This window comes from Micromonospora sp. NBC_01699 (genome assembly GCF_036250065.1).
Classification (GTDB): Bacteria; Actinomycetota; Actinomycetes; order Mycobacteriales; family Micromonosporaceae; genus Micromonospora_G.
The window spans coordinates 3,905,858-3,963,528 of record NZ_CP109199.1 but is presented as its reverse complement, the minus strand read 5'-3'; the positions used below and the strand labels follow the sequence as shown (position 1 = coordinate 3,963,528).

The 57,671-nt window shown below is 71.6% G+C and carries 50 protein-coding genes (2 of these 50 running past the window's edge); 20 read left to right on the top strand and 30 right to left on the bottom strand.

Annotation, left to right across the window (positions count from 1 at the left end; all coding sequences use genetic code 11):
• Together OG792_RS17335 and OG792_RS17330 are read left to right on the top strand one after the other, a co-directional pair.
• On the top strand, positions 1-109 hold the 3' end of the coding sequence (locus OG792_RS17335; RefSeq protein WP_329110824.1) for a hypothetical protein. 455 nt of this gene lie to the left of the window's left edge; 109 of the gene's 564 nt are visible here — the last part of the coding sequence; its start codon lies off the left edge, out of view; the stop codon is at positions 107-109.
• Positions 106-1,143, top strand: a complete 1,038-nt coding sequence (locus tag OG792_RS17330) for a TerC family protein (protein WP_329110822.1) — start codon at positions 106-108, stop codon at positions 1,141-1,143. The genes OG792_RS17335 and OG792_RS17330 overlap by 4 nt, the downstream gene beginning before the upstream one ends.
• A gap of 7 nt (positions 1,144-1,150) precedes the next feature.
• Here OG792_RS17330 and OG792_RS17325 read toward each other — a convergent pair whose 3' ends face one another.
• Positions 1,151-1,357: a hypothetical protein gene (locus OG792_RS17325; protein ID WP_329110821.1), complete on the bottom strand. Its 207-nt coding sequence runs from the start codon at positions 1,355-1,357 to the stop codon at positions 1,151-1,153.
• Positions 1,358-2,118: 761 nt separating this feature from the next.
• Here OG792_RS17325 and OG792_RS17320 point away from each other — a divergent pair.
• Positions 2,119-3,846, top strand: coding sequence for a thiamine pyrophosphate-binding protein (locus OG792_RS17320; RefSeq protein ID WP_329110820.1), 1,728 nt, complete (start codon positions 2,119-2,121; stop codon positions 3,844-3,846).
• A 280-nt stretch (positions 3,847-4,126) separates the two neighbouring features.
• On the opposite strand, the gene OG792_RS17315 is transcribed toward OG792_RS17320, so the two are convergent.
• From OG792_RS17315 to OG792_RS17295, 5 genes are all read right to left on the bottom strand, one after another.
• Positions 4,127-4,882 (bottom strand): GntR family transcriptional regulator, encoded by a 756-nt coding sequence (locus OG792_RS17315; protein WP_329110816.1) that lies wholly within the window; start codon positions 4,880-4,882, stop codon positions 4,127-4,129.
• Positions 4,883-5,200: 318 nt separating this feature from the next.
• Complete coding sequence (gene gcl / locus OG792_RS17310; protein ID WP_329110815.1) at positions 5,201-6,919, bottom strand: glyoxylate carboligase; 1,719 nt, start codon at positions 6,917-6,919, stop codon at positions 5,201-5,203.
• A gap of 78 nt (positions 6,920-6,997) precedes the next feature.
• Positions 6,998-7,834, bottom strand: a complete 837-nt coding sequence (locus tag OG792_RS17305; protein WP_329110813.1) for a hydroxypyruvate isomerase family protein — start codon at positions 7,832-7,834, stop codon at positions 6,998-7,000.
• Between the two features lie 111 nt (positions 7,835-7,945).
• On the bottom strand, positions 7,946-9,487 hold the full coding sequence (locus OG792_RS17300; RefSeq protein WP_442932429.1) for an aldehyde dehydrogenase family protein: 1,542 nt from the start codon (positions 9,485-9,487) through the stop codon (positions 7,946-7,948).
• 320 nt (positions 9,488-9,807) lie between these two features.
• Complete coding sequence (locus OG792_RS17295; RefSeq protein ID WP_329110811.1) at positions 9,808-10,809, bottom strand: 2-dehydropantoate 2-reductase; 1,002 nt, start codon at positions 10,807-10,809, stop codon at positions 9,808-9,810.
• 239 nt (positions 10,810-11,048) lie between these two features.
• On the opposite strand from OG792_RS17295, the gene OG792_RS17290 reads away from it, so the two are divergent.
• Entirely contained in the window at positions 11,049-11,870 is an 822-nt protein-coding gene (locus OG792_RS17290; protein ID WP_329110809.1) for a TrmH family RNA methyltransferase, read from the top strand.
• Between the two features lie 6 nt (positions 11,871-11,876).
• Here OG792_RS17290 and selD read toward each other — a convergent pair whose 3' ends face one another.
• Positions 11,877-12,878 carry a selenide, water dikinase SelD gene (gene selD / locus OG792_RS17285; RefSeq protein WP_329110808.1) on the bottom strand — a complete coding sequence of 334 codons (1,002 nt, stop codon included), beginning with the start codon at positions 12,876-12,878 and terminating at the stop codon, positions 11,877-11,879.
• Between the two features lie 40 nt (positions 12,879-12,918).
• A complete protein-coding gene (locus tag OG792_RS17280; RefSeq protein ID WP_329110807.1) occupies positions 12,919-13,863 on the bottom strand; it encodes a LysR family transcriptional regulator in 945 nt (314 codons plus the stop codon).
• 206 nt (positions 13,864-14,069) lie between these two features.
• Between OG792_RS17280 and sthA the strand changes: the two genes are divergently transcribed.
• Entirely contained in the window at positions 14,070-15,473 is a 1,404-nt protein-coding gene (sthA, locus tag OG792_RS17275) for a Si-specific NAD(P)(+) transhydrogenase (protein WP_329110804.1), read from the top strand.
• Between the two features lie 9 nt (positions 15,474-15,482).
• On the opposite strand, the gene meaB is transcribed toward sthA, so the two are convergent.
• The 3 genes from meaB to OG792_RS17260 are packed head-to-tail and all read right to left on the bottom strand — an operon-like array spanning position 15,483 to position 20,535.
• Positions 15,483-16,475: a methylmalonyl Co-A mutase-associated GTPase MeaB gene (meaB, locus tag OG792_RS17270; protein WP_329110803.1), complete on the bottom strand. Its 993-nt coding sequence runs from the start codon at positions 16,473-16,475 to the stop codon at positions 15,483-15,485.
• Positions 16,472-18,679 (bottom strand): methylmalonyl-CoA mutase, encoded by a 2,208-nt coding sequence (gene scpA / locus OG792_RS17265; RefSeq protein ID WP_329110802.1) that lies wholly within the window; start codon positions 18,677-18,679, stop codon positions 16,472-16,474. The genes meaB and scpA overlap by 4 nt, the downstream gene beginning before the upstream one ends.
• Positions 18,676-20,535, bottom strand: coding sequence for a methylmalonyl-CoA mutase subunit beta (locus OG792_RS17260; protein WP_329110801.1), 1,860 nt, complete (start codon positions 20,533-20,535; stop codon positions 18,676-18,678). The genes scpA and OG792_RS17260 overlap by 4 nt, the downstream gene beginning before the upstream one ends.
• Before the next feature lie 257 nt (positions 20,536-20,792).
• On the opposite strand from OG792_RS17260, the gene OG792_RS17255 reads away from it, so the two are divergent.
• The 3 genes from OG792_RS17255 to OG792_RS17245 all read left to right on the top strand — a co-directional run bounded on the left by OG792_RS17255 (position 20,793) and on the right by OG792_RS17245 (position 24,243).
• A complete protein-coding gene (locus tag OG792_RS17255) occupies positions 20,793-21,659 on the top strand; it encodes an alpha/beta hydrolase (protein ID WP_329110799.1) in 867 nt (288 codons plus the stop codon).
• Positions 21,660-21,840: 181 nt separating this feature from the next.
• A complete protein-coding gene (locus OG792_RS17250; protein WP_329110798.1) occupies positions 21,841-22,875 on the top strand; it encodes an extracellular catalytic domain type 2 short-chain-length polyhydroxyalkanoate depolymerase in 1,035 nt (344 codons plus the stop codon).
• A 120-nt stretch (positions 22,876-22,995) separates the two neighbouring features.
• Positions 22,996-24,243: an esterase-like activity of phytase family protein gene (locus OG792_RS17245; protein ID WP_329110796.1), complete on the top strand. Its 1,248-nt coding sequence runs from the start codon at positions 22,996-22,998 to the stop codon at positions 24,241-24,243.
• A gap of 113 nt (positions 24,244-24,356) precedes the next feature.
• Here OG792_RS17245 and OG792_RS17240 read toward each other — a convergent pair whose 3' ends face one another.
• Positions 24,357-25,067, bottom strand: a complete 711-nt coding sequence (locus tag OG792_RS17240; RefSeq protein WP_329110794.1) for a carbonic anhydrase — start codon at positions 25,065-25,067, stop codon at positions 24,357-24,359.
• A 461-nt stretch (positions 25,068-25,528) separates the two neighbouring features.
• On the opposite strand from OG792_RS17240, the gene OG792_RS17235 reads away from it, so the two are divergent.
• Positions 25,529-26,563: an endonuclease/exonuclease/phosphatase family protein gene (locus tag OG792_RS17235; RefSeq protein ID WP_329111305.1), complete on the top strand. Its 1,035-nt coding sequence runs from the start codon at positions 25,529-25,531 to the stop codon at positions 26,561-26,563.
• A 37-nt stretch (positions 26,564-26,600) separates the two neighbouring features.
• Here OG792_RS17235 and OG792_RS17230 read toward each other — a convergent pair whose 3' ends face one another.
• The 9 genes from OG792_RS17230 to OG792_RS17190 form a co-directional block, all read right to left on the bottom strand.
• Positions 26,601-27,875 (bottom strand): enolase C-terminal domain-like protein, encoded by a 1,275-nt coding sequence (locus OG792_RS17230; protein WP_329110793.1) that lies wholly within the window; start codon positions 27,873-27,875, stop codon positions 26,601-26,603.
• Positions 27,876-27,954: 79 nt separating this feature from the next.
• Positions 27,955-28,830 (bottom strand): NAD-dependent epimerase/dehydratase family protein, encoded by an 876-nt coding sequence (locus tag OG792_RS17225; protein WP_329110792.1) that lies wholly within the window; start codon positions 28,828-28,830, stop codon positions 27,955-27,957.
• A gap of 76 nt (positions 28,831-28,906) precedes the next feature.
• A complete protein-coding gene (locus OG792_RS17220; protein ID WP_329110791.1) occupies positions 28,907-29,218 on the bottom strand; it encodes a DUF2470 domain-containing protein in 312 nt (103 codons plus the stop codon).
• On the bottom strand, positions 29,215-29,883 hold the full coding sequence (locus OG792_RS17215) for a biliverdin-producing heme oxygenase (protein WP_329110789.1): 669 nt from the start codon (positions 29,881-29,883) through the stop codon (positions 29,215-29,217). The genes OG792_RS17220 and OG792_RS17215 overlap by 4 nt, the downstream gene beginning before the upstream one ends.
• A gap of 52 nt (positions 29,884-29,935) precedes the next feature.
• Positions 29,936-31,135, bottom strand: a complete 1,200-nt coding sequence (locus OG792_RS17210) for a M20 metallopeptidase family protein (protein ID WP_329110788.1) — start codon at positions 31,133-31,135, stop codon at positions 29,936-29,938.
• A gap of 169 nt (positions 31,136-31,304) precedes the next feature.
• On the bottom strand, positions 31,305-32,600 hold the full coding sequence (locus OG792_RS17205) for a low temperature requirement protein A (protein ID WP_329110786.1): 1,296 nt from the start codon (positions 32,598-32,600) through the stop codon (positions 31,305-31,307).
• Positions 32,597-34,204: an MFS transporter gene (locus OG792_RS17200; protein ID WP_329110784.1), complete on the bottom strand. Its 1,608-nt coding sequence runs from the start codon at positions 34,202-34,204 to the stop codon at positions 32,597-32,599. The genes OG792_RS17205 and OG792_RS17200 overlap by 4 nt, the downstream gene beginning before the upstream one ends.
• Complete coding sequence (locus tag OG792_RS17195) at positions 34,198-34,893, bottom strand: SDR family oxidoreductase (protein WP_329110782.1); 696 nt, start codon at positions 34,891-34,893, stop codon at positions 34,198-34,200. Before OG792_RS17195 ends, OG792_RS17200 begins: the two co-directional genes overlap by 7 nt.
• A 113-nt stretch (positions 34,894-35,006) precedes the next feature.
• Positions 35,007-36,254, bottom strand: a complete 1,248-nt coding sequence (locus OG792_RS17190) for a glycosyltransferase (RefSeq protein ID WP_329110780.1) — start codon at positions 36,252-36,254, stop codon at positions 35,007-35,009.
• Between the two features lie 202 nt (positions 36,255-36,456).
• On the opposite strand from OG792_RS17190, the gene OG792_RS17185 reads away from it, so the two are divergent.
• The 6 genes from OG792_RS17185 (at position 36,457) to OG792_RS17160 (ending at position 42,809) form a co-directional block, all read left to right on the top strand.
• Complete coding sequence (locus tag OG792_RS17185) at positions 36,457-38,115, top strand: FAD-dependent oxidoreductase (RefSeq protein WP_329110779.1); 1,659 nt, start codon at positions 36,457-36,459, stop codon at positions 38,113-38,115.
• A complete protein-coding gene (locus OG792_RS17180) occupies positions 38,112-39,578 on the top strand; it encodes an ATP-binding protein (RefSeq protein WP_329110778.1) in 1,467 nt (488 codons plus the stop codon). The genes OG792_RS17185 and OG792_RS17180 overlap by 4 nt, the downstream gene beginning before the upstream one ends.
• 83 nt (positions 39,579-39,661) lie before the next feature.
• A complete protein-coding gene (locus tag OG792_RS17175) occupies positions 39,662-40,282 on the top strand; it encodes a cyclodeaminase/cyclohydrolase family protein (RefSeq protein WP_329110777.1) in 621 nt (206 codons plus the stop codon).
• On the top strand, positions 40,279-41,127 hold the full coding sequence (locus OG792_RS17170; RefSeq protein ID WP_329110775.1) for a bifunctional 5,10-methylenetetrahydrofolate dehydrogenase/5,10-methenyltetrahydrofolate cyclohydrolase: 849 nt from the start codon (positions 40,279-40,281) through the stop codon (positions 41,125-41,127). The genes OG792_RS17175 and OG792_RS17170 overlap by 4 nt, the downstream gene beginning before the upstream one ends.
• Before the next feature lie 280 nt (positions 41,128-41,407).
• Complete coding sequence (locus OG792_RS17165) at positions 41,408-42,001, top strand: hypothetical protein (protein WP_329110774.1); 594 nt, start codon at positions 41,408-41,410, stop codon at positions 41,999-42,001.
• A gap of 178 nt (positions 42,002-42,179) precedes the next feature.
• Entirely contained in the window at positions 42,180-42,809 is a 630-nt protein-coding gene (locus OG792_RS17160) for a hypothetical protein (RefSeq protein WP_329110773.1), read from the top strand.
• A 55-nt stretch (positions 42,810-42,864) separates the two neighbouring features.
• On the opposite strand, the gene OG792_RS17155 is transcribed toward OG792_RS17160, so the two are convergent.
• Positions 42,865-44,061 carry an aminotransferase-like domain-containing protein gene (locus OG792_RS17155; RefSeq protein ID WP_329110771.1) on the bottom strand — a complete coding sequence of 399 codons (1,197 nt, stop codon included), beginning with the start codon at positions 44,059-44,061 and terminating at the stop codon, positions 42,865-42,867.
• Positions 44,062-44,220: 159 nt separating this feature from the next.
• Here OG792_RS17155 and OG792_RS17150 point away from each other — a divergent pair, with 159 nt between their 5' ends.
• Positions 44,221-44,826, top strand: a complete 606-nt coding sequence (locus OG792_RS17150) for a response regulator transcription factor (RefSeq protein ID WP_329110770.1) — start codon at positions 44,221-44,223, stop codon at positions 44,824-44,826.
• Positions 44,827-45,009: 183 nt separating this feature from the next.
• Positions 45,010-45,609, top strand: a complete 600-nt coding sequence (locus OG792_RS17145) for a response regulator transcription factor (protein ID WP_329110769.1) — start codon at positions 45,010-45,012, stop codon at positions 45,607-45,609.
• 77 nt (positions 45,610-45,686) lie between these two features.
• Here OG792_RS17145 and OG792_RS17140 read toward each other — a convergent pair whose 3' ends face one another.
• The 3 genes from OG792_RS17140 to OG792_RS17130 all read right to left on the bottom strand — a co-directional run bounded on the left by OG792_RS17140 (position 45,687) and on the right by OG792_RS17130 (position 49,005).
• On the bottom strand, positions 45,687-45,815 hold the full coding sequence (locus OG792_RS17140) for a SapB/AmfS family lanthipeptide (protein ID WP_329110768.1): 129 nt from the start codon (positions 45,813-45,815) through the stop codon (positions 45,687-45,689).
• Positions 45,802-48,516, bottom strand: coding sequence for a class III lanthionine synthetase LanKC (gene lanKC / locus OG792_RS17135; RefSeq protein ID WP_329110767.1), 2,715 nt, complete (start codon positions 48,514-48,516; stop codon positions 45,802-45,804). The genes OG792_RS17140 and lanKC overlap by 14 nt, the downstream gene beginning before the upstream one ends.
• 282 nt (positions 48,517-48,798) lie before the next feature.
• The gene (locus tag OG792_RS17130; protein WP_329110766.1) at positions 48,799-49,005 is read right to left on the bottom strand and encodes a hypothetical protein; all 207 of its coding nucleotides are present in this window, start codon (positions 49,003-49,005) and stop codon (positions 48,799-48,801) included.
• A gap of 106 nt (positions 49,006-49,111) precedes the next feature.
• Between OG792_RS17130 and OG792_RS17125 the strand changes: the two genes are divergently transcribed.
• On the top strand, positions 49,112-50,038 hold the full coding sequence (locus OG792_RS17125; RefSeq protein ID WP_329110764.1) for a 1-aminocyclopropane-1-carboxylate deaminase/D-cysteine desulfhydrase: 927 nt from the start codon (positions 49,112-49,114) through the stop codon (positions 50,036-50,038).
• Between the two features lie 17 nt (positions 50,039-50,055).
• Here the strand turns inward: OG792_RS17125 and OG792_RS17120 are convergent, their stop codons facing one another.
• The 3 genes from OG792_RS17120 to OG792_RS17110 are packed head-to-tail and all read right to left on the bottom strand — an operon-like array spanning position 50,056 to position 53,380.
• The gene (locus OG792_RS17120) at positions 50,056-51,252 is read right to left on the bottom strand and encodes an LCP family protein (protein ID WP_329110763.1); all 1,197 of its coding nucleotides are present in this window, start codon (positions 51,250-51,252) and stop codon (positions 50,056-50,058) included.
• Positions 51,253-51,305: 53 nt separating this feature from the next.
• Positions 51,306-52,382 carry an MraY family glycosyltransferase gene (locus tag OG792_RS17115; protein WP_329110762.1) on the bottom strand — a complete coding sequence of 359 codons (1,077 nt, stop codon included), beginning with the start codon at positions 52,380-52,382 and terminating at the stop codon, positions 51,306-51,308.
• Positions 52,379-53,380 (bottom strand): NAD-dependent epimerase/dehydratase family protein, encoded by a 1,002-nt coding sequence (locus OG792_RS17110; protein WP_329110760.1) that lies wholly within the window; start codon positions 53,378-53,380, stop codon positions 52,379-52,381. The genes OG792_RS17115 and OG792_RS17110 overlap by 4 nt, the downstream gene beginning before the upstream one ends.
• A 223-nt stretch (positions 53,381-53,603) precedes the next feature.
• On the opposite strand from OG792_RS17110, the gene OG792_RS17105 reads away from it, so the two are divergent.
• Together OG792_RS17105 and OG792_RS17100 are read left to right on the top strand one after the other, a co-directional pair.
• Positions 53,604-54,566 carry an NAD-dependent epimerase/dehydratase family protein gene (locus OG792_RS17105; protein WP_329110759.1) on the top strand — a complete coding sequence of 321 codons (963 nt, stop codon included), beginning with the start codon at positions 53,604-53,606 and terminating at the stop codon, positions 54,564-54,566.
• A gap of 53 nt (positions 54,567-54,619) precedes the next feature.
• Positions 54,620-55,213 (top strand): pentapeptide repeat-containing protein, encoded by a 594-nt coding sequence (locus tag OG792_RS17100; RefSeq protein WP_329110758.1) that lies wholly within the window; start codon positions 54,620-54,622, stop codon positions 55,211-55,213.
• Between the two features lie 18 nt (positions 55,214-55,231).
• On the opposite strand, the gene OG792_RS17095 is transcribed toward OG792_RS17100, so the two are convergent.
• Together OG792_RS17095 and OG792_RS17090 are read right to left on the bottom strand one after the other, a co-directional pair.
• Entirely contained in the window at positions 55,232-56,494 is a 1,263-nt protein-coding gene (locus tag OG792_RS17095; RefSeq protein ID WP_329110757.1) for a nucleotide sugar dehydrogenase, read from the bottom strand.
• Between the two features lie 137 nt (positions 56,495-56,631).
• Positions 56,632-57,671, bottom strand: the 3' portion of a protein-coding gene (locus OG792_RS17090) for a serine/threonine-protein kinase (RefSeq protein WP_329110756.1). 454 nt of this gene lie beyond the right edge of the window; the window shows 1,040 of its 1,494 coding nt (coding positions 455-1,494); its start codon lies beyond the right edge, outside the window; the stop codon is at positions 56,632-56,634.

Sequence of the window (57,671 nt, the reverse complement as noted above, 5' to 3'; positions counted from 1 at the left end):
GCGGCACGCCGAGGCGCAGTGGCAGGCACGGGAGAACCGGCGGCGGAATCGCGGCGCCGGGCAGGGGTTGGGCCGGCTGATCCGGCCCCGGACCGGAGGTAGGGCATGAATCTGCCCGGCTGGGTGTGGGCGGTAACGATCAGCGCCTTCATCGTGATGATCGCCATCGACTTCTACCTGGTGGCCCGCAATCCGCGCGACCCGTCCTTTCGGGAGTGCGTGGCGTGGGTGAGCTTCTACATCCTGGCGGCGGTCGCCTTCGGCCTGGTCCTGACCGGGACGGCCGGCGCCACGTACGGCGGGCAGTTCTTCGCGGGTTGGCTCACCGAGTATTCGCTCAGTGTCGACAACCTGTTCGTGTTCGTCATCATCATGAGCCGGTTCGCGGTGCCGGTGAAGTACCGGCAGAAGGTGCTGCTGATCGGCATCGTGATCGCGCTGCTGCTCCGGGGCGTGTTCATCGCCGCGGGTGCCCAGGCGATCACCCGGTTCGACTGGCTCTTCTACCTGTTCGGCGCGTTCCTGATCTACACCGCGATCAAGTTGGTCGGGCCGCAACAGGAGGACGAGTTCTCGGAGAACGTCGCGTTGCGTACGGTCCGGAAGGTGCTGCCGACGACCGAGTCCTACCACGGCGCGTCGGTGTTCGCACGGATCGACGGTCGGCGGATGGTGACCCCGATGCTGATCGTCATGGTCGCCATCGGTACCACCGACCTGCTGTTCGCGCTCGACTCCATCCCGGCGATCTTCGGCCTGACCCAGGAGCCGTACCTGGTCTTCACCGCGAACACGTTCGCGTTGATGGGCCTGCGGCAGCTCTACTTCCTGATCGGTGCCCTGCTGGACCGCCTGGTGTACCTGAGCAAGGGACTGGCGCTCATCCTCGCCTTCATCGGCGTGAAGCTGGTCCTGGAGGCGCTGCACCACGACGGGGTTGGGTGGGCACCCGAGGTGCCGATCGTCGTCTCGCTCGGGGTCATCCTCGGTACGCTGCTGGTCACCACCGTGGCCAGCCTGTTGAAGACCCGGCGGGACGGACGACGGGCGGTAGAACCCGCCGCCGTCCCGGCCGGTGGTGCCAAGGACGACGATCAGCCGGGGACCTCGGAAGTCGCCATGGCGGAACGTGATGCGTCCTGATCGGTTGTCACAGCTTCACGAGGTCGTTCTCGGTGCGCTCGTTCAGCAGCCGCGCGATCTCCTCGTCGCTCGGCCGGGTGGCTCGCCGCTGGGATTCCAGTGCGAGCGCCAGGCCGAGCCCGAGGGTACGACCGTCGGCGTTGAATCCACGCGGAAGGTTCAGTCCGCGCCGGATTCGGTTGAGGAAACGTACGAACTCTCCTTGGCTTGCCATGACCTCTTCACCTCGTCGGTTATTGGCGTTCCCGTGAAACGACGTCCCACGGGAGGTACGCACCGGCCGGGCTTGCGGGCTGGGTGCCGCGTTGCGCCCAGCGGGACGGGTGCGTGTGTTCGATGTGGTCAGCGAGGGTCCGGGCTGGCAGGTCCGGGCCCTCGGGGCATCCCGGTGTGACCTGGCGGCGCAGCCGGGGGTCCGGCCCGTCGTGCGGGAGATGGTTCCGTTCACCGTGGACCTGCTTCGTTGGCCCGATTCCCGTTGCGCCGGTCTTCAGCATACAGGTTTTTGTATGCAGGCTTTGATCCAGTGACCAAGGCCACCACGCTGCCGGCCGACGGGTCCCCAGGTCGGGAGCGTGGTGTCGGTCCCACGGAAAACTGTCGCTAACCCCTAGACACCCCGCTGTTACATGAGCCACGATATTGCCTACCCCATACGGTATGCAATCCTTGATGGTGGCGGAGGAACCCCATGACTCGTCAGCGACATCGAGCCCGTGCGGCGACCACCGCTGACGCCGCGAATCACCCGCGATCCGTGCCGCCCGGCCCGCCCCGGCCGGTGACGCGCGACCGTGCCCAGCCGTGGACGAGGGAGGTTGCCCTGGTCGAGCAGCCGATGTGGAGCCGTGCGCCGAGCGCGCCCGTCGCGCCGCGCCCGCACGCGTCCCGGAACAGTTTTCCAGCCCAACACCGCCGGACCCGCCGCATTCGTGCACGCAGGTCACCGGCGGCGACTCAAGGGAGTTGAGAAACATGGTTCAGACCGCGAGGGAATCCGTCGTGGACCCGATCCTCGCCGAGCCGAGTCGTGATCCGGAGCGGATCTCGGGCGGACACCTGGTCGCCAAGGCACTCAAGGCCGAGGGTGTGGACGTCATCTTCACGCTCTGCGGCGGCCACATCATCGACATCTACGACGGTTGCGTCGACGAGGGCATCGCGGTGGTCGACGTCCGGCACGAGCAGGTCGCCGCGCACGCGGCCGACGGCTACGCGCGGGTCACCGGCAAGCCGGGATGCGCGGTCGTCACCGCGGGCCCCGGCACCACCGACGCCGTCACCGGTGTGGCGAACGCGTTCCGGGCCGAGAGCCCGATGCTCCTGATCGGCGGTCAGGGCGCGCTCAACCAGCACAAGATGGGCTCGTTGCAGGACCTGCCACACGTCGACATGATGACGCCGATCACCAAGTTCGCCGCCACCGTGCCGCACACCGCGCGGGCGGCCGACATGGTCTCGATGGCGTTCCGCGAGGCGTACAACGGTGCTCCGGGACCGTCCTTCCTGGAGATCCCGCGTGACGTGCTCGACGCCGAGGTGCGCCTGGCCGACTGCACCATCCCGGAGCCCGGTCGTTACCGGGCCTCGACCAGGAGCATCGGTGACCCGGCGGCCATCGAGCAGCTTGCCGACATCCTGGTCAAGGCCAAGAAGCCGACCGTGCTGCTGGGCACCCAGGTCTGGACCGCGCGGGGCAGCGACGCCGCCATCGACTTCGTCCGGACGCTCAACATCCCGGCGTACATGAACGGGTCGGCGCGTGGCACGCTGCCCCCCGGCGACCCGCACCACTTCCACCTGTCGCGGCGGTACGCGTTCAACAACGCCGACGTCATCATCATCGTCGGCACCCCGTTCGACTTCCGGATGGGCTACGGCCGCCGGCTGCCGAAGAACGCGACCGTGGTGCAGATCGACATGGACTACCGCACCGTCGGAAAGAACCGCGACATCGACCTCGGGCTGGTCGGCGACCCGGGCGCGATCCTCGCCGCGGTCGCCCAGGCGGCATCGGGCCGGATCGACAACGGCGCCGCCGGCCGCAAGCCCTGGTTCGCCGAGCTCCGGGCCGAGGAGACCTCGGCGTACGAGAAGCGGCTTCCGCGCCAACTCTCCGATGCCAGCCCGATCCACCCGCTGCGGCTGGCACACGAGATCAACGAGTTCCTCACCGAGGACTCGATCTACATCGGTGACGGTGGCGACATCGTGACCTTCTCCGGGGGCGTGGTGCAGCCGAAGTCGCCGGGCCACTGGATGGACCCCGGTCCGCTGGGCACCCTCGGCGTCGGCATCCCGTTCGTGCTCGCCGCCAAGTACGGCCGGCCGGACAAGGAGGTCGTCGCGCTCTTCGGCGACGGCGCCTTCAGCCTCACCGGCTGGGACTTCGAGACCCTGGTCCGGTTCAACCTGCCGTTCGTCGGCGTGGTCGGCAACAACTCGTCGATGAACCAGATCCGCTACGGCCAGGCGGCGAAGTACGGCGCCGCTCGGGCCCGGGTCGGCAACACCCTGGGCGACGTCCGCTACGACGAGTTCGCCCGGATGCTCGGCGGGTACGGCGAGGAGGTGCGCAATCCCGAGGACATCGGCCCGGCCATGCAGCGGGCCCGGGAGTCCGGCCTGCCCTCGCTGATCAACGTCTGGGTCGACCCGGACGCGTACGCCCCGGGCACGATGAACCAGACCATGTACAAGTAGGGGGCCTTCGGCCCCGGAATCGAAATAGTGGTCCGGGTGGACGGTAGGGCTCACCCGGGAGTGGTCCGGGTGGGACCTTGGGTCCTGGTCGGAGTGGTGGGGGATGGTGCTTGCACTGCTGGCCAGTGGGGATTGGCCGGACCAGCGTCGACCGGCGCGGCGGGAGCCGTACCGGTCGACGCTGGCGTGTGTGGCCTTGCTCCGCCGCGCGCCGTAGCGCCCACGACGAGAACCCGCCACCACCTCGGGAACGGGTGGTGGCGGGTTTCGGGGTGTTCGTTCAGGCCAGAGCGTCCCGCTCAGCGGCCTCCTTGCGCCGCTTGTGGTAGCTCTCCCTGGTCCGTTCGGTGTGCCGGCGCATCATGTCGCCGGCGCGCTTGCCGTTGCGGCTGGCGATGACCTCGATCAGGGCCGCGTGCTCGTCCCACGCCTCCCGGCCCCGGGACCGCGCGATCGGCAGGTAGTACCAGCGCACCCGCCGGTCCACCAGCGCGATCAGCTCGGCCAGGACGTTGTTGCCCGACATGGACACCACGTACGCGTGCAGGGCCGCGTTGGCGGCGACCATGCCCTCCTGGTCGTCGTCGCGCAGCGCCTTCTCGCCGGCGCGTTGCAGGCCCCAGAGGTGCTCGATGTGCTCCGGGGTGGCCCGGCGTGCGGCCAGCCGGGCCGACTCGGTCTCCAGCAGCGTACGGGCGGCCAGGAGCTGGTCCGCCTCGGCCTCGGTCGGCACGTGGACGAACGCGCCGAGAGCGGGCCGCAGGTCCACCCAGCCCTCGCTGTGCAGCCGTTGCAGCGCCTCCCGGACCGGTTGCCGGCTGACTCCGAGCTGGGCGGCGAGCTCGTTCTCGACCAGGTGCTCGCCGGGTTGCAGCTCCCGATTGATGATCATTTCGGCGATCACGTCGTAGACCGCCTGACGCAGCGGGGCGGGACGCTCCAACGGCTGGCGTACGGCCCGAGCCTCGGCTCGTGCGGCGGCGAGCCGTCGTCCACCGCTGGCGGCGGCTGGCGGGCTCGTGTCCCAGTCCGTCATGGAAACCTCCGGCTCTGCTGGATCGCTCGGACGTTGGGTCGTCCGAATGTGTTCATAGCATACAGTCGCCCAGATGCAATAGATCTCTGCTCTTACGGCGAGGTCGGGCCGCGTCGATGCGGCGGCGCTGCCGGCCGCGCGGCCCGTACGTCGGTGTTGCCACCAGCGCACGCCCACCGACCGGTGGGCGTGCGCTGGGTGCCGGCGGCGAACCGGGGCGGGGTCGCCGGGCCGGCGGGCGGCGGGTCCGGGCTCGGGTGCCGTGGGCCGCGACGCCCACGGACGCCCGGACCGGCCGTCGGGGTGCAACCGGGTCGGTCAGTGCGAGCCGGTCGGCGTGCTCTCCGGCACCGGCTCGTACTCGTTGACCTTCGCGATGGACAGGCCGTGCGCGGTGTTCGCCTCGCGTTCGATCATCACCTCGACCAGCACCGGACGACTGGTGCGCTTCGCCTCCTTGCTGGCCCAGGCCAGTGCGTCGGCGATCTCACCCGGTTCGGTGACCCGCCGACCGGAGCAGCCGTACGCCTCCATGATCTTGACGTTGTCGGTGCCGAACTCGTCATAGTGGATGTCCACCTCGAAGTTCATCTGGTAACCGATCTCGGCCTGCCGGATCAGTCCCAGGTACTCGTTGTTGAGCATGACCAGCACGAACGGCACGTTGTACTGGGCCGCCACCGCCAACTCCTCGACCAGGAACTGGAACGAGTAGTCGCCCACCACGCCGACCACCTCGGCGTCCGGCCGGGCCGACTTCACCCCGATCGCCGCCGGGATCTCCCAGCCGAGTGGCCCGGCCTGCCCGCAGACCTGGTAGTGCCGGGGCTTGAAGACGTTCTGGAACTGTCCCGACCAGATCTGGTAGAGGCCGATCGCGGTGACGAAGTACGTCTCCGGGCCGAAGAAGTCGTTGATCTCCCGGAAGACCCGGGGCGCCTTGATCGGCACCGAGTCGAAGTCGTCCCGACGGGTCAGCGTCCGGCGCAGCGTACGCACCCGCGACACCCACGCGTCGCGGTCGACCCCGGTGCCCCGGCGCTTGACCGCGTCGAGCAGTGCGGTCAGGAAGGCGCCGGTGTCCGACACGACACCGAGGTCCGGGCCGAACACCCTGCCGATCTGGGTCGGCTCGATGTCGACGTGGATGAACTTCCGGTCACCCCGGTAGGTCTCCAGGTCACCGGTGTGCCGGTCACCGAACCGGGCGCCGAGCGCGAGCACCAGGTCGGACTCCAGGAAGGACGCGTTGCCGTACCGTTGGGTGGTCTGAATGCCGGTCATCCCGGCGAAGAGGTCGTGGTCCTCCGGAATGGAGCCCTTGCCCATCAGGGTGACCTGGACCGGGATGTTCAGCGTCTCGGCGACCTCGCGCAGCAGGTCGCTGGCGTCGCCGAGGATCACCCCACCGCCGGCCAGGATCAGCGGCCGCTCGGCGGCCAGCAGCAGGTCCAGGGCCCGTTCCACCCGCGGCGGGTGCGGTTCGACCCGGCTGACCGGCAGTGGGGCGTCGATGGTGGCGTCCCACTCGATCTCCTGCCGCGCCACGTCCAGCGGCAGATCGATCAGCACCGGGCCGGGGCGGCCGGACCGGGCGATCCGGAACGCCTCCCGGAAGATCCAGGGTGCCTGCGCGGCCTCCTTCACCTGCACCGCCCACTTGGTCACCGGCTTGGCGATCTCGACGATGTCGACCGCCTGGAACGCCTCCTGGTGCAGCTTGGTGGTGGGAGCCTGCCCGGTGATGCAGATCATCGGGATCGAGTCCGCCTGCGCGGTGTAGAGCCCGGTGATCATGTTGGTGCCGGCCGGGCCGGAGGTGCCGATGGCGACGCCGACCCGGCCGTTGGTCCGGGCCCAGCCGTCGGCCATGTGGGTGGCGCCCTCCTCGTGCCGGACGATGAGGTGCCTGATGTCGCTGTTGCGCAGGGCGGCGTACAGCGGCAGGATGGCCGCGCCGGGGCAGCCGAACGCGATGTCCACGCCCTCCGACGCGAGCACGGCGACCACCGCTTCCATGCAGGGGATCTTGGCCATAGTTTCCATACCTCTCGAATGGGCGGGGGAGACGCTTCGCTCGGACGGGCGGGGGAGACGATCGGCGGAAACGGTCGGTCAGTGCCGGGCGGAGGCGCGGCGTTCGCGGGGCAACCACCCGAAGCTGTCCGCGCTCGGTCCGAGCGGCTTGTACTCACAGCCCACCCAGCCTCGGTAGCCGGCCCGTTCGAGCTGGCCGAGCAGCCCGTCGAGGTCGAGCCCGCCGGTGCCGGGCTGGTTGCGCCCCGGCGCGTCGGCGATCTGTACGTGACCGATGTGGCCGGTGTGCGTGGTGATCACCTTCTCCAGGTCCTCACCGTTGCTCGCCAGGTGGTACAGGTCGCAGAGCAGCCGTACGTTGTGCTGACCGGAGCCGAGGCGTACCCGGTCGACGACCGCGCGTACGTCGGCGGCGGTGGCCAGCGGGTAGGCCGGGTTCTGCGCGCTGTTGAGCGGCTCGACCAGTACGACCGCTCCGGCACCGGCGGCGGCCTCGGCCGCGAGTGCCAGGTTCTCGGCGGCCAGGTCGTCCTGTGCGGCCGGATCCACCCCGTCCACCCGGTTGCCGTACAGCGCGTTCAGGGCGCGGCAACCGGTCACCTCGGCGATCCCGACCGCCGCGTCGATGTTGGCCCGGAACCGGGCCGAGTTCGCCGGCTGGGAGAGCAGACCCCGGTCGCCCGCGGCCATGTCACCGGCGTCGAAGTTCAGCCCGACGAGCCGGACCCCGGCCCGGTCGAGCGCGTCGACGAACGCCGCGACGTCGCGGTCGCCCGGAACCGGCTCGGCGAACGGCCACCAGAACTCGACCGCGTCGAAGCCGGCCTCGGCGGCGGCCGCCGGCCGTTGCAGCAGCGGAAGCTCGGTGAACAGGATGGAGAGGTTCACGTCGAACCGGAGGTCGTGTGCCGTCATGCGTGCGGACTCCTTGCGGACCGGGCCGGCTGGCCGGCTGGTGGGGGTGGACCGGTGCCGCCGCCCGCGCCGGTCGCGACGGCACGGGCGGCGGCTGGCGGTGGTGGGACCTCACACCGCCGGGTACCGGGCATGGGAGGGGAAGTTGCCGTACGGGCGTTCGTCGGTCGGACCCTCGGTGACGGCGTGGACCAGCAGTGCACCGCCGACGAAGGCACCGCGCCAGGACGCGCCCTTGCCGCCGAACACCTCCTGCCGGTCACCCCGCGACCGGGGCCGGTTGACGCCGACCTTGAACGCCTGCAACTCGCCGCCGAGCCGGTACGCGGTCGCCTCGTCGTCACAGGCGATCGAGGCGACCAGCGCCCCGTTGCTGGCGTTCATCGCGGCCAGCAGCTCCGCCTCGGTGTCGACCAGGACGATGGTGTCGACCGGCCCGAACGGCTCGGCGTGGAACAGCGGCGAGGACGGCGGCGGGGCCAGGATCGCGGTCGGCGGCAGGTACGCCGACGTGTCCTGCCCCGGCAGGAAGTGACCACCGTCGAGCGAGCCGCGGTAGATCGGTACGCCGCCCTTGTTGATGGCCTCGTCCACCGCGTCGTTGAGCTCCTTGACCTTGGCGTCCTTGATCAGTGGACCGAAGTCGAGTTCGGGTGGGTCGTCCCGTCCGTCCTCGACCGCCAGCGGGTGCCCGAACCGCACCCCGCGCACGGCCGGCAGGTACGCGGCGAGGAACTCGTCGAACAGTGAGCGCTGTACGACGTACCGGGGGTAGGCGGTGCACCGCTGTTTGGCGTACTCGAAGGACTTGCGCACATTGGCGGCGAGCAGTTCCCAGTCGCTGAACTCCCACACCCCCCAGCAGTTGAGTCCCTCCTGTTCGAGGACGTGCCGCTTGTCCGAGTCGACCAGTCCGGCGGCCACCTGGCTGCCGACGTCCCGGCCGCCGACGAAGAAGACGCAGCCGATCTCCGGTGCCGCGACCAGCACCGAGGAGAGTTCGGCGCCGCCGCCGCTGATCAGGGTGAACGGCAGGCCGTGTCGGGCGGCGAGGGCGACGGCCAGGGTCAGGCAGCTGACCCCGCCGTCGGAGGGCGCCTTGGCGATCACCGCGTTGCCGGCGAGCGCCTGGACCAGCATCGCGTGCATGATGACGCTCATCGGGTAGTTCCAGCTCGCGATGTTGCTCACCGGGCCGGGCAACGGGGTCCGGCCGTCGAGCATGTCGTCGACCTCATCGACGTACCAGCGGACCCCTTCGATGCACCGGTCGACGTCGGCCCGGGCCAGCCGCCAGGGCTTGCCGATCTCCCAGACTAGGAGCAGGGCGAGCAGGTCCCGGTGCTCGGTCAGGGCGTCCAGCGCGGCACCCACCCGCGCCTTGCGGGTGGCCAGCGGCAGGGCGGACCAGGTTCGGTGGGCGTCCAGGGAGGCCCGGACCGCGGCGGTCGCGGTTTCCCCGGTCACCCGTGGCGGGCCGGCGATGGGGGTGCCGTCGACGGGCGAGGTGGCCGGGGCCGGTGACCCGTCGGGTTGCCAGCGGCCGTCCCAGTAGTTGCAGAGGCGGCCGTCGAGGAACGCCTCGGGGGCCACCTGCCGGCAGCGGGTGTAAACGTCTGACCAGGCGGTGCCGGGCTTGAGGATCAGGGGCACGGGAGCCTCCAGGGCGTCGGGTGTCCTGCGGGTGTGCTGGCGCGCCGGGTCGCGTCAGGCGTCTGGTACGCCGAGGACGCCGGCGTCGCGCCGCCGGCCGTGGCCGGCACCGGATCCCGGTGTTCACGGCTGGGCCATTGCGCGTACTGCATACAGTATGCGGTCGGCCGACCCAGTGCAAGGCTTCGGTCGACGGACAACAGCTTCTGGCGTGCGGTTTTGCGGCGGTCCCGGTGGCCGCTCGACCGCACCGGTTCGGGTGGAGAAACAACGCGGGGTCGCCGGGGGCGAGGCCGGGTCCCGCCGGGTACGGCCGGGGATCAGGCCGCCGTGTTGCCGGGTACCGCCGTGCGTCGGGCGGTGGACCTGGCCAGCAGGTCGGTGGCGGCGTAGACGGTGCGCAGGGTGGGTGCCGGGGCGCTGGTGATGTCGGCCATCTCCACCACGGCCGCGACGATGGCGTCGAGCTCCAGTTCCTTGCCCGCCTCCAGGTCCTGCAACATGGAGGTCTTGTGGTGACCGACCCGCTGCGCGCCGTCGATCCGCTTGTCGACCGAGATCTCCGGGTTGCTGCCGACCCGTGCCGCGATGTCCAGCGTCTCCTCCATCATCTGCGCGACCACCCGACGGGTGCCGGGGTTCTCGCAGATCTCGATCATCGTCGCCCGGGTCAGGGCACTGATCGGGTTCAGGGAGACGTTGCCCATCAACTTGATCCAGATGTCGTCGCGCAGCCGGGGCTCGACCGGGCACTTCAGACCACCGGCGACCATCGCCGCGCTGAACTCCGTACAGCGCCGGGAGATCGAGCCGTCGGGCTCGCCGATCGAGAACCGGGTTCCCTCCAGGTGGCGGATCACCCCGGGAGACTCGATCACCGTGGCCGGGTAGACCACGCAGCCGATCGCCCGCTCCGGCTCCATCACCGCCGAGGTCTGCCCGTCCGGGTCAACCGCCTGGATGCGCTGGTTCTCGTAGGGCCCGCGCAGCTTGTGGAAGTACCACCACGGGATGCCGTTCTGGGCCGCGATCAGCGCGGTCTGCGGCCCGAGCAGCGGGGCGAGCAGTGGCCCCGCCGAGGCGTACGAGTGCGCCTTGAGGCCCAGGAACACGTAGTCCACCGGCCCGACCGCCGCGGGGTCGTCGGTGGCGTGTGGATGTGCCGAGAAGTCCCCGCGGGGACTGAGGATCCGGACTCCGTTCTGTTGCAGCGCGGCCAGGTGGGCACCGCGGGCGATGAGGTGGACGTCCACTCCGGCGCGGCAGAGGGCCGCGCCAACGTAGGCGCCGATGGCGCCGGCTCCGAGCACTGCGACTCGCACGGGCTGCTCCCTTCGAGCGCACACAAAAAGACCAGGCTTCTGTATGCGTTATGGGGAGTACAGTATGCAATAGGGGTTCGTCACTGACAAGCCTCGGCGACCAGCGCCCGGAACGGGCGCCGCTGACGCCTTGCCGCCGTACGGCCCGCTGTAGGGTCAGCTCCGACGGCATGCCACCACCCGACGCACGCGGCAGGGACGCGGCCGGGGGTCGCCGACGAGGAGGATCAGTCCACAACGTGGCGAAGACGTTGAAGATCACCACCCGGAACGCGAGCTTCCAGCAGTGGCAGGCACTGCTGACCAACCGCACCAAGCGCCAGCGGGCGGGCGAGTTCCTGGTCCAGGGCGTACGACCGATCACCCTGGCGGTGCAGCACGGCTGGACCATCCGCGCCCTGCTGCACCCGTACGGCCAGGGGCTGTCCCGGTGGGGCCGGGACCTGCTCGACCAGGTCGACACCACCCGGGTGGTGCTGGCGCCGGAGCTGATGCGCGAACTCGGCGGCAAGGACGACGAGTCACCGGAACTGCTCGCCGTGGTGGAACTACCGCCCGACCGCCTCGACCGCCTCCCCGAACGGGAAGACCTGCTGGTGGTCGTCTTCGACCGACCGACCACACCGGGCAACATCGGCACCCTGGTCCGCTCCGCCGACGCGTTCGGCGCCACCGGAGTGGTGATCACCGGACACGCGGCCGACCCCTACGACCCGAAGGCGGTCCGGGCCAGCACCGGTTCGCTGTTCGCCACCCCGGTCGTCCGGGTCGCCACCCAGCACGAGGTCGTCGACTGGGTCGCCGCGCTGCGCGGCCGGAACCTGCCGGTGCAGATCGTCGGCACCGACGAGCACGGCGAGGTCGACGTCGCCGACCACGACCTCACCGGACCGACGGTCGTCCTCGTCGGCAACGAGACGCACGGGCTCAGCGCCGCCTGGCGGGAGGCGGCCGACCGGACCGTCCGGATCCCGATCACCGGCGCCGCCAGCTCGCTGAACGCGGCGGCGGCCGGCACCGTCGTCCTCTACGAGGCGGCCAGGCAACGGGCGCGGGCGTAGCCAGGCTCAGCGTACGACGATGGTGTGGCCGCCCCGGCGCGGCACGAGCTGCCCGATCACCGGATGGCCCGGCAGCTCGCCGGCCACCAGCAGCCCGCCCGAGGTCTGGGCGTCGGCGAGCAGCAGCGCCTCGTCGGCGTCCACCGCGTCGAGGTCGACGTGCGGGCGCACCCAGTCGAGGTTGCGCCGGGTCCCGCCGCTGACATAACCCGCGGCCAGCGACTCGCGGGCCCCGTCCAGGTACGGCACCGCCGCCGCGTCGAGTACGGCGGTCACCCCGCTCGCCCGCGCCAGCTTGTGCAGGTGGCCCAGCAGGCCGAAGCCGGTGACGTCGGTGGCGCACACGGCACCGGCCGCCAGCGCGGCGCGGGAGGCGTCGGCGTTGAGCGCGGTCATCAGCGCGATCGCCTCCGGGAACACCTCGCCGGTGCTCTTGTGCCGGTTGTTCAGCACCCCGACACCGAGCGGCTTGGTCAGGGTCAACGGCACCCCGGCCCGACCGGCGTCGTTGCGCAGCAGCCGCTCCGGGTCGGCCAGGCCGGTCACGGCCATGCCGTACTTGGGTTCCGGGTCGTCCACGCTGTGCCCACCGGCGACGTGACAGCCGGCCGCCGTCGCGACGTCGAGACCACCGCGGAGCACCTCACGGGCGAGGTCGAACGGCAGTTTGTCGCGCGGCCAACCGAGCAGGTTAACCGCCACCACCGGCTGCCCGCCCATCGCATAGACGTCGGAGAGGGCGTTCGCGGCCGCGATCCGACCCCAGTCGTACGGGTCGTCGACGACCGGGGTGAAGAAGTCGGCGGTGCAGACCAGCGCGCCCGCCCCGGTGAGCACGACGGCGGCGTCGTCACCGTCGTCGAGTCCCACCAGCAGGGTGCCGGCGCCGGGCGGCGGTTCGGGCCGGGTCAGGCCGGCGACGATCTCCTCCAGCTCGCCCGGCGGGATCTTGCAGGCGCAACCTCCGCCGTGGGCGTACTGGGTCAGCCGGAGCGCGGCCATCGTCATGCGTCCCAGCCTATGCCCGGTACGGCGCCGAAACGCCTCGTCACGGCGGCCCGGTCGCCCCGAAGGTCCCGGCGGGGACCAGGTCGTCCAGGCTGCGTTGCAGGTCGAGCCCCTCCGCGACGTGCAGCAACGCGCTGGCCACCAGCGGGGGAGGGTCGCGGTCGAGCACCACCAGCCCGACCGTGCTGGTCGCCGTCGGGCCGGTCAGCGGCAGTACCCGGGTGCCCGGTGGCACCCCGAGCAGGCAGAGCCACGCCTGCGGGATCACGCTCGCCCAGCGTCCACCGCGTACGTGCGAGCAGAGGGTGGAGATCGAGTTCGTCTCCATCCGGGGGGTGACCGTCACCCCGGCGCGGTGGAACAGTCCGTCGAGGATGCGCCGGTTCTGCATGTCGGGGGTGAGCAGGCAGAGCGGCAACCGCGCCACCTCGGCCCAACCGACCTCGGACCGGCCGGCGAAGTCGCCGTTCTCGGTGGTGAGCAGGAGATAACGCTCGTCGTAGAGCGGCACGGTCCGGTACCCGGCCAGCGGCTCGTCGGTCAGGTAGGTGAGTCCGGCGTCGAGTTCGAAGTCGGCCAGCCGGCGCAGGATCTCGTCCGAGGTCAGGGACAGCACGGTGAGGCCGGTTCCCGGATGCCGGTCCCGGAACGGGCCGGTGAGCAGGGACACCGGCGGCAGCGAGGCCGGTACGGCGCCCAGCCGCAACTGTCCGGTCAGTCCCTCGTGGCTGGTCCGTCCGAAGTCGGCCAGTAGCTGTTCCCGGTCGGCGAGCACCCGGCGGGACCAGGCGAGCAGCCGTTCGCCCTCCGGGGTGAAGCCCTCGAAGCGGTTTCCCCGACGCACCACCGCCACCCCGAACTCCGCCTCCAGCTTTCGGATGCCGTCGGACAGCGTGGGTTGGCTGACCCAGCAGGCCGCCGCCGCCCGTCCGAAGTGGCCCTCCCGGGCCAGCGCGGTCAGGTATTCGAGGTGCCGGAGGAACACCGTGAACCAACCCTTCGGTACGGGGGATGCGCGTCCAGGCGGAAAGCATCCCACCCCGGCCCCGCCGGCCGCTCCGGTCTCACACCTAGCCTCCTAGGACGATGTACGGGCGGTGGGCCGCGCCATCGGTATCGGTTGGGTCAACAGGTGAGGGTCGTTCGCGTACGACATAGTCATTCGAAACCTGACCTTGAAAGACTGTGCCGGTGTATGACTTCGATCTCCTCGTACTCGGTTCAGGTCCGGGTGGACAGAAGGCGGCGGTCGCGGCGGCGAAGCTCGGCCGGCGGGTGGCCGTCGTCGAGCGCGTCGACATGGTCGGCGGCGTCTGCATCAACACCGGCACCATCCCGTCGAAGACGCTGCGCGAGGCCGTCCTCTACCTGACCGGCCTGAGCCAGCGGGAGACCTACGGCCAGAGCTACCGCCTCAAGGACGACATCACGGTCGCCGACCTCGCCGCCCGTACCCAGCACGTGATCGGGCGCGAGATCGACGTCATCCGCAGCCAACTGTCCCGCAACCGGATCCGGCTGATCGGTGGCACCGGCCGGTTCGCCGACCCACACACGATCATCGTCAGCGAACACAACGGACGCGAGTCGGCGGTCACCGCCGCGAAGATCGTGATCGCGGTGGGCACCCGCCCGGCCCGCCCCGACGGAGTCGCCTTCGACGAACGTACGGTGGTCGACTCCGACGGCATCCTCAACCTCGAACAGGTGCCCGGCTCGATGGTGGTGGTCGGCGCGGGCGTGATCGGCATCGAGTACGCCTCGATGTTCGCCGCGCTCGGCACCAAGGTCACCGTGGTCGAGCGACGCGACCGGATGCTCGACTTCTGCGACCTGGAAATCGTCGAGGCGTTGAAGTACCACCTGCGCGACCTTGCCGTGACGTTCCGGTTCGGTGAGGCGGTCGCCTCGGTGGAACGGCATCCGCGCGGTGCGATCGCCGTACTGGAGAGCGGCAAGCGGATCGCCGCGGACACCGTGATGTACTCCGCCGGGCGGCAGGGGACCGCCGATGCCCTCTCCCTGGAACTGGCCGGGCTGAGCGCGGACTCGCGCGGACGGATCAAGGTTGACGAGTGGTTCCGCAGCGCCGTGCCGCACATCTACGCCGTCGGTGACGTGATCGGCTTCCCCGCGCTCGCCTCGACCTCGATGGAGCAGGGCCGGCTGGCCGGACACCACGCCTGCGACGAGCCCGTACGCGAGCTGTCCCAGCAGCAGCCGATCGGGATCTACTCGATCCCCGAGATCAGCTTCATCGGCCGGACCGAGGACGAACTCACCGCCGCCCGGGTGCCGTTCGAGGTGGGCGTCGCCCGCTACCGGGAACTCGCTCGCGGACAGATCATCGGTGACTCGTACGGCATGCTCAAGCTGCTGGTCTCGCCGTCCGACCGGAGCCTGCTCGGGGTGCACATCTTCGGCACCGACGCCACCGAACTCGTCCACATCGGGCAGGCCGTGATGGGCTGCAACGGCAGCGTCGACTACCTGGTCGACGCCGTGTTCAACTACCCGACGCTGGCGGAGGCGTACAAGGTCGCCGCGCTCGACGCCATGAACAAGCTCCGGCACATCGCCCAGCTACCCGGATGAGAGGCGGGCTCAGGTACGACCGGTGAAGGCGGCCAGCAGACGCTCGGCGGCCAGCGTCGGGGTCAGGCTGCCGTCGAGGACCCGACGTTCGAGCTCCGGGGCGAGCGCGGTCACCGCGGGATGCTCCCGCAGCTCGTCGAGCAGGCCCGTCCGGACCATCGCCCAGAGCCAGCCCACCTGCTGGTTGCGGCGCCGGGCGGCCAGCTCACCGGAGGCGCGCAGGCTCTCCTGGTGCCGGACCAGCTGCTGCCACACCTCGGTCAGGCCGGTGCCCTCCAGCGCGCTACAGGTCAGCACGGGCGGCTGCCAGCCGGCTTCGCCCGTACGCAGCAGCCGCAACGCCCCGGCCAGCTCGCGCGCGGCGACGCGGGCGTCGTTGGCGTGCGGGCCGTCGGCCTTGTTGACCGCGATCACGTCGGCGAGTTCGAGCACCCCCTTCTTGATCCCCTGGAGCTGGTCACCGGTCCGGGCCAGGGCGAGCAGCAGGAAGGAGTCGACCATGTCGGCGACGGTGGTCTCGGACTGTCCCACCCCCACGGTCTCCACCAGCACCACGTCGTAGCCGGCGGCCTCCACCACGACCATCGCCTCACGGGTCGCCTTCGCCACGCCGCCGAGGGTGCCGGCGGTGGGGGAGGGGCGGACGAAGGCGGCCGGATCAGTGGCGAGCCGGGTCATCCTGGTCTTGTCGCCGAGGATGCTGCCACCGGTACGGGTCGAGGAGGGATCGACCGCCAGCACCGCCACCCGGTGTCCCTCGGCGGTGAGATGGCTGCCCAGCGCGTCGATGAAGGTCGACTTGCCGACCCCCGGTACGCCGGTGATGCCGACCCGCCGAGCGTTGCCGGCGTGCGGGGTGAGCGCGACCAGCAGTTGCTGGGCCAGTGCCCGGTGGTCCGGGCGCCGCGACTCCACCAGCGTGATCGCCCGCGCGATCCACGCGGGCGTCGCGGCGAGCACCCCGGCGGTGTAGTCGTTGACGTCCGGCATCGGTCGGGTCATCCGGCTGTCGGGTGGCCGAGTTGTTTGGTGAGTTGGGTGAGGAGGTCGAGCGCGGCGGTGGGGATGACGGTCCCGGGCGGGAAGATCGCGCTGGCGCCGGCCGCCCGGAGCGTGTCGAAGTCCTGCTCGGGGATGACGCCGCCAACAATGATCATGACGTCGGGGCGGCCGAGCGCGGTGAGTTCGTCGCGCAGCGCCGGTACGAGGGTGAGGTGGCCGGCGGCGAGGGAGTTGACGCCGACGATGTGGACGTCGGCCTCGACGGCCTGGCGGGCTACCTCGGCCGGAGTCTGGAACAGCGGGCCGACGTCGACGTCGAAGCCGAGGTCGGCGAAGGCGGTCGCGATCACCTTCTGCCCCCGGTCATGGCCGTCCTGACCCATCTTGGCGACCAGGATTCGGGGTTGGCGCCCCTCGGCGTCCGCGAACGCGGCGGTGGCGGCCCTGGCCTGTTCGATGGTGGTGTTGTTGCCGGCCTCGTTCCGGTACACACCTGTGATCGTACGGATCTGCGCGGTGTGCCGGCCGTAGACATCTTCGAGGGCTTTGCTGATCTCCCCGACGGTGGCTCTCGCGCGGGCGGCGTCCACGGCCAGGGCGAGCAGGTTGCGGCTCAGGTCGCCGCGTCCGGCCGGTCCGGCGGCAGCGGCCGTACGCAGGGCGTCGAGGGCGGCAGCCCACACCTCGGGGTCCCGGTCGGCGCGCAGTCGGCCGAGCTTGTCGACCTGTTCGGTGCGGACGGCGCTGTTGTCGACCCGCAGGACGTCGATGGGCTCGTCAGCGTCGGCGCGATGGATGTTGACGCCGATCACAGGTTGCCGGCCGGAGTCGATTCTGGCCTGGGTGCGGGCCGCCGCCTCCTCGATCCGCAGCTTGGGCAGGCCGGCATCGATCGCGGCGGCCATCCCGCCCGCGGCCTCGATCTCCTGGATGTGGGTCCAGGCGCGGGTGGCGAGGTCGTGGGTGAGGCGTTCGATGTAGTGGCTGCCGCCCCAGGGGTCGATGACACTCGTGGTGCCGGATTCCTGGGTGAGGAGGAGTTGGGTGTTGCGGGCGATCCGGGCGGAGAAGTCGGTGGGTAGGGCGAGGGCTTCGTCGAGGGCGTTGGTGTGCAGGGACTGGGTGTGGCCCTGGGTGGCGGCCATCGCTTCGACGCAGGTGCGGACGACGTTGTTGTACACGTCCTGGGCGGTCAGGGACCACCCCGACGTCTGGGAGTGGGCCCGCAGGGACAACGACTTCGGGTTCTTCGGCTCGAACTGGCGGACGAGTTTGGCCCAGAGGAGGCGGGCGGCGCGGAGCTTCGCGACCTCCATGAAGAAGTTCATGCCGATACCCCAGAAGAACGACAGTCTCGGGGCGAACGCGTCGATGTCGAGGCCGGCGGCTTGGCCGGCGCGGAGGTACTCGATGCCGTCGGCGAGGGTGTAGGCGAGTTCGAGGTCGGCGGTCGCGCCGGCTTCCTGGATGTGGTAGCCGGAGATCGAGATCGAGTTGAACCGGGGCATCCGGGTCGAGGTGTAGGCGAAGATGTCGGAGATGATCCGCATCGACGGTCCGGGTGGGTAGATGTAGGTGTTGCGGACCATGAACTCTTTCAGGATGTCGTTCTGAATCGTCCCGGACAGTTGCTCCGGTGCCACGCCCTGTTCCTCGGCGGCGACGATGTACAACGCGAGGACGGGCAGGACCGCGCCGTTCATGGTCATCGACACGCTCATCCGGTCCAACGGGATCCCGTCGAACAACTCCCGCATGTCCAGGATCGAGTCGATCGCCACCCCGGCCATTCCCACGTCGCCGATCACCCTGGAGTGGTCGGAGTCGTATCCCCGGTGCGTCGGCAGGTCGAACGCCACCGACAACCCCTTCTGCCCCGCCGCCAGGTTCCGCCGGTAGAACGCGTTCGACTGCTGCGCGGTGGAGAACCCGGCGTACTGACGGATCGTCCACGGCTGGGTGGTGTACATCGTCGGGTAGGGACCCCGCAGGTACGGGGCGATTCCCGGATACGCGTTCAGGAAGTCCAGGCCGGCCACGTCGTCGGCGGTGTACAGCGGGGGGACGGTGATCCCCTCCGGGGTCTCCCAGGCCACGGCCTCCGGATCGGCGCCGGTCCGGTCACGTACCCCGGCGCCCCAACCGCCCGACTCGGCGGTTGGCTCCGGGGTGCCGAGTTCCAGGTCGGAGAAGTCCGGGATCATCGATCCACCCCCAGGTCACGTAGCGTCGTTTCGAGAACCTCGACCGCGTCACAACCGGCGAACAGGTACGAGTCCACCCCGTCCCACCCGCCGGGCGGACCCGCCAACCACACCCGCCGTGCCCCCGCCGCCGCCAACGCGACCGCGACCGGACCGGCCAGGGCGGCGTACGTCTTGTCCGTTCCACACAGGCATGCGACCGTGGCGCCGCTGGCGGTGAACGCGGCGGCGATCTCGTCCGCGTCCGTTGCGGGGCCGCTGCGTGTCGTGGCGATCCCACCGGCGGCGAACAGGTTCGCCGCGAACGACGCCCGACCCGTGTGCGCCGCCACCGGGCCCAACGTCGCCAGGAACACGCTCGGGACGGTGCCGGTGGTCGCGGCGTGCGCCTCGGCCCGGTCCCGCAGATCCTCGAACAGCTCCGCGTAACGATGCCGGGGCAACCCACCCGAGGGCGGCGCCGGTGCCGCGCGACGAACCGGCAGGCGCTCCTCCAGGAGCGGGAACTCGCTCACGCCGGTGATCGGATCCCGTCGGTGGGCGAGGTTCTTCGCCCGCCGGTCCCAGGTACGGGCGAGCCGGTCGGCGACCAACCCGCTGCCCAGAGCGGCAGCGAGGCCGCCGGCCCGCTCGATCTCGGTGAACCACGCCCAGGCGGCCCGGGCGAGGTCCTCGGTGAGTCGCTCGACATACCAGGAACCACCGGCCGGATCGACCACCCGACCGACATTCGCCTCCGCGAGCAACAGCGACTGCGTGTTACGGGCGATCCGGCGGCTGAACCCGTCCGGGAGTCCGAGCCGGGTGTCGAACGGCTGCACGGTCACCGCATCCGCGCCACCGACCCCGGCGGCGAAACAGGCGAGGGTGGTACGAAGCATGTTCACCCACGGGTCGCGGCTGGTCATCATCGCCGCCGACGTCACCGCGTGCTGACGCTGGGCACCCGCGGTCGGTGCCCCGCACACCTGCGCCACCCGGGCCCACACCCGGCGGGCCGCGCGCAGCTTCGCGATGGTCGAGAACTGGTCCGCTGTCGCCGCGTACCGGAACTCCAGTTGACCCAGGGCGGCGGCGGGGTCGAGACCCGCATCGGTCAGCGCCCGCAGGTACGCGACCCCGGCCGCGACCGAGCACCCCAGTTCCTCGGCGTCACTACCCCCGGCGTCGTGGAAGACGGTTGCGTCCACGGTGACCGCCCGCAGGCCGGGGTACTCCGTCGCGCACCGGCCGGCAAGCACCGTCGCGCTTCGCAGGTCGGCGTTCTCGCCGGTGCGGGCCTGCCAGCCCAGCGGGTCGGCACCCAGGTTGCCGGTGAGTTGGGCGGCCGCGACACCGGACCCGGTGGCGAGCGCGAACAGGGCCGCCGCCGCGCGTTCGGTCGCCGGACCGGCGTCCAGTATCAGTCCGACCAGGTCGAGGTAGACCCCGTCGAGGGCTGCCGGAAACGCCGCCGGATCCAGGCCGCCGGGCTCCAGGGCCAACCAGATCGAGCTGCCGCCGTTTTCCAGGTCGGCGAGGATCGCCTCGTTGGTGGCCACCGGATCAGGATCCGCGTGACGCTGTCGGATGTCCCAACCCGAGCCGACCGGCCTGGTCGGCTGCCCGCCGCGGGTGAACGGCGGCAGGCCGGGCAGTCCGGCCTCGGGTGCGGCGTCGGCGCCGGTGTACAACGGCGCCACCCGGATGCCGTCGTAGGTCGTGCGGCCCAGCAACCCGGTGACCGCGTCGGGATGAGTGTTCTCGTCGGCTGCCCCGCTCTTGCGCAGTACGGCGAGCGCCAACTCCTGCCACTGGGCCAGCGTCGCGGGTGCGAAATCAGCGGCCAGGCTCAGCTCTGCTGGTAACCGGGTCATCAACGGAGACTAAGGGTGGTGTCTAGCGGCCCGCTCGCAGGCCCGTGACTCTTGTGTTGTTTCGGCGTGCGAGCATCCGGATCGCCCGTCGTCCCGAGGGCGGGCGGCGAGACGGACCCAATGCCAACAAAAGGGGGCATATTGCCCTTGGTTCGGCTCGGTCGGCGGCTGTCGGGCACGGTACGGATTGGCGGGTCCGGCGGCGGGTAAGCGAGCGCGGCTCACGCTTGCTTACGCGACCTTGCCAGGAGGGGATCATGAGCAGCAGTCCCGCCGATCGCAGCTCGGCCGACACCATCGTCCTGATCCACGGCCTGTGGATGACGCCGCGTAGCTGGGAGCAGTGGGTCGACCACTACTCCCGCGCGGGCTTCCGGGTGCTCGCGCCCGCCTGGCCAGGGATGGACGGGGAGGTCGAGCAACTTCGGCGGGATCCGTCGCCGATCGCGAAACTCAACGTCACCCGAATCGTCGACCACTACGACCGGATCATCCGGGACCTGGATCGGCCGCCGATCATCATGGGGCACTCCTTCGGCGGGGCGTTCACCCAGATGCTGGCCGACCGCGGCCTCGGTGCCGCCGCGGTGGCGATCGACTCGGCCCCGGTCAAGGGGGTGTTGCGGGTGCCGCTCTCCAGCCTGCGGGTGGCGTTGCCGATCCTGCGCAGTTTCGCCAACCGGCGCAGGGCGGTGCCGCTGACCCCGGAGCAGTTCCACTACGCCTTCACCAACACGATGAGCCGGGAGGAGTCCGATCGGATCTACGGGCGCTACCACGTGCCCGCCGCCGGGGGAGTGCTCTGGGAGAGCGCGTTGGCCAACCTGAACCCGCGGTCCGCGATCCGGGTCAACTTCGCCAACAGCGACCGGGCGCCGCTGCTGTTCGTCGCCGGCGGCGCCGACCACGTCGTGCCGGTGTCACAGAACAAGCAGAACGCCGGCCGCTACCGCCGGTCCCGGGCGATCACCGGTTACCACGAGCTTCCCGGCCGGACCCACTTCACGCTCGGGCAGCCGGGTTGGCAGGCGGTGGCCGACTACGCGCTCGAATGGGCGGTCGAGGCCACCGCGCCACACAAGCCGGAGTACCACCGGCAGCCGGCACCGGTGGCCGGCCGGTAGCCGGCGACCAACACCTGGCGGTGCGCGTCCCGACGTTCGTCGGGGCGCGCACTGGCGTCCAACCACACTCGTACGTGGTGAGACATGTCACGAACGCGGGTGTCGGATCGGTCGATGCGCTCCTAGCCTCGGTGCACGCCGCGCCCCACCGCCCGGCGTCTTCCCATCAGGAGGGCGTCCCATGAGGTTCCTCGCACGCACCGTCACCGCCGCCGCCGCGGCCCTGTCACTGCTCGTCCCCGGTGCCGCCCCCGCCCGGGCCGCCGCCACCCCGTACACGAAGACGCCGGTCGCCGGCTCGCTCGGCACGTACCAGGTGTCCGGGGTGTACGTCGCCGGCGTCTCGTCCGGCGGCTACCTGGCGACCCAGTTGCAGGTCGCCTACTCCAGCCGGATCAAGGGCGCGGCGGTTTTCGCCGCCGGGCCGTACTACTGCGCCCAGAACAACGTCAGCCAGGCCCTGTACGGATGCGCCGACAACAGCCTGCCGACGTACCTGGGGAACCTTCAGACGTACACCCGCACCTGGGCCGCCTATGGCTGGGTCGACCCGGTCAGTCGGCTGTCGGGTCAACCGGTGTACGTCTACCACGGCAACAACGACACGGCGATCAAGAAGTCGGTCACCGACGACCTGGTCCGTTACTACCAGCACTTCGGCGCCAGCGTGCAGTACGACAGCGGCTCGTCCGCCGGCCACGCCTGGGTGACGCCGTACGGCACGGGTGCCTGCACCGCGACCGTGTCGCCGTTCCTCAACGACTGCGGTACGGACCCGCAGAACGCCTTCCTGCGCAAACTGCTCGGTTCGGTCAGCGCGCCGAACACCGGCCCGCTGGGCGGCACCCTGACCAGCTTCAACCAGAACACGTTCGCGGTGAACGGGGTCGCGGCCGGTCTGAGCATGGGTGGCACCGGGTTCGCGTACGTGCCGTCGACCTGCGCGTCCGGGCAGTCCTGCAAGCTGCTGGTCGCGCTGCACGGCTGCCAGCAGGGCTACAACACCGTCGGTACGGCCTTCGTGGACCGGGCCAACCTCAACCAGTACGCCGACACCAACCGGCTGATAGTGCTCTATCCGCAGGCCACCGCCTCGGCGGTGAACCCGAACGGGTGCTGGGACTGGTGGGGCTACCTGGGCAGCACCGCGTACCCGATCAAGGGCGGACCGCAGTTGGAGACCGTGATGAACATGGTGCGCCGGCTCGGCGGCTGAGGCTCCGGGCGGTCGACAGCGGACCGGGGGCACGGTCGGACAGGCCGCGCCCCCTGGTCCTTGATTGATCGACAATTCCCGGTCAACCGCAGTTCAACCGGGACGCCTACCGTCCCGGCCATGACAGCTACCGCTCGACGGCTCGGGCTAGGCCTCGGTATCGGCGCGTTGACGCTCGCCGTACTCGGCGCGCCCACCGCCGCGGCCAACCTCATCGGGGCCGACCGCACCGAGGTCAACCTCACCGGGCAGGGTGGGCCGGCGAAGCCGTTCCGCCAGGCCACTCTCACCAACTTCGCCGCACTGCCGGCCCTGTCCTTCGTTCCCGCCAGCGAGCCGTCCGGGTCGCTGCTCGGCACCGCCCCGGTCAACGGGGTCGTCGCGCCCTTCGCCGACCAGCCGGTGCAGGGCTTCAGCGGCGTGCAGCGCAACGCCGACGGCACCTTCGACGTGCTCACCGACAACGGCTTCGGCAACAAGGCCAACAGCGCCGACTTCGTCCTGCGGATCCAGCGGGTCGCGCCGAGCTTCGACACCGGGTCGGTCGACGTGCTCGGCGGCCTGAACCTGACCGACCCGAACGGGCTGGTGCCGTTCCCGCTGACCCGTCCGGACCGGGTGCTCACCGGTTCCGACTTCGACATCGAGTCGATGGTCAAGACCAAGGACGGCTCGTACTGGATCGGTGACGAGTTCGGCCCGTACCTGCTGCACTTCGACCGGGCCGGTCGGCTGGTGCAGGCACCGGTGCCGCTGCCCGGCGTACGGGCTCCGGAGAACCCGGCCGGCCAGCCGAACCTGGCCGGCAGCAAGGGCTTCGAGGGCATGGCGCTCTCCCCGGACGGTCGTTCGCTCTACCCGCTGCTGGAGGGCACCGTCGCCGGCGACCCGGCGGGCGCGTTGCGGCTGTACCGGTTCGACCTGGTCACCGGCCAGTACGCGGCGGACTGGTGGACCTACCAGCTCGACTCGCCGAGCAACGCGATCGGTGACGCGATCAGCGTCGACAACAACCGGATGCTGATCATCGAGCGGGACAACGGCGAGGGTGCCGCCGCCCTCTCCAAGAAGATCTACCTGATCGACCGGCGGGACCGGGACCGGGACGGCAAGGTCGACAAGACCCTGGTCGCCGACCTGCTCAACATCAACAACCCGCACAACATCGGCGGCTTCGGGCCGGTGTTCCGGTTCCCGTTCACCACCATCGAGGGCCTGGTCATCCTGGACGACCGGACGCTCGGCGTACTCAACGACAACAACTTCCCGTCGTCGAACGGGCGTACCCCGGGCCAGCCGGACAACAACGAGTTCATCACCATCCGGCTGAGCGCGAACCTCGACGCGGACAAGCGCGTACTGCCGTAACCCGGTAGCCCGACTACCAACCAGGGGTGCCCCGGTCCGCGAGCAGCGGACCGGGGCACCTTTTCGTCGGCGGCCGGGCGGACCCGGACCGGCGGTGGTCGTACCGGAAGGTTCTAGCCGAGCAGGGTGACCTTGCCGTTGTCGAGGTCGTAGCGGGCCCCGACGATGCCGAGGGCGCCCGCGTGGACCTTTTCCCGGACGATCTCGCTCTGGTCGAGCAGGTTCTGCACCTGGGCGAGCACGTTCGCCTGTACGGCGGCCTCGACCACGTCGCCGGGGCCGCCGACCAGCGGCTCGATGATCGGACGCAGGGCCTCGACGATGGTGCCGATGTGGCCGGGGGCCTCGCCACCGTGCTCGATCGCGTCGATGGTGGCGGAGATGGCGCCGCACCGCTCGTGGCCGAGGACCACGATCAGCGGCACCCCGAACTCCTCGATTGCGAACTCGATGCTGCCGAGCAGCAGGTCGTCCACGATGTTGCCGGCGACCCGGTTGTCGAACAGGTCACCGAGGCCCTGGTCGAACAGGACCTCCGGGGCGACCCGGGAGTCGGCGCAGCCCAGCGTGATCGCGAACGGGTGCTGTCCGGCGGCCAACTCGTGCAGGTCCCGCAGGGACTGGTGCGGGTGCCGGGAGTTGCCCTTGTAGAAGCGCTTGTTGCCGGCGACGAGCCGGCTGAGAGCGGTGGTGGGGGTGGGTGCGGGCGGCTCGGCCTGGTGGGCCGAGGCCGGGGCGGCGAGCCCGAGCACGCCGGCCGCGCCGGCGGCGGTGAGGCCACCGGCGGCGAGCAGCGAGCGACGGGACACGATCTGCTGAGACAAGGGGTGTCTCCTCGTGATGGGTGTGAACGGGGAAGAGGATGGGCCCGCCGGCCAGGGATGTTCGCCGTGGTCCGGCGAGGACCCCGCAGATATTGCGCCCCCCGGTCCACCTCGCGAAACCCTGATTTCGTACGGTCCGACAGGTTGATCGAGGCGACCTGCGCAAAGACCGCCAGTCAGAAACAAGACAGTGATCTCGACAACGGCCGGGGCCTGGCCAGGGCCTACGCTCCGTTGTCAGACCAGTCCAGCGAGTTTGTAGAGGACCACCTGCCGGCCATCGCCGCTTCGGTTGTCGTTCACCCGGAACGTGCTTCCCGGCGCACGCGGGCCATCGGCGGGATACCGGTGCGAGCATGGCGGGTCTCGGGCATCGGTTACCCTCGGCGAGATCTCACCCCGGTTCGGCGTGGGCATCGACGGCGTCACCGGTTCGGTGACGGACGGGGCGGCGCGTGCGAATGACTTTCCTCCCGAGGCTCCCCCGGCGGCGCACGGAACGCGGTTCGACCGGCATCGGGGCCGTCGCCGGACTCATCGTGCTGCTGTCGCTGGCGGTGGTCGCCGGATCAGCCCCGGTCCAGCCGGGACGGCCCCGGCCGCAGGTCGACCCGGTCTCCGGCGTACAGCGGTTCTGTCCCGAGGTGGGACCCTGCGCCGAGTTGGGCGGGTGGGGCGGTGCCGGGGACGGTCGTGAGCCGGAGCCGGAGCCGGAGCCGGAGCCGAGCCCGGACCGGTCGCCGACACCGTCCGGCGGAACTCCCTTCGGCGTACTCCAGCTCAACCTCTGCAACAGCGGCTTTGCCGGTTGCTACGCGGCGCTGAACAACGGCCGGGCGGTCGGTGAGGCGTACGCGGCGATCACGGCGCTGCGCCCGCAGGTGGTGACCCTCAACGAGATCTGCCGCGACGACGTGGCGACCGCCCTGCACCCGGCGATGGTCCGCAACTTCCCGGCCGACCGGGTCTTCTGGGCGTTCCAACCGGCCGGGGACCTGCCCGACGGCTCGCGACCCTACCGGTGCCGCAACGGCGACGCGTACGGCATCGGGATCCTCGGCCGGGTGCCCGCCGCCGACCGGGGTGCCGTGTCGGTGTTCAACGGGCTCTACCCGGACCAGGGCGGCTACCCGGACGAGCTGCGGGTGTGGCTGTGCGTGGCGGCGGCCGGCACCTACTACGCCTGTACGACGCACCTGACGTACCTGTCGTCGTCGATCGCGATGCGACAGTGCCGGCGGCTGCTGGACGTCGAGATACCCGCGATCCGGGCAACGGTCGGGTCGACCGCCCCGGTGGTCGTCGGCGGCGACTTCAACCTGTCCGCCGGTGGCTCCCCGGACGTGCGGGACTGTGTTCCCACCGGCTACCACCGCACCGGCGACGGCGGCGTCCAACAGCTGCTGGCCAGCACCGGTCTCGGCGTCGCGGACCCGCGCCGCCACCCGATGCGGTACACCGACCACCCCGGCTGGTTCGTCGGCTTCCACCGCTGACCACCCGCCGGCCCGGCCCCACCGGACCGGGTGACACCTACGGCGCCTCGATGCCGCCGTCCGGGCGGCGGACCCGCGCCGACCAGCGTTCGTGCAGGTGGGTGACTGGCGGGTAGTTCGCGGCGAGCCGCTCGTCCAACTCGATTCCCCAACCGGGTGCGTCGTTCGGGTAGAGGTAACCGTTGCGGGCCACCAGCGTGCCGGGGAAGACCTCGCGGGCGGCCTCGTTGTACTCGTGGCCCTCCTGGATACCGAACGCGGGCGTGGTGACGTCGAGGGCCACGTTCGCCGCCGCACCGATCGGGGAGACGTCGGCCGGCGCGTGCCAGGCGGTCTTCACCCCGGTCAGCTCGCAGAGCGCCACCAGCTTGCGGGTCGGGGTCAGCCCGCCGACCGCGGTGATGTGCAGCCGGAGCAGGTCCACCCCGCCGCCGAGGACCAGCCGGGCGGCGTCCGCGACCGAGCTGACCTGCTCGCCGACCGCGATCGGCACCGGCGACTCGGCGCGGATCTGCGGCAGCCGGTCGTACTCCTCCGGCGCGATCACGTCCTCCAGGAAGAACAACCGGTACGGTTCCAGCGCGCGGGCCAGCAGCACCACCTGCTTCGGCGTGAGCCGGCTGTGTACGTCGTGCAGCAGCTCCACCTCCTCGCCCAACTCGGTACGGGCGGCGGCGAACAGCGCCGGGGTGGTCCGCAGGTACTGCTGCACGTCCCACCCGTCCGGGTACGGCTGCCCCGGGTAGCCGCCGCCCACCCCGGCGGCGCCGTACGCGCCCAGGCCCGGCTGACCGACCTGGAGCCGGATGTGCCGGTAGCCGGCCGCCATGAGCTCCCGCGCCTGGTCCAGGGTCTCGGTCACGGTCGACCCGCCCGCGTGGCTGTAACACTGGGCGGCGGTGCGGACCCGCCCGCCGAGCAGTTCGTAGACCGGCATCCCGGCCCGCTTGCCGGCGATGTCCCACAGCGCCAGGTCCACCCCAGCCAGCGCGTTGTTGGTCACCGGCCCGTTACGCCAGTACGACGAGAAGTGGACCATCCGGAAGATGTCCTCGATGTCGGCCGGGTGCCGACCGATCAGCATCGGCGCCACGTGCTGCTCGATGGTCGCGACCACGGCGGCGAACCGCTGGGTGAAGGTGGCGCAGCCGAGCCCGTACAGGCCGGGTTCGTTGGTGTCGATCCGGACCACCACCAGCGGCGGCCCCTCGGGCGCGGTGACGATCGCCCGTACCCGGGTGATCCGCACGCCGTCCCGGGCCGGCCAGGGCGCCTGGGTCTCGGGCAGTACGGGCAGTTCGGCCTCGGTCATCGGTCCTCTTCGGCTCGTGCGGGCACGCCGATCAGCCGGCGGCGCGGGGGTGGTGGGGGCGGGGGTGGCGGGAGCCGGCTCAGGACAGGAGTGCCGGATCGGCCACGTACCGGTGTTCCGGTTCGAAGCCCAGCACGTCCCGGGCGGCCCGGGTGTCGATCGCCGAGGACCGGCCGGGCAGCGCCGCCCGCCGGGGCACGTCGGGGTGGTACCGGTCGAGCAGTTCGGCGGTCGGGAACGGGGCGAGGATGTCGTCGGCGGCGACGAAGAGCACGTGCGCTCCCGGACCGGGCCGGGTGAGCCCGAGCCAGCAGGCCCGCGCGGCGTCGCGTACGTCGAGGTAGCTCCACAGATCCCCGGCGCCGGAGCCCGGGTCCCGCGCGAACTCGGCGGACCGGTGGGCCAACCGGTCGTCGTGCTGTCCGACGAACGGCAGCCGGAGCGCGACGACGCTGCCCCCGTGCCGGCGGGCCATCATCTCGGCGGTCGCCTCGTCGGCCTGCTTGCCGAGCGCGTACGGGTCGGTCACCTGCAACGGCAGCCGCTCGTCGACCGGCACGTACGCCGGATGCAGGTCCACGTCGGCCCACGGCAGGCCGGTCACCGAGAAGCTGGACGCGATCACCGCCCGGCGTACGCCGGCCCTGCCGGCCTCCTCCAGCACGGCGAAGGTCGCCCGGGTGTTGCGGGTGAACACCGCCTGGGCGGTGTCCAGGTGCGGTGCCGGGATCGCCGCCAGGTGCACCACGGCGTCCACGCCGTCCAGCGCGGAGCGGACGATCTCGGGGTCACCGGCGTCACCGACCACGATCCGGCTCGCCGGCAGGTCGTCGGCGGCCGCCAGGACGAGTGCGGTCGCCGACACGCCCCGGTCGGCGAGGTCGGCCAGGACGGCCCGGCCGATCAGCCCGGCGGCGCCGGTCACCAGGACCCGTTGCGGAACTGCGCTGGTCACGTCTGTGGTGCCTCTCATCCTGCGGCGAATCGGTCCCGGCTCCACGATGGACCCGGCGGGTGGGGACGAACACGGGTCATCCCGGTTGCCCCGGTTGCAAGCCGAGCGACTCGCACGCCTCGCGGTACATCCGGACCACCTCCCGGCGGACCTCGGCCCGCTCGGTCAGCCGGTGCCCGAACGGGACCCGGACCGGCACGGTGATGCCGTCGACGGCGGCGTCGAACTCGATGCCGTCGGCGTCCAGGCCGCTCATCCGGGCCCCGGTCGCGTCCGGCTGGCCACCGAGCGTACGGCAGATGAGCAGCGAGTCGTCGGCGTGGTCGTCGTTCATGTGGCGACCGATCGCGGCGACCACGTCCGGGGTGAACACGTCCGTGTCGCTCATGCCGCCACCTCTCCGGCCCGGCCCGTCGCCCGCCCGAGTTCGGAGAGTACGGCGATGTTGCACCGGTAGGCGACCCGGACCTCGTCGACGACCGCCACCCGTTGGCCCTCGTCCAGCGGCAGCGCGTCCAGGCGTTCCCGGTACGCCTGTTTGTAGGCGCGCGGGTCGGGGATCCCGGCGAACCGGTAGAACGTCGCGCCGGGGCCGTCACCGAGGCGGTAGGTGCGGCTCAGCGCCCGGCCGATGGCCAGCCCGCCGGAGAGGTCGCCCAGGTAGCGGGTGTAGTGGTGGGCGACGAACCCGGCCGGCCAGGACGCGCCGACCGTACGGATCCGGGCCGCGTACGCCAGGGTGGTCGGGTTGGTCGGTAGGTGGTCGGCCCAGTCCGGCCCGGCGAGGAACTCCAGGTCGGCGTCGAGCGCGGGCAGCCGGGTCAGCCGGTCGTCGACGAACCGCCCCACCACCGGGTGGTCGCGCAGTTCGTCGGCGACGGTCTCCAACGCCCGGTAGATGGCGTGGTGCTGGGCCACCAGGGTGGCGTAGTCGGCGCGGTCGAGGTCACCCGCGATCAGCGCCGAGACGTACCTCTCGGACTCGGCCGCCTGATGCTCGGACCAGGTCGCCTGACGGAGCCGGACGGAGAACGGGTCGCCGGTCGTACTCATCGGGGCTACCTCCCTGTACGGGGGCCAGCGGTGGGTGCACCCACGGTATTGGTCAGGGTACGCGCGGCGGGCTGAGTCGCCGGACGGCGAGTTCGGCGAGCAGGGCGGCCCCGTCGGCGAGCACGCTGTCGTCGAAGGCGGCCCGTGGCGAGTGGTTGCTCGGTGCCGTCTTCGGGTCGCCAACGCAGGCGCCGAGGAAGAGGTACGCCCCCGGTACCAGGTCCAGGACGCGGGAGAAGTCCTCGGAGCCGGTCATCGGTTCGACCAGGTCCGCGAACCGGTCCGGGCCGAACACGTCGCGTACGGTCGCCGCGACGAACTCGTGCTCGGTGGCGTCGTTGACCGTCGCCGGGTACTCCTGCTCGAACCGGACCTCGGCCCGCATCCCGTGCGCGGCGGCGATGTGCTCGCACAGCTCGATCGCGTACGCGCCGGCCTGTGCGTTCGTCTCCGAGGAGAAGCTCCGTACGGTCGCCTCGAAGTTCGCGTCGTCCGGGATGATGTTGCGCCGGGTGCCGGCCTGGAACACGCCGACGGTCAGCACCACCGGGTCGAACACGTCGAACCGGCGGGTGACCATGGTCTGCAACGCGGTGACCATCTCGGCGGCGACCGGGATCGGGTCGAGTGTGCGGTGCGGGGTGGAGCCGTGCCCGCCGGCCCCGACAACCCGGACGAACAGCCCGGCGGAGGCGGCCATCAGCGAGCCGGGCCGGGACGAGAAGACACCCCGGTCGAGGGTGCCGGAGAGCACGTGCAGCCCGTACGCGGCGACGACCGGGCGGCCGGCGGCGGTAAGCACCCCCTCGGAGATCATGTGGCTGGCGCCGTCGAAGCCCTCCTCGCCGGGCTGGAACATGAACACCACGTCCCCGGCGAGTTCGTCGCGGCGGGCGCTGAGCAGTCGCGCGGCGCCGACCAGCCCGGCGGTGTGCAGGTCGTGGCCGCAGGCGTGCATGACGCCGTCGTGCCGGGAGGCGTAGGCCAGGCCGGAGATGCCCTCGGCGACGGGCAGGGCGTCCATGTCCCCCCGGAGCAGCACCGCCGGGCCGGGACGGCCGCCGCGCAGCACGGCGGTGATCGAGGTGAGGTCGGTGCCGGTGCTGATCTCCAGTGGCAGCGGGGCGAGCGCGGCGAGCACCCGTTCCTGGGTCCGTGGCAGGTGCAGGCCGATCTCCGGGATCTGGTGCAGCTCCCGGCGGAGCGCGGCCAACTCGTCCTGGATTGTCGCGGCGTCCTGGCGCAGGCCCATCTTCTCCCCATTTCCGCCGCCGGTGGGCACCGGTCGCGGTGCGCCGGTGCCGGGCAGCTCACCGGTCGAATCCTAACGACCCCGGGGCGGGCGGCGCCGGTACCGGATGTGGATCTTTCCGTCGGGGCGGGTCGGTCGTGGCTCGTCCGGACCGCGGCCGGGCCGTTCGTCACCGGTGTTGGCGGCGCCAGGCGGTCTCCCGGGCCTCGCTCGCGAGACGCTCCTCCAGGACCGCCGCCCGGATGCTGCGGCGGGAGCTGGCGAGCAGGACGAGTTCACTGCCGACGAGGGCGACGCTCGTCGCGGCCAGCAGGACCAGGGCCATCAGTCCGGGCACGTTGACGGCGAGCGGGATCAGCGCGGCGGTCAGCGTGATCGTGCCGACCCGGGTCCAGGTCACCGTGCCCAGCATGCGCACCTGGAAGCCGAGGTGGCCGAGCAGATAGAGGATCATCCCGCCGTACAGCAGGGTGATCGCGACCGGGTGTATCGGGACGGATCCGATGTTCGGGTCGCCGATGTGCTTGAGCGCCTCCTTGCCGCCCAGCGACAGCAGCATCAGCCCGGCGATCATCGGCAGGTGCAGGTAGATGTAGGCGTCCCGGGCGAGTACCACCCGGTGCAGCCCGTGCGCGGCGTGCAGCGCCTGCTCGGCGGCGAGCGCCACGATGTCGAAGTACGCCCACCAGAGGGCGGCGGTCACCATGATGCCGAGCACCGCCGCGATGATCAGCGGCCAGGTGATCGGATGGGGGAGCTGGGTGCCGCCGACCCCGACCGAGATGATCAGTTCGCCGAACGCGACCAGCAGGATCAGCGAGAAGCGTTCGGCCCAGTGGTCGGCCGAGGCGATCCGCCAGCCGGTCGGGGCCGCCAGGAAACCGGAGCAGTACTCGACCACCACGGCGAGCAGCCAGAAGCCGATCTGGGTCCAGGTACGGGCCGACCCGTGCAGCAGCATCTCCGGCACCAACGCGGCGAGCAGCAGGAACCCGGTGGCGACCACTATCGTCGCGCTGACCCGGACCATCTGGACGCGCAGTTGCGGCTGGTCGGCGGCGGCGTGCCACTGCAACACCACGTACAGCATCCGGATCACGAAATAGCAGCAGGCGAAGACGAGCGGGCCGGACAGGCCACCGGGGATGTCGAAGAATGCCTCCTCGACGGTCAGGGCCACGACGAAGATCGCGGCCATGACCGGGAACAGCACCGCCGGCACCATTCCCTCGCCGGACCGGATCGCGTTGCCGGCCCAGGCGTAGGCGACCCAGCACCACCAGAGCAGCGCGATGATCAGCAGCGCGTGCAGCAGACCGATGCCGGTGAGGTTGTCGGTGGTCGCCCGTGAGACGTTGAAGAAGGCGTAGACGAAGACCAGGTCGAAGAAGAGTTCCAGGCGGTTGACCCGGGTGCCCTCCCCGGCGGCCCGGATCCGCAGCGGGCGGCGCGCGTTCCCGCTCACGAGCCGGCCTCGGTGGGCAGCAGGTGACGTACCCGCGGGCTGCCGTCGGCCAACGCCAGTGCCCGCTGCTCCGCCTCCCGGTCGGTGCCGGTCAACCGGCCGCCGTGCTGGCGCAGGTGCTCGTCCCAGGAGGGCAGCTGGTAGACCTCGACGAAACACGCCGGTGACTCACCCTCGCGGTACAGGCCCCAGCGGCTGGCGCCGGTACGCTGCCGCGAACCCCGTACCAGCTCCATCGCGTCGATGAACGCGTTCTCGCACTCGGCCCGCACCACGTACGTCACCAGGACCACCACCGGTCCGATCCGCGGGTCGGGTTCGTGGGTCAGGCGCAGCGCCGGCCAGTAGGACTCCGGGTCCTGGTTGTTGCCGCGCAGGTCGGGCAGCGGCCACAGGCGTACGGTCACCGCGCCGAGCAGCATCAGCACGGCCGCGGCGAGATGCGCGGCGACCAGCCCGGCCATGTCGCCGACCACCCCCCACACCAGGGCGCCGACCGCCTGCCCACCGGCGAAGACCACCTGGTAGACGGCCAGCCCGCGGGCGCGTACCCAGCCGGGCAGGTAGAGCTGGATCTCCGCGTTCAGGTTCGACAGCACGGTCACCCAGGCCACCCCGGCCGGGACCAGCGCGACCAGCACCACCGGCAGGCTGGACACCAGCGCGACGACGATCAGCGCCGCGCCGTACAGCAGGCCGGCGGTGAGCAGGAACTGGCCGGCGGTCAGGTGCACCCGTACCCAGGGCAGGATCACCCCGCCGGCGATCGCGCCGACGCCGAGCGCGGCGAGCAGGATGCCGTACCCGCTGGAGTTCAGGTGCAGTTGGCGGTTCGCCACCAGCGGCAGCAGCGCCCACAGCGCACTGCCGGGGACGAGGAACAGCAGCGCCCGCAACAGCAGCCGGCGGACCACCGGCGAGTGCCGGACGAACCGCCCACCGGCCCGCAGCGCGGCGGTGAACCGCTCCGGCACCTCGACCGCGCGGGCGTGGTCGGTACGCCAGCGCAACAGCGCGAACCCGAAGACCAGTACGGCGATCGCGTTGATCGCGAAGACCGGTGCCACCCCGGACCGGGCGATCAGCAGTCCGGCGATCGCCGGGCCGATCGACCGGGCCGCGTTCACGCTGATCGAGCCGAGCGCCGAGGCGGACTGCAACTGGTTGCGCGGGACCAGTTCCGGGATGATCGCCGCCCAGCACGGCAGCGTCAGCGCCTGCCCGACGCCGATGGCGAAGGTGAGGGTGAGCAGCAGGGCCGGCGGCATCCGGCCGGTCGCGGTCAGCACGGTCAGCAGCAGGCCGACCGCGGCGAGGTAGACCTGCACCGCGATCAGCAGGTGCCGCCGGTCGAACGCGTCGGCCAGCGCCCCGGCCGGCAGCGCCAGCAGCAGGATCGGCAGCATGCTCGCCGTCTGCACCAGCGACACCAGGGTCGAGGCGTTGCGTTCGTCGATCAGCAGCCACTGCGCGCCGACGGTCTGCATCCAGGTGCCGATGTTCGCGGCGAGCAGCGCCAGCCAGAGATGGCGGTACGCGGCCCCGCGCAGCGGTGCCCAGGCCGAGGTGGACGGCTCGGCGGTAGCGGGTCCGGCGCTTACCACCTGCCGTCGGCGCGGAGGACTTCCTGGCCCGAGAGGTACAGCTCGTCGGGTTCCAGGAGCAGCAGTCGTACGACCTCCCGGGCCACCTGCTCGGGCTCGGCGTAGACCTCGTCGAGGAACTCGGCACCGACCCGTTCCTGGAGCCTGGTGTGCATGGGCCCGGGGTGGATCTGCATCACCTTGATGCCGTCGGTGCCCTCGGCCTGGGCGAGCGACTCGACCAGGCTCTTGCCGAAGTTCTTGGTGGCCCGGTAGACCGGGATGCCGGGACGGGGTTTGTCGACCGCCATCGCCCCGATGTAGACGATGTTGCCCCGGCCCCGTTCGCGCATCCGGATCAGCGTCTCGCGCAGCAGGTAGACCGTGCCGAGCACGTTGACCTCGACGGCCTTGCGCAGCGCGTCCGGCGACATGTCCTCCAGCGAGCCGCCGGCCCACATGCTGGCGCAGTGCGCGAGCCCGTCGATGGCGCCGTACCGCCGGGTCACGTCGTGCAGCGCGTGCGTGACCCGGTCGTACGAGGAGACGTCGCAGGTCGCGCCGGCGCATTCGAGTTCACTGGTGGTGGCGGCGACCTCGTCGGCGACGTTGCCGAGCACGAACACCCGGTGGTCGGTGACGAGCTTGCGGGCGATCTCCAACCCGAGTCCGCTGGTGCCGCCGGCCACGACGAACGTCCTGGCGCCCATGCCCCCTCCAGTCCTGCTCGGTGTTGCCCCGTTGTCCCGACCCTGTCATCCGGGACCCGGTCGCGGGCAGCGGATCGGATATGTCGCCCGTTCGGGGATGAGTGGCGGGGGCGCTAGCCGGCGAGGCGGTCGACCGCCCGTACGACCGCACCGGCGCCGTCCTCGGCGGCCAGCCGGCCCGCGACGGCCCGGGCCCGCTCGGTGAGGGCCGGTTCGGTGACGGCGGCCCGGATCGCGGCGGCGAGCCGGTCCACGTCGAGCCGTCCGGCCGGCACGGTGTCCGGGCTGACCCCGAGCGCGGCCAGCCGGGCGGCCCAGAACGGCTGGTCGGCCATTATCGGGATCGGGACCGCCGGCACCCCGGCCCGGAGCCCGGCCGCGGTGGTGCCGCAGCCGGCGTGGTGCACCAGGGCGGCCATCCGGGGGAAGAGCCAGTCGTGCGGCGCCTCCCCGATGGTGATCACGTCGGCGGACACCGTCCGGACCGGCTCCGCCCCGTCGTCGACCTGGATCACCCCGCGTACGCCGGCCCGGCGCAGCGCGGCCGTGACCAGCCCGCGGAACCGGTCGTCGCCACCGACCATGCTGCCGAAACCGACGTACACCGGGGGCGGTCCGGCGTCGAGGAAGTCGATCAGGGTCGGCGACGGTCGCCAGTCGGGCGACTCCGCCGGCCACCAGTAGCCGACCACCTCCAGGCCGGGCCGCCAGTCCGTCGGCCGGGGCACGACACTCGGGCTGAAACCGTGCTGGATCGGCCAGCCGCGTACCATCGCCGCCTCGACCAGGGTGTGCAGCCTGGTCGGGGCGAGGCCCAACCGGCTCCGCAGCCGCCGGGAGGCGCTCGCGTAGGCCCGCCGGGCGATCAGTTGTCCCAGCCGGCCGGCGGCCCGGTTGCCCCACCGACCCAGCGACCGCCCGCCGAGCAGCATCGGCGGGAACTCCCGGGTCGGGTGGATCGGTTGCAGGAACACCCCCATGCTCGGCACCCCGTGCCGCTCGGCCACCGAGTAGCCCAGCGGTGCCGTGGTGGTCGAGCAGAGCAGCAGGTCGACGCCGTGGTCGGCGGCGGCGCGGATGCCGTCGCCGAGCTCGTCGACGAACCGGGTGCCGAGCCGGACGAACTCGGCCAGGCTCCGGGGCCCGGCGCCGAACCGGTCCGGTCGCCCGCCAGCCGCCCGCAGCGCCCGCAGGTCGCCGGGCAGCGGCGCGAAGTCCAGGCCGCAGCCGGTCACCAGGCCGGCGAACGAGGGCAACGCGGCGATCGTGACCCGGTGCCCGGCCGCGTGCAGCCGGGCACCCAGACCGGTGTACGGCGCGACGTCACCGCGTGACCCGGCGGTGACGATCAGCACCCGCATCGGCGTGCCGCGACCCTGGGCAGCATGTCGCGAGCCTCGCACGCGGGCGCCGGTGCGTCCGCCGGGTACGGAAAAACGCGGCCTTCGACCCTGTTACCGCCCGGTCGGGCGTTGACCAGGTGGTCGGCGCGGCCGTCGCGGTCATCTAGGGTTGCCGGAGAACTCGGCAGGCAGCTCAACCTCCCCTTCAGGATGAAACTTCATGGTGAACCCCGCGATCCTGACCGTCGACGACGATCCCGCGGTGTCGCGTGCCGTGGCGCGCGACATCCGGCGCCGTTACGGCGACCGGTACCGGGTGGTCCGGGCTGACTCCGGTGACGCGGCACTGGCCGCTCTCCGGGAGCTCAAACTGCGCGGCGAGCAGGTTGCCGTGCTGCTGGCCGACTACCGGATGCCGCAGATGAACGGCATCCAGTTCCTGGAATCGGCGATGGATCTCTTCCCGCAGGCCCGGCGGGTGCTGCTGACCGCGTACGCGGACACCGACGCCGCCATCGACGCGATCAACATCGTCGACCTCGACCACTACCTGCTCAAGCCCTGGGACCCGCCGGAGGAGAAGCTCTACCCGGTGCTGGACAGCCTGCTTGAGGTGTGGCTGGCCACCCCGGACAGCACGGCCACCGAGACCCGGGTGATCGGGCACCGCTGGTCCGCGCCGTCGTTCGCGATGCGCGACTTCCTGGCCCGCAACCTGGTGCCGTTCCGGTGGCTGCTCGCCGACGAACCGGAGGGGGAGCGGCTGCTCGCCGCCGCCAACCTCACCCTCGCCGACGTGCCGGTGGTCATCACCCCGGAAGGCAAGGCGCTGGCGACGCCGTCGGAGGCGGACCTGGCCGGTCACGTCGGCCTGAGCACCACACCCGCGTCCGACTTCTACGACGTGATCGTGGTCGGCGCCGGTCCGGCGGGGCTCGGCGCCGCCGTCTACGCCGCCTCCGAGGGACTGCGTACGGTCCTGGTCGAGCAGCGGGCAACCGGTGGGCAGGCCGGCCAGAGCAGCCGGATCGAGAACTACCTCGGCTTCCCCGAGGGGGTGTCCGGTGCACAGCTGACCGACCGGGCCCGCCGGCAGGCGCTGAAGTTCGGCGCCGAGATCCTCAGCACCCGTGAGGTGGTCGGCCTCGAAGCCGCCGGCACCGCCCGCCTGCTCCGGTTCGGCGACGGCACCTCGCTCGCCGCGCACGCCGCCGTGCTGGCCACCGGCGTCTCCTACCGGCTGCTCGACGCGCCGGGCCTGGCCGACCTGACCGGGCGAGGCGTCTTCTACGGCTCCGCCGCGACCGAGGCGCCCAGTTGCAGCGGCGAGGAGGTCTACATCGTCGGCGGCGCGAACTCCGCCGGCCAGGCGGCCCTGCACTTCGCCCGGTACGCCCACCGGGTCAACATCGTCATCCGCGGCGACAGCCTGACCGCGTCGATGTCCCGGTACCTGATCGAGCAGGTCGAACGGGCCCCCAACATCACCGTGCACCCGAACACCGAGGTCGTCGGCGGGCACGGTGACGAGCACCTGGAGCGGCTGACGCTGTGCCAGCGGCGGACCGGCAGCACGCGTACGGTCGACACCTCCTGGCTGTTCGTCTTCATCGGCGCCGAGCCCCGGACGAACTGGCTCGAAGGAGTGGTCTCGCGCGACGAGCGCGGATTCATCGTCACCGGACCGGCGCTGCTGCGCGACGGGCAGCGGCCGGCCGGCTGGTCGCTGCCGAGGGACCCGTACCACCTGGAGTCGAGCCTGCCGGGGGTGTTCGCCGCCGGTGACGTACGGGCCGACTCGGTGAAGCGGGTCGCCTCGGCGGTCGGCGAGGGCGCCATGGCGGTCACGGTGGTACACCGGTATCTGGAGGCGCAATGAGTGACCAGGAGACCGAGCGGCTGGACCGGGAGCAGTTGCGCACCCTGTTCCTGTTCGAGAAGCTCACCGACGACCAGCTTGACTGGCTCGCCGAGCAGGGCCGGGTGCAGTGGCGCGAGGCGGAGACCTGCATCTTCGCCGAGGGCGAGCCGGCGACCTGCTTCTACGTCCTGCTCGACGGCACGGTGATGCAGAGCGGTCGGGTGCGCGGCGAGGAGGTCGAGGTCATCCGGACCAGCCAGCGCGGTGTCTACGGCGGCGCGATCCGGGCGTACATGCCCGACGACCCGGACCAGCTCTATGCCAACACGCTGCGGGCGATCACCGACTGCCGGCTGTTCGTGTTGCCGGCGGCGGTGTTCGCCACCGCCATGCGGGAGTGGTTCCCGATGGCGGTGCACCTGCTGGAGGGGCTGTTCTACGGCATGCGGCGGACCCAGACGATGCTCGGTGAGCGGGAGCGGTTGCTCGCCCTCGGTGCGCTGTCGGCCGGGCTGACCCACGAGCTGAACAATCCCGCCGCGGCCGCCGTACGGGCGACGTCGACGCTGCGCGGTCAGGTCGCCGGCATGCGGCACAAGCTCGCCATGATCGCCGACGGCCGGCTCGACGGCACCCGGCTGCACCACCTGGTCGAGTTGCAGGACGAGGCGGTCAAGCGGGCCGCGTCCGCCCCGACGCTGTCGGCGCTGGAGACCAGCGACGCCGAGGAGACGCTGGCCGACTGGCTCGACGAACACGACTTCGTCGACGGGTGGCGGCTCGCCCCGACGCTGGTCGGTGCCGGTATCGACACCGACTGGCTGGACCAGGTCGCGCTGGCGGTCGGTAAGGAGAACCTCGACCCGGCCGTCCGCTGGCTCACCTACAGCGTCGAGACCGAGCAGCTGATGGGCGAGATCGACGACGCGGTCGGGCGGATCTCCGGCCTGGTCGGCGCGGCGAAGCAGTACACCCAACTGGACCGGGCGCCGTACCAGACGGTGGACGTGCACGACCTGCTCACCGCGACGCTGACCATCATGAAGGCGAAGATCCCGGCCGGGGTACGCAGGGAGAAGTACTACGACCCGAACCTGCCCGCCATCCCGGCGTACGCGGCGGAGCTGAACCAGGTCTGGACGAACCTGATCGACAACGCGCTCGGCGCGATGGGCGAGACCGGGACGCTCTCCGTACGGACCGGCCGGGAGGGCGACATGGTGGTGGTCGAGATCGGTGACACCGGGCCGGGGATCGCGCCGGAGATCCGGGACCGGATCTTCGAGCCGTTCTTCACCACCAAGCCGGTGGGCGAGGGCACCGGGCTCGGGCTGGACATCTCGTACCGGATAGTGGTGACCAAGCATCGGGGCGACATCCGGGTCTCCTCGACGCCGGGCGACACCCGGTTCCGGGTCTACCTGCCGATCACCCCGCCGCCGGTGGTGCTGGCCGACGCGGAGCCGGCGGTCGGGGCCTAGCGGGCCGTCGTCGGGCGCTGTCCCGGTTGCTGGCAGGATCTGTCTCCGGCAGCACCGGCCATCGACGCGGAGGACGAGCGCGAATGCGCGACGAGAAGATCGGCGACTTCCTGGACCGGCTCGCCGACCGGGTCCCGGCACCCGGCGGCGGCGCGACGGCCGCGTTGCACGCCGCCCAGGCGGCCGCGCTGCTCGGCATGGTGGCCCGCTACAGCAGCGCAGAGAAGTACGCCGAGCACCGCGACACCATCGACCGGATCCGGGACAGCGCCGACGAACTACGCGGTACCGCCCTCGGGCTCGCCGCCGACGACGCGGCCGCCTTCACCGTGGTCAGCGACGCCTACCGGCTACCCGCGGAGTCCGACGCGCAGCGTGCCGCCCGCTCGGCCGCGATAGCGTCCGCCCTGGTCGGCGCGGCACAGCCGCCGGCCCGGGTGATCACCGCCGCCGCGAAGATCATGACCTTGGCCGAGGAACTGCTGCCGGTCGGCAACCCCAACGTCAGCACCGACGTGGCCGCCGCCGTCGAGGCCGCCCGCGCCGCCGCCACCACCGCCCGGGTCAACGTCGAGGTCAACCTCACCGGCGTACGCGACGACGCCGTCCGCGCGGAACTCGTCGCGGCCACGGACCGGGTCGACGGGCTCGCCGCCCGCGCGGACCGGGTCACCGCCGCCGTGCGGGCCGGGATCGCCGGATGAGCGGGCTCCTGCTCGGTGGCCGTGAACTGGCGGCGGCCATCCGGGTCGAGACCGCCGAACGGGCCGCCGCGCTCACCGCCGCCGGAACACCGCCCCGGCTCACCGTCGTGGTCGCCACCGACGACGAGGCCAGCGCCTGGTACGTACGCTCGATCGGCACCGCCGCGGCGAAGATCGGGATCACCTGTGACGTGATCGAGCTGGGCGGCGACGCCGACGTGGCGACGATCCGGGCCACCCTGACCCGGCTCAGCGCCGACGACCTGGTGCACGGCATCATCTTGCAGACCCCGCTGCCCGCCGGGGCGACCCTGGAGGACCTGGGCGGCGCCATCGCGGTCGAGAAGGACGTCGACGGGGCGAACCCGCTCAGCCTCGGCCGGCTCGCCGCCGGTCTGCCGGCGTACCCGCCCGCGACGGCGGCGGCCGTGCTGGCGCTCCTGGACCACCACGGCGTCGAGCTGGCCGGACGGCGGGCCGCCGTGATCGGACGGTCCACCGTGGTCGGCAAGCCCGTCGCCCACCTGCTGCTGGACCGGCACGCCACGGTGACCGTCTGCCACTCCCGTACCCCCGACCTGGCTGCCGTCACCGCGACCGCCGACATCCTGGTCGCCGCCGCAGGCCGGCCCGGACTGGTCACCGCCGAGCACGTCAAGCGGGGCGGGGTGGTGGTCGACGTCGGCACCAACCCGACCCCGGACGGCGGCCTGGTCGGGGACGCGGACGCGGATTCGGTCGCCGAGCGGGCCGCCGGGCTCACCCCGGTCCCCGGTGGTGTCGGCCCGGTGACCACGGCGTTGCTGCTGAACCACACCGTACGGGCGGCGGCCGGTCGGTTGTAGCCGGCGTCGGGTTTCCGCCGAGGCGGCAAACGGATCGACGGACAACCATTGACCGGGTGCCGCCCGGCGTGCTCCGATGGTCGGTATCGCCACGGCGTCGGGGGCAACCACGTCGGTCGGCGGAGCCGGATCAGGCACCAGGCGGTGGCCGCTCGCGTTCAGCGGCGCCCCGGACCGGGCTGTGACCAGTGCTCAGACAAACGCCCCGGAACCGCTGCCACCAGTACGCGACACGACCGTGCTGGCGTTCCCACCGGGGTCCGATCCGTGATGGGAAGACATGCGAGTTTCTCCGGAAGAGGTCCAGCCGGCACGGGTGTCGGGCTGGTGGCGCAACCGGTTCGTCTGGGTGGCCGTCATCCTGCTGGCGGTGGCGGCCACGGTCGTACTCCTGGTCAACACCGCCGGGTCGCAGCCGGCGCCCGCCGACGACCTGGCCAGCCAGCTCGGCCGTCGCCTGGTCGTGGTGCTCGAACAGCTCGAACCGGAACAGCACCAGGGTCACGGCGAGCACGCCGGGGGCCTGGCCGCCGAGACCAAGATCGTCTGCGGGGTACGGGTCTTCGGCTTCGAACCGGCCGAGGCGACCTCCGTGGCGCAGGTCCACACGGCGTACGGGTTCCATCTCTGCGGCGTGGCCGAGCCGAACCGGCCCTGGGACTGGGCGGTCAAGCTCGTCGGGCCGGTGGTGGTGGCGATGGGCACCGATCCACCGACGGTGCAGGTGGCCGAGGCGACCAACGAGGTGTCGTTCAGTGACCGGGTCGGTCAGCTCTTTCCCGAGCGCTACCAGCAGGAGGCGCGGCAGGAGTCGCTGGGGGAGGAGCGGATGCGCGAGCTGCGCCAACGCTACGACCAGGCCGCCGGGCTGTGACTATTCGGATCAGTCCGGTATATCCGGCTGATGCTTGTATTAGACCGACGATGCCGATTGGTTATGACATAGGACACAGGCGGTCGACGTCTCGTTGCGTACCGACCCGGACAGCGGGCAGGGTCGAGCCCTACCGCGCTGACCACGGCGTTTCGCCTCACTACGTCCGGGAGCTTCCGTGCCCGCCCACCGTCGTCCGCTACCGCCCCCGCCCCGGCCCGCAACCGGCGTGCTCGCCGCGATCCTCGTCGGCAGCGTAGGACTCGGGGTCGCGTTCACCGCCGCCGGCGCGTCGGGTCCCGACCCGGTGTCGAACCGGGCCGGTGGTCGGTTCGCCCAGGGGATCGGCCGCGCGGCGCCGGCCGCGTTGTCGGACACGCCGATCGGGAGCCCGGTGTCGGCGGGTCCGACCGACGTCATCGTGCCGATGAGTCCGGCCGCCGCCGAGACGAGCGTGCCGCCCCCGTCGGTGGCCGGCTCCGGCGGCACCGGGGCCGTCGGCCCGGTCGCGACGGCGGACGCGAGACCCCGGCCGTACGCCACCCCGTCCCGGACGCCCCGGTCGAATCCGCACGGCTCGACCCCGGGTCGACCCACGCCGACGTCGAGCGGCCCGACCCCGACTCCGTCGGCCACCCCGGTTCCGCCGACGCCGTCACCCAGCCCCAGCGAAACGCCGTCGCCGTCCAGCGGCCCCGGTGACGAGCCGACGCCCACCCCCACTCCCACTCCCACTCCCAGCGTCAGCGAGGACCAGGATCCGACGGCGACCGACAGTGCCGATCCGACCGGGGCCGCGCTCGGCTGAGCCGCCGCCCGTGTCCGGTTGACGTACGGCGGCGGCGTGCCCGCCTCCGGCCGGCTCACTGCGGGCGACCCGGCTCCGGGGCCGAGCCCAGTTGGGTCATCGCTCGGGCCAGCCGCCGGGTCCCCTCCTCCAACTGGTCCGGTGCGAACAGGGAGAACGACAGCCGCAGGTGCGTGTCCCCGGTGTCGGTGACGAAGAAGTGGGTGCCCGGCAGGTACGACACCCCGTTCGTGTCGGCGTACGGCAGCAGTGCGGTCGCGCCGATCGGTGCGGGTAGCCGCAGCCAGAGGAACCAGCCGCCGGCCGGAGTGGTGAAGGTGACCTCCGGCAGGTGACGGTGGACCGCCGAGACCAGCGCGTCCCGTTGTCCCCGGTAGCGCGCCCGTACCCGGTCGAGGTGACGGTCGTAGGCGCCGGCGGTCGCGAACTCCGCCATCGACAGCGCGTTGGTGTGGTTGACCCCGCCGCCGCTGTCGATGTAGCCGCGCCCGGCGAGGGCGGCGACCAGGGCCGGTGCGGCGGTGAGCCAGCCGAGCCGCAGCCCCGGCGCGACGGTCTTGGCGAACGAGCCGAGCCGGATCACCGCCCCGTCCTCGGCGGCGCTGTAGAGCGACGGCGGCGCCGGCCCGTCGTACGCGAGTTCCCGGTAGGTGTCGTCCTCGACCAGGACCAGCCCGGTCTGCTCGGCCACCGCGACCAGTTCCGCCCGGCGGGGCTCGGCCAGGCTCCGGCCGGTCGGATTGCCGAAGGTCGGCACGAGGTAGAGCAGCGGCACCCGCCGCCCCTCCCGGCGCAGCCGTGCGACCAGGTCGCGGGTTGCCGCCGGATCGATCCCGTCCCGGTCGGCCGGGGTCGGCGCCAGGGTCACGCCGTGGTCGGCGAGCACCCGGAAGGCCAGGTGGTACGTGGGCGCGTCCACCAACACCGTGTCACCGGACCGGCAGAGCAGCCCGGCGACCAGGTCGAGCGCGTGCGAGGCACCGGCGGTGACGAAGATCCGGGGCGGGTCGGGGGCCCGCCCGTCGGTCCGGCCCAGCCGGTCCACCAGCCACTCGACCAGCGGTCCCGGCCCGTTCGGGTGGCCGTAGGCGAGCGCGGAGCCGCCGTACCGGCGCAGGGCGCCGACGCACGCCTGTGCCCACTCCCGGATCGGGAGGGTTGCCGGGTCGGGGTGACCCCAGGCCAGGTCCACCGTTCCCGGTCGGCTCCGGAACTGCACGATCGGAAGCGCGTTCGACGCGGTGGCGGACATCTGCCCAACATAGCCACCACCCGGAGCCCGTGCGGGACCGTACGCCAGCGATCATCCATTGCGTACCGTGCATGCGGCATCACATGTCGTTACGATGTCGGTCGGTCCAGTCGACACGAAGAGGTCCTTGCCGGCCGGGCGCCGAGATCGGGAGGCTTCGTGGTCCGCGTGCTGATCGTCGAGGAAGTGGGGCTGCTCCGGGGTGCGCTGCGGATGGTGCTCTCCAGTGAGGACGACCTGGAGGTGGTGGGGGACCTCGACCCGTCGGCCGACATCGTCGCCGCGGTACGACGGGAACGGCCCGACGTCGTACTGATCGACATCGGACCGTCGGGTCGCGACCCGCTCGACGTCCTGCGGCAGCTCGACCCGGCCGCGCGAGGGGTCGCGGTGCTGGCGATGAGCGCCCGGCCCGGTCCGGGGATCCTCCAGGCGGCGCTGCGCGCGGGTGTACGGGGGTTCGTCGACAAGAACCTGCCGCCGGCGGAACTGCTGCGGTCGCTCCGGTTGGTGGCGCTGGGGGAGTGGGTGATCGATCCGGCCGCCGCCGTCGCCGCGCTGAGTCCACCGGTCGGCCCGCTCACCGTACGGGAGCGGGAGGTGTTGCGGGCGGCGGCGGAGGGTCTGCCGCTGCGGGAGATCGCCTGCCGGCTCTGCCTGGCGTACGGGACGGTCCGCAACCATCTGACGGTGATCCTGCGCAAGACCGGTGGCCGCAACCGGTTGGAGGCGGTCCGGCGGGCACAGCGCGACGGCTGGCTGTGACCGGCTTGCCGTCCCGTCAGCGGGTGGGACCTGCCGTCGCGTCAGCGGGTGGGACCTGCCATCGCGCCGCTGGGCGGGACGCGAATGTTTGTGCTTAAATCCCTACATATGCTGACTCTGTCGCTCTGAGCCGCCCGAACTGCCTTTCGACGCCACCCCGACCGCGGGAGAGGTAACGGTAGATTGATCCGGACGCTGCTGGCCCTCGACGGTGCGCTGATCCGTGGCGCGCTGGCCTTCGTACTGGCCACTGAGGACGATATCGACGTGGTGGCCGAGCTCGATCGGATCGAGCAGGTCGGGCCGGCGATCCGGTCGAGACGCCCGGACGTCGCCGTGGTCGACTCGGAACTGCTCGGCACCGGCGGCCCCGCCGGTTCGCTCCGCTACGAACACTCCTGTCCGCTGCTCGTGCTGGTCGACGCCCGGCGGCCCCGGACACTCGGCGGCGCGCTGCACGCCCGCAGCCGCACCGTCGGCTTCCTCGGCAACGATGTCACCCCGCAACGCGTGGTGGACGGGGTACGCCGACTCGCCCGTGGCGAACCGGTGGTCGACGCCGACCTGGTCGTCGCCGCCCTCAACACGGAGAGCCCGCTGACCCTACGGGAGACCGAGGTGCTGGAGATCGCCGCCGACGGGGCACCGGTGGTCGAGATAGCGGCGCGGGTCGGGCTGTCGCCGGGAACCGTACGCAATCACCTGTCCCGGATCGCGGCCAAGGCCGGCGCGCGGACCCGGATCGAGGCGGTGCGGATCGCCCGCGAGGGCGGCTGGATCTGACCGGGTGGCAGGGCTGCCGAACAGAAGGGTGCCCTGGGTGAGTGCGTTGGCACCCACCCAGGGCGGTGTCGCACCGATCAGTTGCAGGTCACCAGGGACAGCGAGCTGTCGCCGCAGAGCAGCAGGCTCGCCCGGCTTCCGCCGGGGTCGGTGCTCTTGAGCTCGTCCGCGGTCAGTTCCAGACCCTGTAGGTCAAGAAGCGCCATGTCGTGCCACCTCATCCTCGTTCGATCGGTTGTCCACCCTCGCGGACGCGAGGGAGCTTCGGGCCGGGGCGTGCGGCTGGTTCCAGGGGGCGAGGAACGGCAGCGTCACCGGCCGGTCGGACCGGGCCGCGGCGACCGCGAGCAGTACGCCCGCGGTGCCGGTGGCGAGGTCCATGGAGAGTCGCAGCAGCTTTTCGCCGGGAAACGCGAGACCGTCCCGGTATGGCATCGCGTGCCAGGTGAGCCGTCGCAGTTGCCCGGCCAGCTCGTGCCGGTCCCGGTCCACCTCGGCCCGATCGGGAAGGCCGGCGGCGGCGCGGGCGGCGAGGTAGACGACGATGCCGGCCCGACCTGCGAACAGTCCGGACTGGACGTAGAGCGGCGACCGGGCGGCCCGTCGGATTGCCGTGGCGGCCTCGGCGAACCGCTCGTCGGCGCGGTGCCGCAGATACTGGTCGAGGACCAGCCCGATGCCGACGCTGCCGTGCGCCAGGTAGGGCATGGTCCGCCAGCCCTCGTCGACCTCCATCGCACCGTCCGGGCGGACCACGCAGCGCCGCAGGTCCCAGCGCAGCGCGGTGGCGGCGAGGTCGAGCAGGGCCGGATCACCGGAGATCTCGTACAGCCGCAGGAACATCAGCGCCGGGCCGGACCGACCCCGGGTCAGCCCGGCGTACGGATGCTGCCCGCCACTGGTCCGGCCCCCGGTGTCGTCGGTCCCGCCGATCCGGTCGGCGACCAGTTCGGCGGCCTGCCAGGCGGCCTCCCACAGCCCCGGCTCGGAGGTGCGGGTGGCCAGTTCGGCCAGGTTGAGCGCGATTCCCGACAGGCCACCGGCAAGATCGTGTCCGAGTCGGGTCCACGGTTCCCGCAGGCAGACGTCGAGTACGTCGAGCGCCCGTTGCCGGTGGCCCAGGTGTTCCAGCGCGTACGCCACCCCGTGCAGCCCGTCGTAGAAGCCGACCCGGCTGCCGGCGGGTGGATCGAGTGCCCGTTGGACCAGCCAGTCCTCGTGTTCGGGGAACCGGCCGGCGTCGGCCGCCGCGAGCGCGTACAGGACACCGGCGGCGCCGTGGGCCAGGTTGAGGCCGCCCGCGCGGAACTGCTCGATGTCACCGGGAAAGAGTCGGTCCGGACGGTCCGGGGTGGCGCTGGACAGGATCGCCCCGGCCAGTCGCGTACGCAGTCCCGGCCAGTCGCCCGGTTCGGTGGAGAACTCCAGCGGGTCGGTGTCCGCCGCCGCCCGGTCACCGGTGACGTCCGCGTCGCCGGTGACGTCAGCCGCTTTCGGGGTGGGGCCGGTGATCTCCGCGACCGCCTCGTCCAGGAACGCGCGGGGCACCGGGAAGTGGGCGGCGATGATGTCGGCGAAGTGCCGGGCCTTGGCCGGTGCGAGTCGGACCAGTTGGGTCAGCGGCAGGAACAGCGCCAGCCGGAGGCAGGCCAGGGCGTACCGGTCGACGGCGAAGCCGGTGCGGTCGCGCGGCGCGGCGAAGCCCTGGTTGCGCAGGCCGGGTCGACCCGGCTCGGTGACCGGAGCGGCGACCTCGAAGTCGACCAGGGTGACCCGGTCGTCCGGCCCGATCATGACGTTGAACAGGTGCAGGTCGCCGTAGACCACACCGCGCTCGTGGATGGCGTCGACGATCGCCTCGACCCGGCTATACACCCCCAGCGCCCAGTCCGCGTACGCGGCCAGCCGGTCGGCGTCCGCGTCGACGTCGATCAACGGGTAGCGCTCGACCAGGACCCGGTTCAGTGGCTGGCCGACGACGAACTCCAGGGCCAGGAAGCGGTGCTCGCCCAACCCGAACTCGTCGTGCACCCCGGGCAGTCCCGGCACGTCGGCCAGCCGGCGCAGCATGTCGCCCTCGCGGGCCAGCCGGGTCACCGCGTCGGTCCCGGTGGCGTCGAGTCCGGCGTACGGGCGGGCCTCCTTGAGCACCACCGGGGTGTCGGTGCGCAGGTCCCGCCCGACGTAGAGGCCACCGCCATTGGAGAAATGGATCACCCGGTCGATTTTGTACGGCAGGTCGCCGGTGGTGGTGGCGTTGCGCGCCGCGAGGTGCGGGGTGAGGAAGTCCGGCAACGTCACCCAGTCCGGCAGGTGCGGCACCGGGTCCCGCCGGTCCGGCACGAGGGTGCCGTCCGGGTCGGCGATCGCCGGGACGACCTGGCCGTGCGCCGAGAGGCAGTAGCGGGCCGCGAAGCCGCCGTAGCGGACGAACACCGGTCCGGCGCCGTACCGCAGGTCGCTGAGGATGTACGGCCCGGCCTCACCGGCGAGCCGTTCGTCGAGTTCCTTGCAGGCCAGTTCGAGTTCGTCCGGGTCGGCCGGGTAGATGGTGACGAACTTGCCGCTGGAGCCGCGCGGCGCGTACTTGGCGTTGCGCAGCAGCAACAGGCGCGGCCCACGGAGGAACTTGAACGACAGCCCGCGCGGCACGCAGTAGTCCCAGGCGGTGGCGAGCACCCGGTCGGCGTTCTCCAGGGTGGCCGACAGGTGGATCTTCCAGCCCTGCGGGGGCAGGCTGCCGCCGACGGGTCCGTAGACGTACCAGTCGTCCTTCGGTTCCCGCTGCCAGCCGGCCGGCACCGCGCGGGCCGCGACGGCGAACTCGGCGGTGGTCGCGCCCGTGGTGGCGGGCGAGTCGTAGAAAAGTGGGTCGGCCGCACAGTACGCGTCGTAGCGTTCGTCCATCGTCGCGGCTCCTCCGGCGGATCCCTGCGGGACTCCTAGACTCGATCGGCGGTTCGAGTCTCGTGTACGGGACGGCCGGGCCTCTAGTGTGCTAAGTCATCGTCCCGCGTGCGGGACGCACGGTGACCGGTGACAAATGTCAGCGCGGCGCGCGCAGTCCCGGCGGCGTGGGTGTGAGCCGCCCCCGAACGGCATGGACGTGAACCGGCCAACGGGCCGGTACGCGGACAGGGATTCCGCGTACCGGCCCGTTGGCCGGAGTGTCGCTGTGGGGGAGGTCGGTTACTTCGACGGCTGCGGTACCTCGCAGTTGACCTTGGGGTTGAGTCCGACATAGTTGAGCGGGCCGGCGATGATCGTCACGACCGTGGTGCCGGCCTCCGCGCAGTTGTCGTTGGAGTTGTCGAAGTAGCCGCGTTGACCCGCGGCTATCGCTCCGATGATCAACCAGATGACAAGGATGGCCGCTCCTGCTGATCCGATGCGCACTGTTGCCTCCTCGTCCGAGAGCCTGGATCTGCGTGCTTCTGATACCCCGTACGCCCGGTCACGCAAACGCGAACCGGACGGCGTCGATCGACCACGGTCGGTTACCGTGACCGTCGAACACGGAGAGGGGCCGACCGGGGTGGCGGACGGGACATGGTGGAGCCGGGAGGTCCGACTGCGGTTGCCGTCCCCGGTGACCGAACTGGCCGACGACCGGCTGGCCCGGCACGACGTACGGCTGCTGGTCAAGCGGGACGACCTGATCCATCCCGAGCTGCCGGGCAACAAGTGGCGCAAGCTGAAGCACAACCTGCTGGCGGCGCGACAGGGCGACTTCCGCACGCTGGTGACCTTCGGTGGGGCGTACTCCAACCACATCCGGGCGGTGGCGGCGGCCGGCGCGTACTTCGGGTTCGCCACCGTCGGGGTGATCCGGGGCGAGCCACACCTGCCGCTGAACCCGTCGCTGGCGTACGCGGTGGGTCGCGGCATGCGGCTGACGTACCTGGACCGGGCCGACTACCGCGACAAGGACGCGCCGGAGCTGCTGGCCCGGCTGCGGTCGGAGTACGGCGAGCACTACCTGTTACCGGAGGGCGGCAGCAATTCGCTCGCCGTACGCGGCTGCGCCGAACTGCCGGCCGAGATCACCGAGCCGTTCGACGTCGTCTGCGTACCGGTCGGCACCGGGGGCACGCTCGCCGGTGTCGCCGTGGGTCTGCCACCGGGCCGGTCGGCGATCGGCTTCTCGGCGCTGAAGGGCGGGCGGTTCCTGGCCGCCGAGGTGGAACGGTTGCAGGGCGCGGCGACGGGATCGGTGACCGCCAACTGGCGGATCGAGCACGACTTCCACTTCGGCGGGTACGCGCGGCGCCGCCCCGAACTGGACGTCTTCGCCGCCGACTTCGCCACCCGGCACGGCCTGACCCTCGACCCGATCTACCCGGCGAAGATGATGTACGGCATCTTCGCCCTGGCCGCCGCCGGCGGATTCGCACCCGGCACCACCGTCGTCGCCGTACTGACCGGCTGAGCCGCGGCGCCGGGCGCTCAGCCGGGATTGGTGCTGAGCAGGTCCTCCGGATGCGCCGAGATGTACGCCTCGACGGTGCCGGTCCGGAACGCGTGCCAGAGCCGGACGCTCCGGCCCGGTTCGAGCAGGAGGTACGGCTCCGACCCAGCCCCCTCAACCCCGCCACCGGTGGTGCTGCGGGTCGGCGCGACGAGGAACCAGATGCTGCCCCTGGACGCCCCGGCCGCCGCTCGCGCGACATCGCGCAGCTCGTCCCGGCCGAACCGGTCGTCCACCGAGACCGCCCGGGTCACGGCGTCGAGCAGGCGGTAGTTCTCCAGCGCGTCGGCATCCGGTTGCGCCGAAGCCACCCTGGTCAGCACCGCCCGGAGCAGGTTCTGCCGGCGTTGCGTCCGATCGGCCGTCCCGTCCGGCAGGTCGTCCGGCTGACGCAGGTACGCCCGCGCCCGAGCGCCGTCCAGGCGGTTGACGCCGGCCCGGAAACGTACGCCGGTCCGGTCGGTGATGTCGGCGGCGACCGTCACGTCGACTCCGCCGAGCACGTCCACGACGGGCGCGAGTTCGTCGAAGTCGACCACCATGAAATGGTCGACCCGGACCGAGGTGAGCTGCTCGACCGTCCGTACCAGCAGGGTCGGGCCGCCGAGCGTGTGGGCCGAGGCGATCGTCGTACGGCCGTGACCGGGCACGTCCACCCTGGTCAGGTACGGGATCGAGATGACCGAGGCCGAGTCGTCCCGGGGGTCGAAGCGGATCAGCATGACCGCGCCGGCCGGGGGACGCCCGACCCCGCCGGGTGCCGGATCGTCGGCGGGCGCGTCGATCGGCCCGTCGCCCGGTCCGTTCGCGGAACCGGCGGTCGAACCGCTGTCCGGATCGCTGTCCGGATCGCTGTCCGAACCGGGTCCGCGCAGCTCGGCTCCGATGGCCAGGATGCTCCGGCCGCTCGTCACCGCCTCGGCGGTGACCGGGCGCTCGGCCGCCTCGACGCCGCCGAACACCTCACCGAGGCGGGCTACCCGGCCGGACAGGTCGGAACTGGTGAGGTAGCCGGTGGCGAGCACGCCGACCGTACCGGCCGACACCAGGATGGTCGCGGTCAGCGCGAGCCGGCGCAGCCGTCGGGCCCAGCGCTGCCTGTCCGGATCCTCCGGTGCCCGCCGTGGCGGTCGCGGGGTGATGCCGTCGAAGAGGAATTCGAGGCCGTCCTTCATCCGACCGCACCGCCCGGGTGGTGGGCCGAGCCCGGTACCGCGTCCACCGTCGGTCAGCCTCGCACCGTGTCGCGGGCGCGTCGGGCCGCCGCGGTCGTCGGTCGGGCGTGCCGGGCCGGTTGTCCGTAGCCGGACGGCACCTGCAACAGCAGCACGATCAGCACGGCCGCCGCCCCGAGCGCGCCGAGCAGGGCGGTACGGCCCGGCACCACCCCGGCCGAGACCAGCACCGCGATCAGCCCGGCCGTCGAGGTGGCCATGAAGAGGGTGCCGAGCAGCGCGTGCGGTCCGACGCCGGTACGGATCAACCGGTGCGCGACGTGGTCGGTACCGCCCTGGAGCCACGACCGGCCGGCCAGTTGCCGGGACACCAGCACCAGTCCGGTGTCGACGGCGGCGACGAAGACGATCAGCAGCAGGATCGAGGATCGGTCCACGGTCGCTCGTCCGGGCGCGACCAGTGCCGCGCCGGTCGCGACGAGGAAGCCGATGAACAGGGATCCGCTGTCGCCCATGAAGATCCGGGCGGGTGCGGCGTTGTGCAGCAGGAAACCGGTGCAGGCGGCGGCCAGGCAGAGCAGCAGCAGGGCCAGGTCGGGTTGGCCGGCGACGACGGCGAAGACCGACAGCGGCACCGCGGTCGCGCAGGCCACCGTGGCCAGCGCCCCGTCGGTGTTGTCCAGCAGGTTGAACGAGTTGGTGACGGTGATGATCCAGCCGACGGTGAGCAGCAGGTCGAGCTGGTCCTGGCCGATCAGGTTCAGCCGCACGCCGCCGAGGGCCACGGCGGTGGCCAGCAGCGCCTCGACCGCCATCCGGGTGCTCGGTCGGAGCGTACGGGCGTCGTCGACCAGCCCGAGCACGGCGATGCCGAGGGCGGCGCCGAGCACGAGCCAGATCCGGGACCGGTCGAGGTCCACCAGGGCGGCGGTCGGGACCAGGGTGGCGACGACGATGGCCGCCCCGCCGAGGTACGGCGTGACCCGCCGGTGTGCCTTGTGCGGTGCGGGTCGGTCGGTGAGACCGCAGCGCAGCGCCACCCGCCGCGCCGGCTCCACGAGTACGGCGACCAGCAGCAGCGCGGCGAGTGCGCCGACGGCGGTCTCGGCGGCCGGCAGGGGCACGTTCACGCCGGCAGCATCTGGGTACGGGCGGCCTCCTCGGCACGCGCCTCGGCGACGGTCTCGCGCAGGATGTCGTCCAGTGAGCGGGTGGGCGTCCAACCGATCATGCGGGTGAGCTTGGTGATGTCGGGTACCCGGCGGGCCATGTCCTCGAAGCCGGCGCCGTACGCCGCCTCGTAGGGCACCAGCCGCACGTCCGAGCCGCTCTGGCTGGCCTTCACGATCCGCCAGGCGAGGTCGAGGATGCTGATCTCGGCGGGGGAGCCGACGTTGACCGTCTCGCCGATCGCCGCGTCGCAGTCGAGCAGGTCGATCAGCGCGCCCACCACGTCGGTCACGTGCGCGAAGCAGCGGGTCTGCGACCCGTCGCCGTAGACGGTCAGCGGCTGGGACCGGACCGCCTGGCGGACCAGGCGCGGGATGACCATGCCGTACGCCGGGCTCTGCCGGGGACCGACCACGTTGAACAGCCGGACCACCATGCTCGGCAGTGACCGCTCCCGGTGGTACGCGTTGGCGAGGATCTCGTCCACCACCTTGGCCGTGCTGTACGCCCAGCGCACCACGGTCGGGCTGCCCAGGATCCGGTCGGCGTCCTCGGTCAGCGGGCCACGGGAGTTCTTGCCGTACACCTCGGAGGTGCTGGCGATGAGGATCTTGCGACGGTAGCGGTGCGCCGCCTCGATCACGATCTCCGAGCCGCGGATGTTCGTGGTGAGCGACTTCAGCGGCTGCTCCACGATGAGTTTGACCCCGACCGCGGCGGCCAGGTGGACGACGGTGTCGCACCGGTGCACGAGTTCGTCGACGACCAGTTCGTCGAGCACCGAACCTTGGACGAAGTGCAGGTCAGGATGGGTCGATGCCTGGTCCAGGTTGGCGATCCGCCCGGTGGACAGATTGTCCAGGACGACCACCCGGTCGCCTCGGGCCAGTAGCGCGTCCACCAGGTGCGAGCCGATGAATCCGGCTCCGCCGGTGACCAGAATCGTGCCGCTTGGCATGGAACGTCCCTTCTGTAGCACTCGCTGCCGTGACGCGAGTCTCGGTGGAATTCGGCCCCGTTGAGCACGATAGGCCATATACCATCGCCAAGACACGACAAACTGCGATTTCGTACGGCATGATCGTTTATCAACAACTCTGGGGTGCCATAAGCGGTTCATTGCGTTGGTGTCGCCTGATGTCCAGGGTGTCTAACTCGTTCCGTGTAGAGAGGGATATCGGGTGAGAGTCCTTGTTACCGGTGGAGCCGGCTTTATCGGTGCCAATACCTGCCGAGAGTTGGTAGATAGGCCGGAAATCGGACAAGTTGTCGCGCTGGACGACCTGAGCACCGGCTTCGCGGCCAACCTGGCCGACCTCCCGGTCCGGCTGGTGACCGGCTCGATCCTGGACCGCGCGCTGCTCGACGAACTGGTGGACGGCATGGACGCCGTCATCCACCTGGCCGCCCGCCCGTCGGTACCCCGCTCCCTGACCGACCCGGTGGCCAGCCACGAGGCGAACGCGACCGGCACCCTCTACCTGCTGGAGGCCTGTCGCCGAGCCGGCACCTACCTGGTCGCGGCCTCGTCGTCCTCGGTCTACGGATCCGTGGCCGAACTGCCCAAGCACGAGGATCTCGCCACCCGGCCGATGAGCCCGTACGCGGCCAGCAAGCTCGCCGCCGAGGCGCAGGTGCTGGCGTACCACTCGGCCTTCGACGTGCCGACCCTCGCGCTGCGGTTCTTCAACGTCTACGGGCCGTTGCAGTCGGTCGGGCACGCGTACGCGGCGGTCATCCCCGCCTTCGTGGACGCCGCGCTGCGCGGTGAGCCGCTCAACGTGCACGGCGACGGGGCCCAGAGCCGCGACTTCACCTACGTCGGCACCGTCGCCCAGGTGCTCGCGGACGCGGTCGTACGCCGGGTCACCTCGACGGTGCCGGTCAACCTCGCGTACGGCAACCGGGTCTCCCTGCTGACCCTGATCGGCAAGCTCGCCTCGCTGGTCGGCCATCCGGTGGAGGTCACCCACGGTCCCGCCCGGGTGGGCGACGTACGCGAGTCGCAGGCGGACTCGACCCGGCTCACCGCCCTGTTCCCGGCGATCCGCCCGGTGCCACTGGACGACGGGCTGGCGCAGACCCTCCGCTGGTACCGGGGCCTGTCCCGGTACGCCCCGGAGCCGGTGCCGGCCGCCGGTTGAGTCGACCGGTCCTGGTCGGCGTCCGTGTCGTACCCCGGCACTAGGCTGCCGTGGTGACGAAGACGATCGAGGGCGAGACGTTCCGCAACGAGGACTGGTACGGCGACGAGTTCACCGACAACACCTACGTCGGCTGCACCTTCCTGCACGTCGACCTGATGGAGGCGTCGACGCGCGGCACCGTGTTCCAGGGCTGCACCTTCGGCAACGTCAAGTTCAACGCGTCCCGACACACCGACTCGGCCTTCCTGCGCTGCGCCTTCACCCGCTGCAACTTCTTCGAGGCCGAGTTCACCGGCTGCAAGCTGGTCGGCAGCACCTTCACCGACTCGGCGCTGCGCCCGCTGCGGGTGTCCGGCGGCGACTGGTCGTTCGTCGGCCTGTCCGGCGCCGACCTGCGCGGCGTGACCTTCACCGGCGTACGGATGCGTGAGGTCGACCTGACCGCCGCCAACTGTGCCGAGGCGGCCCTGATCGACGTCGACCTGTCCGGCGCCCAGTTGCACGGTGTCAACCTCGTCCGCTGTGACCTGCGCGGCAGCGACCTGAGCGCGCTCGATCCGGGCACCGCCCAACTGACCGACGCGATCATCGACGCGGCCCAGGCGGTGGTGGTCGCACAGACCCTCGGTCTACAGGTCCGCTGACCCTCGCCGGGACCGGTGTCAGAGCCGTTCGACCGCGCGCCCCCGGCACCGGTTGCGGCTGTCGAAGACGTACGTCGCGCTCCGGCCGATCATGTCGTAGTCCAGACCGTCGTGATCGGTCACGATCAGCACCGCGTCGGCGGCGTCGACCTCGGCCTCGGTCAGGTCCACCACCGTCACCCCGACCGGGATGTGGTGCGGCTCGGCGTACGGTTCGACCGCGCGGACCTCAGCACCGAGCGCCCGCAACCGGGCGGCCACCTCGACCGCCGGGGAGTCCCGCATGTCCCCGGTGTTCTTCTTGTACGCGAGGCCGACCAGCAGCAACCGGGCCCCGTTGATCGTGCGGCCCTGCCTGTTCAGGCCCACCATCAGCCGCCCGACCACGTGCTGCGGCATCTCGTGGTTGATGTCGTTGGCCAGCTCGACGAACCGGAACTGCCGTCCCAGTGTCCGTTTGACCTGCCAGGACAGGTAGCAGGGGTCAATCGGCAGGCAGTGGCCGCCGACGCCGGGGCCGGGCCGGAACGGCATGAAACCGAACGGCTTGGTCGAGGCGGCGTCGATCGCCTGCCACACGTCGACTCCCAGCTCGCTGGCACACATCGTCAGCTCGTTGATCAGTGCGATGTTGACCTGCCGGAAGGTGTTCTCGATCAGCTTGGTCAGCTCGGCCACCCTGGTCGAGTCGACGGCGACCGTCTGCTCGACGATCCGGCGGTAGAAGCCGTCCACCCGGGCGAGGGCGTCGGCGTCCACCCCGGAGACGACCTTCGGGGTGTTCTCCAGCCGCCAGGTCGGGTTGCCGGGATCGATCCGCTCGGGGCTGTAGCCGAGGTGGAAGTCGCCGGGGCTTTGCAGGCCGGTGGCCTCCTCCAGCAGCGGCCGGAGCAGTTCCTCCGTGGTGCCGGGGTAGGTGGTCGACTCCAGGATGACCGTGCAGCCCGGCCGGACGTACGGCGCGATGGACGTACCGGCGCGCTCGACATAGCTCAGGTCCGGGGCGCCGTCGCGCAGCGGGGTCGGCACGCTGATGACGCACACGTCGAAGTCCCGCGCGTCGGCGTAGTCGCTGCTCGGCCGGTACCGCCCGGTGGCGAGCGCCGCGCCGAGCCGGGCGGTGGAGATGTCCTCGATGAACGACTCCCCGGCGCCGAGGCGTTTCACCCGGCTGTCGTCCAGGTCGAGACCGACGACGTCGAGGCCGGACTCGACCGCCCGGATCGCCAGTGGTAAGCCGACATACCCCTGACCGACGACGACCAGCTTCTCAACGCTCATGCGGGGCTCCTAGGGCTGTAACCAGGTAACCCGCACTTTATGGCGACTTATGGCGGCACAAGTATGAAACAGGATATCTCGCGTTTTTGGGCCTGGTCGGTGGCCATGCGGCCGATCGGTGATCGTCCCCGGGGCGGTCAGGGGATGCCCGGCGAGGCCACCGGGAGCTGGGGCACGGCCGGCGCATCCGGCGTACCGGGCGGGTCGGTACCGGGCGCCGCCGGGGTCTGCTCCGCCGTCGGGCTCGCCGTGGGCGGGGCGGACGTCGGTGCCGGGCTCGGGGTGGCACTCGGCGCCGCGCTGGCCGAGGCCGGGGGCGCGTCGGTCGGCGCCGGGCCCGAGGGCGCGCCGGGCCCCGGCACACCGGAGGTACGCCCGGACGGCTCCGGAGCGTCCTCGTCGGCGCCCGCGCTCGGGCCGACGCCGGGTGCCGCCCCGGTGGCGCTGGGCTCGACCGGCGGCTTTCGCCCCGTGTCGCCGTCACCGAGCCCGAACCCGAGTACGCCCAACAGCGCACCGATCGCGAGCAGTGTCGCGGCACCGGCGATTACGACACCGCGACGACGGGACGGTCGGTTCGGGCGAGCACCGACCGGGCCGCCGGCCACCGCGTCCACCGGGCCGCCCGGACCGTGCCCGAGGTCCCCCGCGACCGGCAGCTCGGCCAACGTCCCCGTCCCCACCCCGCCGTCCGTCCCCGCCGACCACGCCCCCGCGATGCCGCCGCCCAACCCGCCCCCGACCGGCCCATCGCCGACCGGAGTTCGTCCCCCGACCGGGGCGATTCCGCCGCCGGGGGAGGTGGCGGTCAGGGCGGCCTCGGCCGCCTCGGCGAACGCCGCCGCACTCGGATACCGATCCTCGGGTTGTTTCGCCAACGCCCGGCTGATCAGCGCGGCGACCGGCGCGGGCAGATCGGCCGGCGGGATCGGCGGATCGTCGTGCAGGTGTCGGATCGCCACCTCCAGCGCGGTCCGACCCGAGTACGGCGGCTTCCCGGTGAGGCAGTGGTAGGTCACCGCGCCCAGGGCGTAGATGTCGGTGGCGGGCGACACCGGGCGGCCCGCCGCCTGCTCCGGCGCCATGTAGAGGGCGGTGCCGGGGACCGCGTTGGTGCTGGTGATCCGGGTCATGGTGGCCGAGCGGGCGACCCCGAAGTCGACCAGGACCACCGTGC

Excerpts from the sequence above, each read along its gene's own strand:
- OG792_RS17330 (WP_329110822.1), top strand. The coding sequence starts at position 106 with ATGAATCTGCCCGGCTGGGTGTGGGCGGTAACGATCAGCGCCTTCATC.
- OG792_RS17325 (WP_329110821.1), bottom strand. The coding sequence starts at position 1,357 with ATGGCAAGCCAAGGAGAGTTCGTACGTTTCCTCAACCGAATCCGGCGC.
- OG792_RS17320 (WP_329110820.1), top strand. The coding sequence starts at position 2,119 with ATGGTTCAGACCGCGAGGGAATCCGTCGTGGACCCGATCCTCGCCGAG.
- OG792_RS17315 (WP_329110816.1), bottom strand. The coding sequence starts at position 4,882 with ATGACGGACTGGGACACGAGCCCGCCAGCCGCCGCCAGCGGTGGACGA.
- gcl (WP_329110815.1), bottom strand. The coding sequence starts at position 6,919 with ATGGCCAAGATCCCCTGCATGGAAGCGGTGGTCGCCGTGCTCGCGTCG.
- OG792_RS17305 (WP_329110813.1), bottom strand. The coding sequence starts at position 7,834 with ATGACGGCACACGACCTCCGGTTCGACGTGAACCTCTCCATCCTGTTC.
- selD (WP_329110808.1), bottom strand. The coding sequence starts at position 12,878 with ATGACGATGGCCGCGCTCCGGCTGACCCAGTACGCCCACGGCGGAGGT.
- meaB (WP_329110803.1), bottom strand. The coding sequence starts at position 16,475 with ATGACCCGACCGATGCCGGACGTCAACGACTACACCGCCGGGGTGCTC.
- scpA (WP_329110802.1), bottom strand. The coding sequence starts at position 18,679 with ATGATCCCGGACTTCTCCGACCTGGAACTCGGCACCCCGGAGCCAACC.
- OG792_RS17260 (WP_329110801.1), bottom strand. The coding sequence starts at position 20,535 with ATGACCCGGTTACCAGCAGAGCTGAGCCTGGCCGCTGATTTCGCACCC.
- OG792_RS17255 (WP_329110799.1), top strand. The coding sequence starts at position 20,793 with ATGAGCAGCAGTCCCGCCGATCGCAGCTCGGCCGACACCATCGTCCTG.
- OG792_RS17250 (WP_329110798.1), top strand. The coding sequence starts at position 21,841 with ATGAGGTTCCTCGCACGCACCGTCACCGCCGCCGCCGCGGCCCTGTCA.
- OG792_RS17245 (WP_329110796.1), top strand. The coding sequence starts at position 22,996 with ATGACAGCTACCGCTCGACGGCTCGGGCTAGGCCTCGGTATCGGCGCG.
- OG792_RS17235 (WP_329111305.1), top strand. The coding sequence starts at position 25,529 with ATGACTTTCCTCCCGAGGCTCCCCCGGCGGCGCACGGAACGCGGTTCG.
- OG792_RS17230 (WP_329110793.1), bottom strand. The coding sequence starts at position 27,875 with ATGACCGAGGCCGAACTGCCCGTACTGCCCGAGACCCAGGCGCCCTGG.
- OG792_RS17220 (WP_329110791.1), bottom strand. The coding sequence starts at position 29,218 with ATGAGCGACACGGACGTGTTCACCCCGGACGTGGTCGCCGCGATCGGT.
- OG792_RS17215 (WP_329110789.1), bottom strand. The coding sequence starts at position 29,883 with ATGAGTACGACCGGCGACCCGTTCTCCGTCCGGCTCCGTCAGGCGACC.
- OG792_RS17210 (WP_329110788.1), bottom strand. The coding sequence starts at position 31,135 with ATGGGCCTGCGCCAGGACGCCGCGACAATCCAGGACGAGTTGGCCGCG.
- OG792_RS17195 (WP_329110782.1), bottom strand. The coding sequence starts at position 34,893 with ATGGGCGCCAGGACGTTCGTCGTGGCCGGCGGCACCAGCGGACTCGGG.
- OG792_RS17190 (WP_329110780.1), bottom strand. The coding sequence starts at position 36,254 with ATGCGGGTGCTGATCGTCACCGCCGGGTCACGCGGTGACGTCGCGCCG.
- OG792_RS17185 (WP_329110779.1), top strand. The coding sequence starts at position 36,457 with ATGGTGAACCCCGCGATCCTGACCGTCGACGACGATCCCGCGGTGTCG.
- OG792_RS17180 (WP_329110778.1), top strand. The coding sequence starts at position 38,112 with ATGAGTGACCAGGAGACCGAGCGGCTGGACCGGGAGCAGTTGCGCACC.
- OG792_RS17175 (WP_329110777.1), top strand. The coding sequence starts at position 39,662 with ATGCGCGACGAGAAGATCGGCGACTTCCTGGACCGGCTCGCCGACCGG.
- OG792_RS17170 (WP_329110775.1), top strand. The coding sequence starts at position 40,279 with ATGAGCGGGCTCCTGCTCGGTGGCCGTGAACTGGCGGCGGCCATCCGG.
- OG792_RS17165 (WP_329110774.1), top strand. The coding sequence starts at position 41,408 with ATGCGAGTTTCTCCGGAAGAGGTCCAGCCGGCACGGGTGTCGGGCTGG.
- OG792_RS17155 (WP_329110771.1), bottom strand. The coding sequence starts at position 44,061 with ATGTCCGCCACCGCGTCGAACGCGCTTCCGATCGTGCAGTTCCGGAGC.
- OG792_RS17140 (WP_329110768.1), bottom strand. The coding sequence starts at position 45,815 with ATGGCGCTTCTTGACCTACAGGGTCTGGAACTGACCGCGGACGAGCTC.
- lanKC (WP_329110767.1), bottom strand. The coding sequence starts at position 48,516 with ATGGACGAACGCTACGACGCGTACTGTGCGGCCGACCCACTTTTCTAC.
- OG792_RS17120 (WP_329110763.1), bottom strand. The coding sequence starts at position 51,252 with ATGAAGGACGGCCTCGAATTCCTCTTCGACGGCATCACCCCGCGACCG.
- OG792_RS17110 (WP_329110760.1), bottom strand. The coding sequence starts at position 53,380 with ATGCCAAGCGGCACGATTCTGGTCACCGGCGGAGCCGGATTCATCGGC.
- OG792_RS17095 (WP_329110757.1), bottom strand. The coding sequence starts at position 56,494 with ATGAGCGTTGAGAAGCTGGTCGTCGTCGGTCAGGGGTATGTCGGCTTA.